Here is a 54363-nt window from a genome sequence, read left to right on the forward strand (position 1 = left end):
GTTGGAGCGCATATCCAAAATATCTCCTTTGCACACCACCAACGTGGCCAATTTTCCTTTTTCAATCGTGCCTACGACGTTGTCAATTCCCAACAATTTGGCAGGAGTTGATGTAATCATTTTTAAGGCTTCTTCCGACGAAATTCCGCCAAATCCTGCCGCCGTACCCGCCGTAAACGGAAGGTTACGCGTCCGCCAATAAGCTTCGCCATAACTCAAAGCTACTGTTACACCCGCTTTTTGAAGCAACGATGGCAAACGGTACGGCTGGTACACAGGCTCATCTTGGCGCGTAGGCAAACGGTGCGTTTCACCCAAAACAACGGCTACGTTATTTTCTTTCAAAAACTCCGCCACGCGCAAGGCATCTTCGGCTCCAATGATGATGATTTTCTTCACGCCATGTTGCTTAGCAAACTTCACTGACTCTACAATGTCTTTGCTATTATCGGCACGGATGTAGAGGTTTTGGCGCCCGTCAAAAAGACCACGCAACGACTCCAATTTAAGGTTGGTAATGGGTGGGTTTTTGATTTCGCTGTAAGCACGTGCATCCGAAAATAGCTGCGCCAACGAGTTAATCACTTCTTGGCGACGCGTATTGCGTTGAAGATTTACCGAAAAATCATCGAAATTAAACTCACGGGCAAAGAACGCAGGCCACGTTAGCCAAAGTCCATCGTCTTTTTTGAGCACGGCATCTTCCCAGTTCCAGCCGTCTAATTCCATCACCGACGAAGAACCTGAAAGCGTACCACCTTGGGGCGTCGCTTGGGTTAGTAGCAATCCATTGTTACGCAACGTAGGAATCACTTCTGAGTCGGTATTGTACGCAATCAATGCCCGCACATTCGGGGTAATGCTTCCCACTTCTTGGTTATCGACGGTAGCACGTACTGACGAAATTTCGACCAAACCTGTGGTGGCTCCCATCGCAATGAGACCTGGGTACAGGTGTTTGCCCGTCACGTCCACCACTTCGGTTTTTGATTTGTCAAACGTAGTACTTGCATCGCCAACGGCGGTCAATACCCCTTTGTCAAACACCACCACACCCTTTTCAATCACCGTCCCATTGCCCACGTGAACCGTGCCGCCCACTAGTGCCATCGGTTTGGCTTGGGGCTTGGCAGGAGCTGGATTCTGAGCGTTTGATGAAAGTGAAATAAGGCTAAAAAGTACAGGAGCAGAAGCCCCCAAAACCACCTCAGCCAAGCGCCTGAAGGTCGTTGTTTTTATTTTATTTATGGAAACAATCATGGAAATATCTTTTTAATTCATTCGTAAAAACCAACACAATGTAGCGGCTGGAAGCCTTTTAATAGTCGTCACTTGCCCAGAGGCAAGCGCCATCGACCATCGGCTATTTCCCTTCTTCTTCTCCTTCTGCCATAATGCCTTCAACGTCTTCGCAATGCCACATGCGCTGACGACGGAACGGTGGACGAACGGCCGTAGCACCGCCTGTTTTGGCAGAAATCATCTTCTGAATCAAACGCGCACGCTCTTGTTCTACTTCCCCACGGCGCTTGTCGTCGCCATCAGTCGAATAACAAATCGCACCTTCTACAATTGTGTAGTCGGGACGAGCGTAAATCGAAAGCGGGTGATTGTTCCACAACACCAAATCAGCGTCTTTTCCTACTTTGATACTTCCTGTGCGCTTGTCGAGGCGTAAGATTTTAGCGGGGTTAATTGTCACCATTTTGAGGGCTTCCGTTTCGGCAATGCCACCGTATTCAACGGCTTTGGCCGCTTCTTGGTTGAGGCGGCGCGCCATTTCGGCGTCGTCAGAGTTGATACTGGTCAATACGCCTACTTTCGCCAAAATCGCGGCATTGTACGGAATCGCGTCTTTTACCTCCATTTTGTACGCCCACCAGTCGGCAAACGACGAACCAGCGACACCGTGTTTTTTCATTTTGTCGGCCACTTTGTATCCTTCCAAAATGTGTGTAAATGTGTTGATTTTGAATCCTAACGAATCGGCTACTTTAATCAACATGTTGATTTCTGACTGTACGTACGAGTGGCACGTAATGAAGCGCTTGCCGTTCAAGATTTCGGCCAATGTTTCCAATTCAATATCACGACGTGGGGCTGGAACGCCAATTTTGTTTTTCATCGAATTGTACGCATCCCATGAGCGGTCATACTCACGCGCACGAATAAAATGGTCGTAAAAGACTTGTTCTACCCCCATACGGGTTTGAGGATAACGAATGGTCGCATTGGGGCTATTGGATTGTTTTACGTTTTCACCCAACGCAAACTTGATGTATTGCGCTTCAGGAACAAGCATTTCGTTGACGTTGCTTCCCCATTTGAGTTTGACAACGGCCGACTGCCCACCGATGGAATTGGCCGAACCGTGCAACAACTGTGACATCGTTACGCCTCCCGCCAACTGACGGTAAATGTTAATATCATCAGGGTTAACGACATCGCTCATGCGCACTTCTGCCGAACTTGATTGTCCACCTTCGTTGACCGACGCGAGGGCAATGTGCGAGTGTTCGTCGATGATACCTGGTGTAAGGTGCTTGCCTGTTCCGTCAATCACGCGGGCTGTAGCTGCCGAAAGGTTTTTACCCACTTTGGTAATTTTTCCATTTTCGACCAACACGTCGGTATTTGTCAACACGCCTGCCTCTTCACTGGTCCAAACCGTCGCGTTTTTCACCAAAATTGTTTCAGACTTTGGTTTTTCGGTGTTTCCAAACCCAACAAATGGGTAAAGCGGTTTGCCGACATTCGGTACTGGGCGTTGGGTAGAATCGCGGCGTGTTTCAGGCGCTTTGAAAGCTTCTTGGAACGTAGCGGCCCATTTAATAGCTTCTCCTTTGGCATTTTCACCACTTCCTTTCAACGTGGTTCCTTCCAAATAACCCGTCAAACGAGTGGTTGCATTCGGCGTACGGCGGTCGGGCTGGAAGTTAATAGAAATGACGTCGTTGAGGAACGTCACTTTGGGCGTAATCTTTACTGTATCGCGCAACACTACTTGGTAGTCGGGCTTATCGGGCTTGCCAGTAATGACGAGCTTGCCTTTTTCGTCGTTCAGGTTCAGTTGATATGTACCACGAATATCCGTTTGGCTCAGTGAATTAATAACGTATTTTTTGCCGCGAATCCAGTTTTCGTACAGAATATTATCCGCGCTAAAAATACTGCCCGACGTAATGATAAAGTTCGCCCACGTACCTGTTTTGAGGCTTCCGATTTTGTCGCTGCATTGGAGCAATTGGGCAGGAATCGTTGTGAGAGCTTCGAGGGCTTTGGTTTCGCTCAAGCCGTGTTCGATGGCTTTGCGGAGGTTTGGCCAAAATTCGGTTTTGGTTTTTAACAATGCCGACGTCAGCACAAAGTTCACACCTGCTTTTTCGAGGGTAGCGGCGTTGGCAGGAGCCATTTCCCAGTGCTTCATTTCGGCAAGGCTTACGTTGTCGGCATCCCATGCGTCTTCTACATCAAAAGCCGATGGGTAGTTAATCGGAACAATAATGGAGCCACCTGCGGCTTTGATTTCATCAACGCGCTGGTATTCATCGCCTGAGCCTCTAAAGATGTATTGCGTTTTAAATTCATCGCCGAGTTTATCCGCCCGCAACAGACTCCATTTGTCCGTCGCTTCAAATATCGTTGGCAATGATGTATGTTTGTTAAATGCCTCCAATGAGAGGTTAAACTCAACGTTTTTGCCGCTGTTTTTGTACCACTCCGCATCGTAATAAGTCTGGCGGAGAAGGGCCATCGAGCCCATGGGCGAGTTGGGATACTGCTGGGTAGAAGTCCCTTTACTAAACGACAAGTGAAAAGATGCAGGATGGCGAAGTACCGTAGAGTTCTCACTTTCTGAGGACAAACTCACCAACGCCCCCGTTCCGCGAACAATCCCGTCGTGGTGGTGGGTCAGTACCGCGCCAAAACCCAACTTACGAAGTTCGTCGGCTTTGGTGGTATTAAGGGTAAAAATCTTACCCGCTTCGGCATCGGCGTTGACGGCTTGGTTCCAGCCATACGCCCCTTTTTTATTGGACTCAATTTGCGGAGAAAATCCACGACCACCGCGCTGTCCACGCGCGATTTCGGGCATTCCGTAATCCGACTCCATGTCGATAAGCGCAGGATAAATCCGACGGCCTTTTAGGTCAGTAACCACCGTCCCCGAAGGAATTTGAACGTCTTTGGCAGCTGCCACGACAATCCCATTTTTAATGAGCAAGGTCGCATTTTCTACAACCGTGCGGGCATCGACATAAATGGTCGCGTTGGTAAAAGCGTACATTTCTGGCCGCTCGTCATAGACCCCGTTGCGGGGGAAAGTGGGCGTTTGCGCCCTTACGGCCGAAGTTACCGCTAGTGTGATGAGAAGTGTAATGATTTTTTTCATGCAAAAAAAACGGAGTAAATGTGAGTATTCTAACCCAAATCTACTCCGTTCGTTGCGAAAGCCCAAACCCCACTTGGGCTTATTTACTCGTCCTCAGGCGATTTTGCGACCAAGAGGGGTTTTTACGAGTTTTATTTTGTAATTATCTTGACCAATGTACCCTGCTGCACTTGGTCATTGGCTTGTAGTTGGTTCAAAATTCCCAAGTCTTCCAACTTATTATCGGGCATTCCAAAGCTTTTCATTACGTCTTTGAATGAAGCCGTGCGCGCTACCGTTTTGATACGAATGCGGTCAGGTTTACGGTTAAGTTTATCGGGGTCGTTGAGGTTACGGAAATTCTCCCCAACATTACGGAACGTAGGAAAATTAGTCGCAAACGTAGGTGCATAACTCATGCCGTGCATCGCCAAAATCATGCCGTTATACTCGTACAAGTAAGTTGCCACCTGCACAACCGTGTTCGGGTCTTGGGCTTGTTGCGGCGCCGTTTGTCCTCCTTGCTGCTGCTGTTGTTGCTGCTGGATTTGTGAAACCATCACCACTGTAGGAATTCCATTGATGGTTGTTTTTTTGTTTTCCAACACCTTGAAATTATAGTTTTTGACCACGTTTTGGGCCGCCTCGTCCAAGGTCTTACCTTCAGCAACGGTCAGCATCATCATCGACTTGCCATCTTTGGCCGCCATTTGGAACTGCACAGGTGAGTTTTCGTATTGCCAATCACGCGGAACGGGGAATTGGAATTTTAATTCTGGATGATAAAAATTCCAATTTTCTACAAAGCCCTGTTTTGGATCGTCTCCAAAAACAATTCCGTCAATCATACGCAAGTAGCGCTCTCTTTCCACCAAATACTGCCCTGGGTTTGATTTCTGATATTCTTCGGCCATTTGGCGCACATTCGTAAAGCGATCACCTGGATCGGGGTGCGTTGACATAAAGGTAGGAATCGCTTGGCCGCTTTTATCAGAAATACGCTTGATGGTTCCGAAAAACTGCGCCATTTCGCGGGCATCGTAGCCTACTTTGCTCGAATAACCCACCCCAATTTTGTCAGACTCGGACTCGTGCGCACGGCTGTAGCTCAACAACACCATTTGTAACCCTTGCATGGCTTGGTCGCCCATCTGACGTACTTTATCTGACAACACCATTCCTGCCATTAAGCCGACGGTACCAAGTACCTGCGATGTTTGTTGACGAGCTGAGTGACGAGCCGTAATGTGACCAATCTCGTGCCCCAAGACACCCATAAATTCGGCTTCATTATTGAAATGCGCCATGATACCTCTGGTAAAATAGACATACCCGCCTGGAACAGCAAAGGCATTTACCACTGGCGAGTCAACGATGTGAAACTGGTAAGGCAAATCAGGGCGGTGCGAAATAGCTGCCATCGACTTCCCTTTTTCATTGATGAAGTTTTGTAGCTTCGCATCTTCATACAGACCCATTGTAGCCACTATCGAAGGGTGCGACTGTGCCCCAAGCGCAATTTCTTGGTCTTGGGACATAAAGATGATTTCTTTTTTACCTGTAACGGGGTTTCGGGAACAACTTTGTAAGCCCAAAGCCACCGCAGTTGCAAAGTATAACCACAAATGCGAGGTCTTTCTCATAGATAACAGGAATAAGTTAAAATATACAAACTATATAATTGACACAAATTTCCAAAAAAGTAACCATTAAGTCACTATAAAATCCGCATCCAAATGGAATTCAAACCTACCAAAGACTTACCAAAAAAATACCAATCGACATTTTTATCCTTTTTAGGGTTATTATTGGGAGTTGTGGGGATTCCGCATTCTATTTTTGGGCAAAAAATTCCCCAATATACAGGCTACGCATTGGTATGGTCTGACGAGTTTTCCAACGACGGTGCGCCCAACCCACAAAACTGGGCTTTTGAAAAAGGATTTGTGCGCAACCACGAGTTGCAATGGTATCAGCCCGACAATGCGTACGTCAAAAAAGGAAAGCTTATCATTGAAGGCCGACGCGAACAAAAACCCAACCCAACGTACAGCACTCAAAGCCAAGATTGGCGCAAACAGCGTGCCAACATCGACTATACTGCCGCTAGTTTAAAAACCCAAGGGTTGCACAGTTGGCAATATGGCCGCTTCGAAATGCGGGCAAAGATAGATACGCAAGCGGGAATTTGGCCTGCGTTTTGGACGCTAGGCGTGGAAGGCGAATGGCCACGCAACGGCGAAATCGACATCATGGAGTTTTACCGAGGCATGTTACTAGCCAACGTCGCGTGGGGAAGTGAAACCCGTTTCAAAGCGATTTGGCGCGACCTAAAGAAACCGATTGAAACCTTCCAAGACCCACGTTGGCGTAAGAAATTTCACGTATGGCGCATGGATTGGGACGAAAAAGCCATTCGGCTTTACGTGGATGGCGAATTGCTGAATTTTGTGGAGCTTCAATATACGATTAACCAAGACGGCACGCAGAAAAACCCCTTTATGCAGCCTCACTATTTGTTGCTTAACCTCGCCATTGGCGGCGATAATGGGGGCGACCCTTCGTCAAGTAAATTTCCATCTAAATACATCATCGACTACGTACGCGTGTATCAGAAATAAACGTTGCTATGAAATCACTCTTCTTGCCCGTGTTTTTCCTCCTTTCGTGGAAAGCATTTGCCCAAAATCCCGAAAAAATCGTCCAGCAGCAATTGGACGCTTACAACCGCCAAGACCTCAAAGCGTTTGTGGAAACCTACAGCGATACCGTTGAGATTTACAGTTTTCCAAACGCTAAACCGCGCGTTTTGACCAAAAAAGACCTAGAAAATGATTACGGGAGTCTTTTCAAAAAGTTCCCCCAAAACTTCGCTGCCTTGCATGGGCGAATCATTCAGGGCAACTACGTCATTGACAAAGAATACATTACGGGACGGGGGCAAGAGTTTTCGGCCACGGCCATTTATTTGGTGGAGAAGGGCTTGATACGCAAAGTTTGGTTTTTACGGTAAGAAACATTGCCCCCAAACGGTGATTTGGGGGCAGCATGGTTTTGCGTCTCTGACGCACCTTATAATTCCGTACGAATCAGCGAAACTTCAGCTACTTGTAAGCCCCGTTCGGCCTCTTTGCAGTTCCACTGAAACACCACTTCGCCGTTTTTAATGGCCTGGGCAGGTACTTCAAACTCGTATTCGGGTTGTTCGCCCAGCTTGATATAATCGTGGATGAGGCTACCGTCGGAAGTCATCATGCGTACATTCGACTTAAACCTACCGCTGTACACCACTTTTACTTTGTACTTCACTCCCTTTTCCAATTGGTCGTACTTGATTTTCAGAACATTATCGTACAACACTTCGATTTGGCTCGTCCATGCCCTCGGCACGGCTGGTACAGGGGTGCTCATTCTTGGGAAGCTATCAAAGTACTCTTTGGGTAAGTTCATGCCATAACCTATCCGCGACGATTGGAGGCTTTCGGGGTCGTTGTTCCAGTTGTATTTGGTAGGCACTACCCGCGCACGGCTCGTTGGGTTCATAAAATGGTCGTAGATACCACCTTTGCCTGGGTAGGTGCGACTGAGCAAACGCGCCAATGCCTGTTGCCCCTGCGTGTTGTCCATTTTTTCCACTTTTTTCAGCTCGCGCAGTAGCCACGGTGCATCGTTGAGCGGATAATCGAGGTTATCAATAAAATTGCCCCGACCTGGCATAGCGCCGTGTTTGGTCACCGTCAGCTGCGCCCCAATGCTCCGATGCAACGAATCGGCCAAAGCCAAGCACCGTTCTCGTAACAAAACACCAACGGGCTCATTCCACGCTTTGCTCAACACGTTTATGGCTTTTTGGGCTTTGGCTTGGACATTGCCTTCTCCCGACTTCAGAATTTCGTAGGCTTGGTGCTCCAGCTGGGTTTCGTAAATGCTTCTTTCCCGAACGTAGGCATCAAAATACGCCCGAATCAATCCCATCTGAAAACGGGGATTGGACAGAAGCGTTTTTGAGGCCGACTGCTCCATTTTTTGCCACCTCAGTAGCGTTCGTTCGATTTGATTGGCGGCCAATACAGGCCCTTTGATGTTGGTTTCTAATTCTGATATGCCCAACGCCCCGTCCATGGCTAAGTCTGCCCCAAAAAACAAACGGCTATAGTCTTTTAAGGTCTCTCTGACGTCCGTTTTGGGGTCCCAATCTTGGTCGCTCCAGATAAATTTGTTCACATCGTCGTTGGTTCCTTCGGAATAACTGATGCTTCCAATGCAGTACGGAGCGACGATGTTGTGGAAAAACTTCTGGTCTTTGGGGCGAGGATTCACCGCTTCACGGCCAAGCGTAACCGCCCAAGCAGGATCCCAGTCAGGTTCGGGGTATTGCGCGGCGATGGAGTGCGTAATGTCTGGATAGTTCCGAATCGGAATCGACGGCTTGACAATTTTACGAATTTGGTCAATCGGCACTTTTACCCAAGGCCCATAGACAATGCCACCCAACCAAGGATAGCCTTTGTTGACATGCCGAAAAAAAGCCTCAAACCACGCTTTGGTGGGTTTAAACGACTGGGGCGAAATCCAAATTTTTGCTTTGGGATGGTATTTGTTCAACAGCAACGCCATTTTATCCATCCACTCAAAAAGCTCGTCGGGTTCGAGTTCGCCTGGGTCGCCGCCTGGCACAAAAACAGCGTCTATTTTTGAAACAGCTTTAAAGACTATTTCACGGGCGGCCAACTCATTTTTTACTTTTTCAGGCGTGGTAAAATCTTTCCCAATGTTGGGATACCACATCCAAACGTCCAGCCCGTAGCGTTGGCAAATCCGCGCTTGTTCTTTGACCATGTCCAACGTCGCCAATTTCATGTGGCGGCTGGTTGGCTCGTCGTCGGTGCCTGGTGGGAGGATTTCGATGCTATTAGCCCCAAAAAGTGCCAATTCGCGAATGTACTGGTCATACTGCGCCACGGTGAAGGCATCGTACGAGTTGGTTTTGGGACGATAGCCCAATTGATGTCCTCGAACGAGGTATTTGGGACTGGTAGAAAGTCGCAACTCGGCAGGAAAACGAATGTGTCCTTGGGTGATTTCGGCCTTGCGGAGCAAACGCCCCACGCCGTACAAGACGCCTCGTACGTCTTTTCCCGCAATCACAATTGCTTTTTTATCCGCCAAGGCCACCATCCGAAAGCCTTCTTGGGTAGGTTCCGCCAATCGAAGCAGGTCGGTTCGTAGCGTCGAGGGTAATTCCGTGAGGTTTTTATCCAGTACCAAATAAATGCTGGCATTGGTCGTTTCTGACAAATTGGGAGAAACACTGGGTGTAATTCCCGAACGCTTTGCGATTTCTTCCTGCAAAACGTTGACAATTTCTTTGAAATCAGCCGCATCAGCAGAACGATGATGAATACTGGCTTGGGTCAGGTCTATCCACGATTGGGCATGGCCGACGTGAAAAACAACAATAAAGAGGAGTGCGGTTAAAATAGATTTCATTGGTGCGTTATTTCAGAATCAGATTTTCCAAGTACAAAAAGAATCTTCCCGAAAGTATGAACTTTCGGGAAGGCTTTAAGTAGAGAAACTCTAATTTTTCAAAGTCAAATAGTGCCAAAAACTACCTAATTCCAAGGTTTGCTTGTTCCTTGAATGAGCCACATTTTGGCGTATGGGTGGTCTTTGCTTTGTCCTGATGGGATATAGTTGGTGCTTCCTAAGCGCTCAACGGCGGAGTTGTAATTTGTCAAATAAGACGGGTCTTGGTTGGGAGACGGATACATGTATCGAATCGGCAAAGCTTTGCCAAACTGCGCTACATCGCCCGCCTTCAACGCAGGAAAGCCCGTTCGTCTCCAGTCAAACCACGACTCAATACCAAACCAAGAGGAAAGCCATTTTTGCTCCATAATTCGCTCCAGCTTGTTGGAAGCCGACGCATAACTAACCAACGGCTGTGCGTAGTATTTTTCATAGTCATAACTCGCCGTAAATACCCCTGCTTTGTCCATGGAAGCCCGAATGGCTTTTTTATAGTGGCCTTCGGCATCGGTCGCCCCAAAACTTCCCGCCAAAGCTGCTTCGGCCAGAATAAACTCCACCTCGCTGTACGTTATGATGTTCATTGGAACATACGTATCCGTGTTTTTACGGTAGCGTTCGTGCAAGAAAGAAATGTAGGGATTGCGTTCGTTGTTGTAAGCCGTCGCGTCATTGCCTTTGTTGTAAGCGACAGCTTGCGTAATGGCCAACCCCACTGGCAAACCTACATACAAGGACGTATCCACATTGGTAGCCGTTGTGGGCACATACACCACCGAATAGCTTTCACCGTAGCTATTTTTGACCGTTACGGTTGTTTCTTTGGTGACTTTGGTATCCCATTTTCGCTGCACAGGTTGTATCCAACGTTGAAGACGCGGATCATTTAGGGCGATTAACTTATTAACAAATGGCTGTCCAGGCTTTAGCAAAAAGTTGGGATTGGGCGAATTGAGCGGCCCACCTGGGGCTGAATTATCGGCACTTGCACCGACAAACGCCATCGAGGCATCATCGCTATTGCTCGTAAAAGCATCGGCAGACGCTTCCGTAAATTCTGTTTGAATATTTACGCCCAAGGCACTCATTTCCGAACGTTTGTCGGACAAGCGCAAGGCGTAACGCAAACGGAGCGAATTGGCCAATTTCCGCCATTTTTTTCCGTCTCCTTTGTACAAAATATCGGACGTCGGGTTGACGGCATCTTTGCTTTCGAGGCTGTTGAGTAAGGTCACGGCTTGTTTCAAATCGGTCATAATGCCTTTATACACGACGGCCTGCTCATCGTATTTTGGAAAAAATAGACCAGAAGATGCCTTGAGCGACTCCGTGTAAGGTATATCGCCGTACAAATCGGTTAATAAGCCAAACACAGCCGACCGCATCGTAAGGGCAATGGCCTGAAAAAAGCGGTTATTTTCTTTGATGCCTTTGTCGTAAATCAACTGATTATTACGCAAAATCTCATAATAACCGTTCCACGACTCTTGCGTCCAAGCGTATTGGTTGATTACCGCCGCTCCTTCGTTGGTTCCTGCCTGCATGTATTGCATCGCTGCCCCAATTTTAGACCCGTCTCTGCCTAAGCTAAAGAAAGTTTTGCCCGTATTAGACAGCACATAGGTCATAATGTAGTTGGAAGAAACATCTTCTGGACTGTTGGGATTTTTGTCGATTTCGGTCAAATCTTGGCACGAAAACAGCAAACCACCTACGGTTAAAGCGGCAATCCCTTTTTTTATGTTTGTGAATTTCATCGCTACCCAATTTTAAAAGTCAACATTCAATTTGAAACCTACTGAGCCAGTGATTGGCATCACGTTGTAATATTCAACCCCCTGCGACCAGCTGGTACCCGTAGGACGGAAGGCGCGCTCAGGATCCAAGCCCTTGATTCCGTGACGGGTCCACATGTACAGGTTGTTCCCAACAATCGACAAAGAGGCATTTTGAACTTTGAAACGGCTCACAAAGCTTTTTGGCAAAAAGTACGTAACCGAAATTTCTCTCAGCTTGACGTACGTGGCACTGTACAAATTGCGGTCAGGGAAAGGACGATTGGCGTAGCGGTACGCACTGAATGGATCAATCCATTTACTGCCCGCTCCGCCCAAATTTTCCACATAAACGGTATTTCCTGCGGCATCTTTGGTAGCAAGAACCCCAGGATTCAGGCTGGCATCTTGCAGGCGTTTTGCAGCTTCGGTGCTTCCTTCAGGCCACGCAAAACCTCCATAAGCGGCGTTTCTTCCTCCAACCCAATTGCCGAGATACATGTCTGGATTGGCTTTGATTTGTTCGGCAAGGCTACGCGATGGGTCATACGACACGCCTGACAAGGTTTCGTCAAGCATTCCGTTGTTTCCAAGAAACATCATGGTATTGGAATAAAACTGTCCTCCTTGGCGCCAGTCGATATTGGCAAAAATGCTCAAGTTTTTGTAGCGAATCGTCGGCTGAATCCCCATGAGGAAATTATGGTTAAAGTTGCCGATTTTCATCAAGTTGTTGGGGTCGTTATCGGTTTGGTAAAGCCCGCCGCTGGTCACAATCGGATAATTATAATAAGGCGACGCTTTATCTTTTACCCTCAACATTGGCGCCATATAAATATCGCCCACTTGCCCTCCTTCGTAGGTACGAACCTCCGCGCCGCTGTACGATGTAAACGAGAAATACTTGATTCCTTCGGCCAGTTTACGAATGTAGGTGCGGTTGCGAGTCAAGGTAAAATTCATGTCCCACGTAAAGTCTTTGGTTTTGATTGGGGTTGTGACTATCCCAATCTCAAAGCCCTGACTTTCCACCAATCCCGCATTGATTTGCTTGTTGCTCGCTCCTGATTCAATGGGGGTTACGATAGAAAGCACTTGGTTTCTGTTGCCGCGTTTGTAGTAAGTGGCTTCTAATCCAAGTCGGTTTTTGAAGAATTTAAAATCCACCCCAATCTCGTGCGAAGTCGAAATTTCGGGTTTCAAATCAGGGTTTCTGAGTACGCCCGCCATGTACATACGCTTGGCCGCTCCCCAGTCGAGCGCAGTACTGTACGTTTGTGAACGGCTGTATGGGTCAACGTCGTTACCGACTTGGGCAAAGCCCGCGCGTACTTTGGCAAAATCAACCCAAGATGGCATTTTGACTACTTCTGACAACAAGACACTCAACGACGCCGACGGATAGAAGTACGAATTGTTTCCTTTTTTGAGCGTACTCGTCCAGTCGTTTCGGGCGGTCAAATCCAAATAAACAAAATCCTTGAACCCAAGCGATGCCGACGCATACACGCCATAAAGCAGTTTTCGTGAAAAAGAACTCAGCGGATTGAACGTTCCAGGCGCACCGTTGGCAATGGTGTATAACCCTGGAATTACGAGTTCGGTTGTGGCATTGTACAACGACTGGTAGTATTGTTCCAAACGGTTGGCCCCCACCATCGCGTTGAGGCTCCAGCTGTTTTGAAAGCTCTTTTTATAATTGAGCATCAAATCCAAGTTCTGTTCTTTGCGGTAATCGTTGGAAATGGTATAACCACCTTTCAACGCTTCAAAATTGCTATACGCTTTTTTGGACTCAAAAATCTCGCTGTATGAATCCCGCGCGTATTTGCCCGTTAGGGTCAATTCATTGGTAAAATCATAATCCATTTGAATTTTAGCCACCGTACGGTCGCGGCTAAAACCCGTCAGGTTTTCATAGACCAAAAAGAAAGGGTTGTTTTGTTTGTCTTTGTATTTAAGTTGGGCAATTCCCTCTTGGCCTGGCAACCAATAGTTGCGCAAATCGTTGATATTCACCTGCGAACCCATTTCGTAAACACTTCTAACGGGGTCGTTGCGGCTGGCGTCAATCAATGGTCGGTTGTCTGAGCCCGACTGGGTTACATTCAAGCTTACCGACGTACGAAACTTATCTGTAATGTTATACGCAGAATTGAGGGCAATCGTCAAACGCGATAAATCGGTGTTTGGAATAATGCCCGAGTTGCTCATATTTCCTACCGATAGACGGAAATTTCCTTTTTCATAATTGCCATTCACCGACACGTTGTTGGTGTTGGTTACGCCCGTTTGAAAGAAATCGTTGAAGCGGTTTGGGTACGAAATCAAGGGAGCTTTTTGGCCGTTGCTGTTCCACAAAACCCAGTTTTCACCCGCATCCAAGGCAGCGCCCCAGCTTTCGTTTTCGGCTTCTTCCAGCACGTGCGCACCCGTTTTTCCTGAACCAAATTTGTTTTGAACGTGCACATATTCCAACGGCTTGTCCATCACTACGGAAGTGTTCAACGACACCCCAATGCCTTTTTTACCTCCTGTCCCCGATTTGGTCGTAATCAAAACCACGCCACTTCCTGCCCGAGAACCGTACAACGCCGCCGCACTAGGCCCTTTTAGGATCGAAATATTGGCAATATCGTTGGGGTTAATGTCCGAAATTGGATTTCCCATGTCGGCCCCCGCAAAGGAGTTGGTCATGCGGTTGGCAACGGGCACACCGTCAATCACAAACAAGGGTTGATTGTCGCTGTTCAGCGAGTTAGCGCCGCGAATCACCATACTCACCGACGAACCAACGGCACCACCCATTTGTGAAATCTGCACCCCCGCCACTTTTCCCGCCAAGGTGTTGAGCACGTTGTTTTGGGGCGTTTGGGTAAGGGCGGTGCTTTCTACATTCCCCACCGAATAGCCCAACGAGCGCTTTTCACGTTTAATACCCAAGGCCGTTACAACTGCCTCGTTCAACACGATAGCGCTTTCTTCTAACTCTACTTGAAGATTGGTTTTATCTCCCAACGCCACTTCTTTGGTTTGGTACCCGATAAACGAAAATACCAACACCGAGGTAGAAGCGGGGGCATCAATGCTAAACGAGCCATCACTTCCCGAAATTGTTCCCGTTTGGGTGCCTTTTATCACGACGTTGACGCCAGGCAAAGGTGCTCCATCCGACTTAGCCACCACCTTCCCCGCAATCACCTTCACCAATTTTCGGGCAGGTGCTAATGCCTGTACTTCCGAAACTTGAGGCGTGGAGGTGGTTGCGGGGGGCGTTACTCGCAAGGGTTCTTGTACAAACCCCGCCCATTTGGTCATGGGCGTCAGTAAGTACAGGTTTTTGTCGAGTTTTTCATAGCGTAGATTTAGTGTGGATGATATAAAATCTAGTTCTTTTTCAAGCGACCCAAACTGTTGCACACCATACTCAATGGTTTTGTTTTCAACGGTTCGTCGGTCATAAGAAAAGGAAACTTTGTATCTCGACTGAAGATCTTTCAAAGCGCTTTTGAGCGATTTGGTCGTTGTTGACTTTTGGTACTGACCCTGAACTGCAGCTACTTCGCGCGAGGCCAGTAATTGTCCCGATGCCTGAAAGGCAAAGCAGCAAAACAGTAGCCCCAGCGCCTGTTGCCGTGATTTCCGACGGTAGAAACTTTTCATATAGACAATGGTTTGATATTCTAAAAACCTAACAATCAATTGTTAATAGACTTACGCACTTGAATTCCGCCCTCCACACGAACCACCTGGCCTGGGTACGCTTTTTCCAAGGCATTGATGAGCACGGCGGGGTCGTCAGACGGAAAAGCTCCGTTGAACTCTCCAAGTTCGCTGCCTGGCTCTACTTGCACTTTCAGGCCAAAGCGCCCTTCTAACGTTTTTTGAATTTCGGACAACGTTGCATTTTCAAAAACCACTTTGCCCGACTGCCAAGCAGCATACGTTTGAACGTTGATTTCTGATTTTACCAAGCCACCTGAAGCCGTTGAATATTCCACCAAATCGCCTGGTTTCATCACTAATTTTTGGGCGTGGTTATTGGCCAATGACAATTCTACTTTGCCCGATTCGAGCGCCACTGACGTCGAGCTAGCGGCCTGTCGGACGTTGAAGCGTGTGCCCAATACCGCCACATCCACCTCGCCCGAATGCACCACAAATCCTCGGTGATTGGGCAGGTGGCTCACATCAAAAAATGCCTCTCCTTTGAGCCACACCTCTCGGTTTCCAGTAGCGTTTTGCTCCAAATTTTCTACTTTCAACTCAGCCCCTTTGTTCAGTTTTACCAGAGAGCCGTCGGCCAGTTTCAGTTCCATCATGTGCTCCGAAGCCACATATACGTTGTCGGCCTCTGCTTTGTTCAGGTACCAAACCAGCCCAAATGCCATCAAAACACTCGCTGCGACAGGCCACGCCCATCGAACAAATACACGCGACAGCGAACGCGTTACGGGCTTGGTTTCTTCCCAATCTTGTACCCTCGACATCAATCGCGCAGTCGCTTGCTCTATCTGCTGCTCATTGACCAGCCTCTCTTCTTCGTTTTGCATAAATTGCAACAAAGAAACGGCCTCGTCCACGCTCGCCTTGAGGGAAGGGTTTTCGGCCATTGACCTATTCCATTTGTCAACCGACACATCATCGGTTCGGAAATACCAAGCAAGAAAGGTCTCGTCGGTCAGCAATTGTTCTGGTTTCATATCAAGATTATTAACCCTTTCATGTACCAGTACCGCAAAGCATCACGGGATAATCATTTTTTTTCTTATTTTTTTTTTATTCTCAAAAAATTCAAATTGCTACATCATTAAATAGCCTACTTTTGCTTCACTTTTGTAATAGTGGTATATAAACACTTGGTTAGATGGATGAAACTCAATTGTGGAAGGGTTTTCTAAACGCCGACCAAAAAGCTTTTGAGGGACTTTTTAAGAAGTATTACAGGCCGTTATATCTGTATGGGTATAAAATTGTCCGTAATACACAGCTTTTGGACGACTGCATCCAAGACCTTTTTTTTGAGCTTTGGACGTCCAAAGAACGTCTGGGAGAAGTTACGTCGGTCAAGGGCTATCTCTTCAAAGCCCTGAAATTTAAGCTAACACGGGAGTTACGAAAAGAAAATCGCTTTGATGCCATTGAAGAAGAACCCAACGAGTGGTTTGAAATCAGCCACGAAAGTTGGTTAATAGAACAACAAACCGACCATGAACAAAAAGAAAGGCTCACGCATTTGATAAGCCAACTTACCAAACGGCAGCAAGAAGCCCTTTATCTTCGTTTTTTTAGCCAATTAAATTACGACGAAATCGCCGAAGTGATGAAGCTGACCTACCAAGCGGTCGTCAATTTGATTTACAAGTCCGTAAAGTTTCTGCGAGAACACCTTGTCCCCTTCTTAATTCTCTTGATACAGGCTTCGTTGGGGGTGTACGAATAAATGCAGGATATGGTAACATCTTTTTGAAACACATAGAAAACACTAGAATAAACACATATGTAAACATAGAGAGTCTTTTGTGTGCTATGTCAAAATTCTATGTCAACTATGTGTTTACATTTCCCTAGTTACCTACAAAATTTCGTCCCCCCTTCGTTGGAAATGTTTTAGGCTCCACTAGAAACGGGCAACCCCCTACTTCAGTTTATTCAACGTATAATAAATCGCGCGGTTCATTAGCAGCTTTCCATCGGTGGTTTTTAGCTCTCCCATTTTGAGGTCATAAACGTAGCCCGCTTTCAATTCGGCCAATTTGAAGGACACTTTTTTCCCGTCGGGCGATACCGTCACTTCCTTCACGGGGACATCGGCCACGTCGGTTTTGGGCGAGCCGTAGGGGCGGTGGTATTTGTAGTAATAACGCTGAAATTTATACAAACTCGGGTTGGCCGCTATCTTGGCATCTACGGGCAGCGAAAACGTAAGTTCAAACCCTTCTTTGGTGAGGTTCATCGCCATGATTTCCAGCGGAACTTTACCTTTCCAATGAATGCGCGAAAGCCCTTCGTCACCTACCCAACCGTGGTCGTTGTGACCAATCCACAAATCGCCATTTTTATCAAATACCAAGCGGTTATTTCCTTTCAATAGCCCCGTTCCGTCGCCAAAAGCCACGCAAGCCCCTTGCATTTGTCCACCCACTTCTTCCATCAACAAGCGCACCAAACGCGGATAATCCATTTCTCCAATGAATAGTTGCCCCGTAAAGGGTCCAAATTTCCCGCCCGTGTTGTCGAGCAAAGGCTGCGTCACCGAATGGGCGATTTCGGTATGTGGAAAAGCTATTGCTTCGCGGGTACGCATACTGTCAAGCTGTTCGACGGGCAACGAAAGTGGCTTAACGCGAGGAAAGTCTTTTTTCCAAATTAAGCTTGCTACGTGTCCGTAAAACTTGTCTTTTTCAACGTGATACAACGGACTTGTTCCACGCCAATCTCCCTGATTATCTGACACGTACAAACGACCTTTTGCATCAAATCCTAGCCCATTGGGCGAACGAAAACCTGAGGCATACGGCTCCAATTTTTGCGTTTTGACGTTGTATTTCATCACCCAACCACGGTACGGCACACACGAATACATCCGCCCATCGCGGCTCAGTGAGTCGTACGTTCCGCGAATTTCGGGACGAATCCCCGCGCCGTTGGAGGCGACGTTGAGGGCAATAAAATAGTTGCCGTCTTTGTCTTTGAGCGGGCCAAAAGCAAACTCGTGGTAATTGCCCGACATACCAAAATCGTCGGTCACGGTTTCATAGACATCCGCCACGCCGTCGTTGTTGGTGTCTTTGATGCGCGTCAGTTCGGGACGCTGCATCACCAAAATTTCCGTATTACTGATGGCTGCTACGCCCAACGGGTCGTGCAAACCTTCCGCAAATTTCTTCCAAACTTTGGTTTTGGGGTTGTAAGTCATCACTTCTCCCAAGTGAAAACACGCCACCAAACGCCCGTCGGGCATAAAATCCATTCCACCCGTCTCAGCCCGAAGTCCTTTAGGAAGTTTGATTTGCTCGGTTTCGTAATAATTGGTAATCGTGTCGCGCTGCGCAAACAACGGACTTATCATCAATTGAACCAAAAAATAGACAATCAAAAAGCGTTTGTGTGGTCCTCTACTTTTGGGTGAATTCATTGTTAATTTTATTCTTAATTGTATTCGTTTTACGTAATTTCTTTTTTGGTAACGTTTCGGTTGTAAGCAACCGAAAACACAATCCGTGCAAGCGGTTACTCATAACCGCGAACCGCTGCGAATTAAATTTCGTCGCAAGCTTTTCGGTTGTGAGCAACCGAAAACACGGCTGTTAATGCCCGTGATGCGCTCCGTGGGCAGCGGGGGGGGCCTGCATCGTCACGACGCATTTGGTCGTACCTTTAGGCAACGTCAACGTACCGTTTTGCCACTTTCCTACCGACGATTTGTAGGTAATACCATCCGTAGGCTGGGTCACCAAATACACGGTTTGGGTCGTAGGTTTGCTAAAAACAAACGTCCGCGATACCCCTTCGTCGTTGGGCAATGCCTTGAGCGTTTCGCGTACTTCTACCCCATCAATGGCGTATCGGAACGTCGGCAGGCGATTGGTCAGGGTATAACCTTTAAAATCAACTTCGGGTAACTTATCAGCTTTCCCTACGCGCAGTGGGTAGGTGACGTTGTCTTTAAAATAAATTGTTCCTTGGATTTTGCCCAAAGCATTTCCATTGCCTTTCCAGTGGTCGGTGTTATCGACAAAACCGCCGCGCCACGCATAACGCAAATAACACTTGCCCGCATCAAAACAGTAGGCATGAGACGCCGTCAAAGCCACCGCAATGGCCGCAGGACTACAGTCGGGCATGAACGTACGGTAAAGCAACGGATATTCTAGCGGGAAAGGGTGCGGCGAACTCGGAATCCGTTCCAGCGTTTGGCGCGAAGGTGGAATGTTGGGGTCGGTTGCAAGCAACGGTAACGGCTTGGTAGTGACGTACATCGCACCGTACATCACATAGCCGTGTCCTGGGTAGGTACACACGTACGGGTACACACCTTCGGTCGCAGGTGCAGTAAACGTGATGGTTTCGGTGGTATTAGGCACTAAGATTTTGCTCGCCACGAGTACTTCGGGCATGGGCGGGACATAATTGACTGCTTGGGCTTTGTCCCCCATTTTGATGACGGTTTCGACCACAGGTAGGCGTTTATCGGGTTGAGTAATCACCAGATTGTGCGCCATGTCGTCTTCGTTTTTAAACAAAATCTTAACTTTTTGATTGGGTTTGACGGCAAAACGCGCCAAATCAAATTGAAGTCCCGTGATGGCTTGCAGCGTAATGGTGGTGTCGGACTGCGCCCACGAACGGAAAGCGAACAAAACAACGAATAGTCGAAAAGCTACTTTATACATGATACTGACGTAATCGGAAAGGTCTCTTGTTATAAATACTGAAAAATAGGAAAATTTACTCCCCACTTGCACGCATTTCAAAAACAAAAACGCTGGAGTAAACAAATTGTTCTCAAAAGAACCTTGTTTTACTCCAGCGTTTTCAGGAATTCAACGCCATTTTTTAGAGGTGAATCCATTGGGATTCAAATCAACCCACAAAACGCTTCGTAACGTTGATGGCTTTGGCGCGGGTTTCTTCAATCAGCGGATGAATGGGCTGCGCTAACGCCTCTAAAACGTCGTCGATGGTATCTTTGAATAAGAGATTGACTGGCATCACAACTTTTTCTGATTCGCTGGTTTGCAACACGGCAATGGGTTTTACTTTGCCCGAAGCCGACAATTGACTAAAACGACGGCGGCCGTCCAAATAGCCTTCTTGGGTGGGTTCAAACACCACTTCTTCGGTCGTAATTTCGGCCAATTGAGCGGCAATTTTTTCGTCCAATGCCGCCAATAATTGGCGCAAATGCACCGTGTCTTTTCCAGTACGAATGCGTTCGCGCAACGACTGACGAATCAAGTACGTGATGGCGTGCGTAACGTCCAAACCAATTTCCGCCATTTGTTTAAAAATCAACGACGTTGGCGACATCCCAGGCAGGGTATTGGGGTCGTGGAGCAATACGCGTCCGTCGGGTGTTAAAAATCCGTCAATCCGTGCGACCGAATTCATGCCCATTTTTTCAAATACCAACGCAATGTTGTACTGAATCTTTTGGTTGTTTTCGAGCGACGTACGTACGGGAATAAATTTCCGAGTAACGTTTAGTTTGTATTTTGTCTTGAAGTCAAACGTCTGATTTTCTTCCAGTTTAGCAATCTCGGTAGGCGGCAACGCAATCACCGTACCATCGTTGTCCTGAATCACCCCGCACGAAAACTCTTGCCCTTTCACAAACTCCTCCAACAAGACTTGGTCTTCGGCGTTAGCGGATAAAAGAGTCCGTTTGGTTGTTTCGGGTTGACTGTTTCCCGTTGCCCAGTTTTCTAACTTTTCAATCAATTCGGTGGGGTGATAGATAAACTCACCCGTTTGTTCTATCACGACAGGGTAGCCGATGCTTTCGTCGAGATTGGCAATGCGCTGCGCAAATGCGTGTTTTTCCTCATTCGAGTAGCCTTTCCATTCGTCGGCGGTTATTTCTAAAGCAAAAAAGCACTGGTTCATGGCTTTCACAAAGTCATCGAGGCTATCTTCTTTAACAATCGACACCCCAATCGACGAGCCTTGATGAGGGGCTTTTACCACAATCGGCAAGCCCAACTCCGCTTTGGCTGCTTCAAATACCTCGGCGGCTTCCGTTCCACGCCATTGTTCCCAGCGAACCACCTGCATTTTTTTCTGCTGGCCATTGGCGCGGGCGATTTGCTCGTTTTGCAAAATTTTATCAATACTTACCGCCGACCCCAACAAGCCTGGCCCCATGTACGGGATTTTGTGCCACTCCAACAAACCTTGAATAGCACCGTCTTCGCAGTCGGGGCCGTGAAGGATGATAAAGGCAAAATCGAAATACGTTTTAAAGTTTTTCGGCTGAATTGGCGTTCCAATAGCGTGCATCAATGCCTCAATTTCCTGCGGAGCCAACTGCTGCTGCAACGACTCGATATACACTTCAAACCCACCGTCGCGAAACGCAGGCCCAGGATAAAATTCCCGAATCCCCGAATGATACAATTTTTCCTCGTCGGTCAGGATAAAATTACCGAGGCTGTCCACAAACACCAATACAGGGGTGAACAACGTTTTGTCGATGTTTTCGTAGGCAGTTTTACCACCCGCATAAGAGATTTCGCGCTCACGCGCTGGGCCGCCAAAAAAGATTCCGATACGCACGTTGTAATTGATTTTAATTTGATGAGTAGTTTTTATTTATATCTCAAAGCGCTTGCTGCTCTAGTTGTTTTTTACACTTTTCGGTCAAAAAATAGCCACCTGTTTGTGCTGCTTCTCCCCTAAACTCCACCAATCCAGCTTCTTTGAGCTGCTGAAGATAACGTTCCATCGTTCGTTCCGAAACAGGGAGAACATTAAGGTAATCGGGCGCTCTAAGGCCCTCTGCTTTTCTTATCATTTGGAGAAGTTTTACTAAATTTCCTTTGACCCTACTGGTAGTATTCGTCAAAAAAGCTTCTTCAACCATCTTTCCAAAATTAGCGTCAGTTGCTCCGTCAGTTGCTCCGTCAGTTGCTCCGTCAGCTTTACCTTCTTTTCGATGACTAGGCACATTCACTTCGTTAAAAAAAGTAAGTTTAACAGTATGTTCTCCTATTTCCCAAACAGGTGTCCTAATACCTGCTTGTTTACAAGCTTCGATAATTTTCAGGGTTCCTCTCCCTATTTTTTCGATATACCCTTTCATAAAAACAAGTTGGGCAATATCAGGGTTATAGGGCATTGATAAATGGTTTTTCTTCAATTCATTGGGCTTATACGGCGACTTTCCACTATTGGTTATTTCGAGCCTATCGGGATAAATAATGATTGACAGAGAACTCGAAGGTTTTCCGTAATCCCGATGTATTAAGGCATTTAATATTCCCTCTCGAAGTGCTGCCATAGGGTAAACTAACCATCACTTCTCATCCATTTCATTTCGTCAAACTTACGTACAAAGGCTAAATTATTTTCAAGAAACTTTTGTATCGCCTCTATATTTTGAAAAATATTACCCTCTAGCACTTTATCGTCAGCAAAAAAATCCTCTGTTTTTTCTCCTTTCAAGTAAGCTAATCGCACCCGTGCTTGAGGAATAAAGCGCGCAGGATTTTTCGCAAATAAAACAACCGCTGCATTCGTCATAACCATATCCTTTCAGCATTGTACATATTTGCAGCAAAACATCTCTGTTTTGATAGACCGAAGATGCCAGCATCAATTTAATTTTACGCTTTTTACCCATCACGTTTTTAATACCTTGTTTGAAAAGTAGTATGATATTTTTTATCCCGCAGATAAACGCAGATTAAAATTCAACGCGGATTGGCGCAGATAAGCTCATTAGCCGAATTAATCACCCAAAATCTGCGGTTTTAGAATCAGCGTAAATCTGCGGGTAAATTATAAACAAACTTAATAAACAACGTATTTAACCTTTCTTGGTACTCTTCCTTTTTTTTATTTCCCTAAAAAATAATCCCACGCCACTTTGGCGGCTTCTGCGATGGCTCGGTCGCACTCCGCTTCTGGGAGGGTGGTATTGTTTAGGAAAACTGCGATGGCAAACCGCTTACCGTTGGGCAACTGTACAATGCCGATGTCGTTGGTAGCTGTGATAACTCCTTGTTTGTTTACGCCCGAATAGCCCGTTTTGTGCGCTACGATTGTTCCTTGCGGCAATACTCCTTTCAGTTTACGCGGCCCCGTGGTAGTCCCAACGAGGGTATTCCACAAGAAATCCCAGCTGTTTTTGGAGAGGACCTTCTTTTGGTGAAACACCGCCAGCAACTTCGCGGCCGAACGCGGCGTGCTCCAGTTGTCAAATTGCACGCGGTCATCGGCGTGCATTTCTTCTTCGGTACCTACGATATTTACCTCATTGATACCAATGCTTTTGATGTATTTATCCACGACTTTGGTCCCACCCACCAAACGAAACAAAATATCACAGCCGTTATTATCGCTTTGCGCCACGGTGTATTCAAGGATTTCACGCAGCGGAAGTTCTACCTCACCGTTGGGGTATTTTTCCCGCAAAGGACTCCACGTATTAGGTAACAAGTCTTTTTTGGTCACTTTTATTTTTTGTTCCAACGCCCATTTTCCCTTATCGACTTCGCTCAATACCGCCAAGGCCAAGTGGAATTTATACACGCTCTGCATTGCAAAACGCCCCTGCCCATTGACACTCACTGTATCGCCGTTACTCAAGTCAACTATACCGACACCCAACATCCCTTGGGTAGTAGCAGCAACCCGTTGTAAACGCTGCCGAAGCTCGTTGGTTTGACTCCAAGCTGAGCCCCAGAAAAGAAAAAAAGCACCTACTAAATAGATGGGTAAAAATTTCAGGGCATTTGTCTTAGGATAATCCGTTGGCTTTGAATGGATAACAGTTAACAAATAACGATTAACTTGTGCTTTAGCACTTAAAATGGCTAATGTTGAGGGTTTCATTTTGTTTTTGATGAATATAAATTACTGTTTAATGATGCTAATGGCACACCCTCCGCCTTTGGCAAGTCGAATGCTCAGGGTGGTTTTGTTAGTAACGGTCATTTTTTCGATTTCATACGCCTCGGGATTTGTTTTCCAATCAGCCCCCTCCCCGTCGCGGTAAATGGTGGCTTGGTACGTGGCTCCTTCCTCCAAGAAATCAAAGTTTAACACCGAAGTCCGCGCGTTTTCGTCCGAAATAGCCCCCAAAAACCAGTTTGGTTTTCCTTTTGCTTTGCGGGCAATGGTAATAAAATCGCCTGGCTCAGCCGCCAATACCTTCGTATCGTCCCAGTCCACGGGAACGTCCTTGATAAACTGGAACGCATCCAAATGTTTGTTGAAGTTTTCGGGAAAATCGCCCGCCATTTGCAAAGGACTGTACATGGTCACGTACAACGCCAATTGTTTGGCCAAAGTCGTCCGAACACGCGTAGTGCGCGAAGCATCGTACTGGTTGAGTTGGAAATGGAAAAAGCCAGGCGTATAGTCCATTGGGCCGCCCATCAAGCGCGTAAACGGCAAGATGGTTTCGTGCTCGGGCACAAGTCCTAGTTTAGGGGCGTTGTTAAACTCATTTCCACGGGCGGCTTCGTTGGCCAGCCAGTTGGGATACGTCCGATGCAAGCCCGTAGGGTGCGCAGGCTCGTGGGCTTCCACCATGATTTTGTACTCAGCGGCTTTTTGGGCCACGCGCTCATAATGATTCACCATCCATTGCCCGTCGTGGTGTTCACCGCGCGGAATAATCCGCCCCACGTAGCCCGTTTTGACGGTATTCATCTGATTATCTTGCATGTAGCGAAAGGCTTTATCCATCCAACGCTCATAGTTGGTCACCGCCCCCGACGTTTCGTGGTGCATGATAATCCGAACGCCTTTTTGGTGAGCGTAGTCGGTCAATTCTTTGGTGTTGTAGTCAGGATAAGGGGTGATAAAATCGAACACATTTTCTTTCCAATTGCCAAACCAGTCTTCCCAACCCTCGTTCCAGCCCTCTACTAGCACCCCATCAAAGCCGTGTTGAGCAGCAAAGTCGATGTAGGTTTTTACGTTGGCCGTATTGGCTCCGTGCTTGCCCGAGGCTTTTTCCCAAGTCGCTTTCCCCACGTGCATTTCCCACCACATACCGATAAACTTTTGGGGCTTAATCCACGAAACATCCGTAATTTTTGAAGGTTCGTTGAGGTTCAATATCATTTTCGACGCCAAAATATCCGTCGCTTTATCACTTACGTTGATGGTGCGCCACGGGGTTGTAAACGGCGTTTGCAAATAGGCTTTGTTGCCCACCGCATCGGGCACAAGGTGAGAGGTCAGGGTAAACGTTTTTTTGTCCAAAGCCAAGTGCATCACGGGGTAATTGACCAACGCCGCCTCGTGGAGGTTGACGTACATTCCCGATGGGGTTTTTAGCATCAGCGGCACTTGAATCACGTTTGGCCCAATGACCGATTTGAGCGCGATGTCGGTTTCCTTAGCCGCCGCCGCCACTGCATCCACTTGGCTCAATGGGGTGGTGTTGTACAAATACTCGTTGGTATCATAATCGCCTGGAATCCAGAAGGCTTTGTAATCGCCCGCCAAGTTGATTTGCGTCAGTTCGTCGGCGACCACAAAGTGATTGAGGTGTTCTTGTTTTGGAAATTCGTACCGAAACCCTACTCCTTCATTGAACACCCGAAAGGCCACTTTCACTACAATCCCCGCTTTGTCTTTGAGCGTCAGCGTGAGGGCTTTGTAGTGGTTCCGAATTTGGTTTACCTCCCCCCAAACGGGTTTCCACGTTTCGTCCACGGTGGACGAGTCTATGCTCACCAGCGAAAATTGGGTCAACATCGTTTTGGGGCGACTCAGCGAAAACCCTAACGTGGATGGCTCCACAAACGTATTTTTTTTGTACGAAACGCTATACGACACCGTGCCGTTGGCGGCAAGTTGGGTCTTGAGCACAATGTTTTTGTCGGGCGACGCCACGGTCGTGGTTTGGGCATGAGCGCCCCCTAGCCCCGCCACCAGTAAGCCAAGTAAAAGTGTTTTTTTCATTTGTATCATCATAGGTTAAAAATTCATTTTGTGTCACCGAGGCTTCGCCAGCGTCGCCTTCATTCGATAGCGCAGCACTACTTTTTTCCCTGATACTTTTTCCAGTACAGGTTTCAAGATTTGATTGGCGTTTTGTTTGGTCTGCTCCAAAATCCCCATTTCTAAGGCCGCTTTTTGAATTTGCTGTTCGGCATGTTGATAAGCCGCTTGCACGAGTTTTGCCTCTTCCATGAAGGCGTATTCGGTGTTATAAACTTTCGATTTTGAATGGTCGATTTTGTAGCTGCAAAGCTCGGGTTCGGGCAAATGTACAATGACTGTATCCGACGCCTCCGTGACGTCAGAAGTGGTGATTTTGGTCAAATCAATGCAACCAATCGCTTCTCCCTGTACTATCAAAACCGCTTTGGCATTAGGAAGCCATTTCGTCACTTGTTCGTGCTCGACAATGTCCTTAAAATTGTACCGAACTAACTCTAATTTCCCCAGTGCTTGTACTTCTTCGAGCACCACGGCGTGGGTAGTTTGGGTCTCGTTTTCAGCCCCTAGCGAAAACCAATTCCCCGTTTTGAACGCTTCCCACAGCGCAATTACTCCGCTGATTAAGACCACTGCAAAAACAACCCGCAACAACAAACGAAAAATCGTGGACATAGCAAGAAATTACTTAATTTGAAAATGAGAAAATTTAAAAATAAAAACACTCGCTCTACAGGGAATAATCCTCCGAATCACTTCTCTGAGTAAATGTACAAAAGTTAGATTAATCTCTTGGTAAGCCAGCAACAGAGATAATTATCAACTTTTTTTAATACAATTTTCACTACTGTCTATCAACGACTTAGCCTTTTTATTAAAAACCAAGTTCAATTTAGATAGCGACACAGACGTAAAATTATGTACCTTTGTATCCCGTAACCAGTCCAAACAAACTCCAAAGTCATGGCTGCTCACGGGCAAAAAACCGCAAAATATATCTTCGTTACTGGCGGTGTAACATCTTCATTGGGAAAGGGGATCATTGCCTCTTCACTCGCAAAACTCCTCCAATCACGCGGATTGTCGGTCACGATTCAAAAATTTGACCCTTACATCAACGTTGACCCAGGAACACTCAACCCCTACGAACACGGTGAATGCTATGTAACAGACGACGGCGCCGAAACTGACCTCGATTTGGGGCACTACGAGCGCTTTTTGAATGAGCGTACCTCGCAAGCTAATAACGTCACAACGGGCCGTATTTATTACGATGTCATCATGCGCGAACGCCGTGGTGACTTCTTGGGAAAAACCGTACAGGTCGTTCCTCACATTACCGATGAAATCAAAAAACGAATGCTTCTTCTCGGCGAATCGGGCGAATATGACATCGTGATTACCGAAATCGGAGGCTGTGTGGGCGATATCGAGTCTCTCCCCTTCTTAGAGGCCGTTCGTCAGTTGAAATTTGAATTGGGCGAAAACGATGCGTTGGTCATTCACCTGACGCTGATTCCGTATTTGAGTTCGGCAGGTGAGTTGAAAACCAAACCTACCCAGCACTCAGTTCGTATGCTCCAAGAATCAGGGATTCAGCCCGATATTTTGGTATGCCGTACGGAACATCCGCTTCCGCACGAAATGCGCCGCAAAATCGCGTTGTTCTGTAACGTTCAACCTGCTTCGGTCATTGAGGCCATGGACGCATCGACGATTTATGACGTACCGCTTTTGATGAAAAAAGAACGCCTCGACCAACGCGTGTTGTATATGCTAGACATCTACGACGACAAAGACGTGGATTTGGATGCATGGCAAATTTTTGTGGACCGCCTCAAAAATCCAAAACACCACATTCGTATTGGTTTGGTGGGTAAATACGTCGAATTGCACGATGCCTATAAATCCATCACTGAGTCGTTTATTCATGCAGGTGCGGTCAATGAGTGCAAAGTCGAAATCGAATGGATTCACTCAGAGCACCTCACACCCGAAAATGCCGCCGAAAAAATGGCGTCGCTCGACGGTGTTTTGGTAGCTCCAGGTTTTGGCGAACGCGGTATCGAAGGTAAAATCGCCGCCGTACAGTACGTTCGCGAACACAACATTCCGTTTTTTGGGATTTGTTTGGGTATGCAAATGGCCGTCATTGAATACGCTCGCAACGTGTTGGGTTGGGCCGATGCGCACTCCACTGAGATGGACAGCGAGACCGACCACGCGGTGATTGGCATGATGGAAGACCAAAAAAACATCACCAACAAAGGCGGAACAATGCGTTTGGGGGCTTATGCTTGTAAGTTGCAGTCGGGTACGTTGGCACATAAGATTTATGGCAAAACCAAAATCAGCGAACGCCACCGCCACCGCTATGAATTTAACAACCTCTACCGTGCTGACTTCGAAAAAGCTGGCATGACCATGTCGGGTATCAACCCTGAAAACGACCTTGTAGAGGTTATCGAGCTTGCCAACCACCCGTATTTTATTGGGGTACAGTATCACCCTGAGCTCAAAAGTACGGTCATGGCGCCGCACCCGTTGTTTGTTCATTTTGTGAAAGCATCGTTGAACAATGCCAAACAAAAACGTTCGACCAAAAAGGTGGTAGTCGTAGAAATGCCTACCGAACCAGCGGCAGAAACGGTGTAATAATTGTTGATAAAACCATTTTTTATTGGTGCTGAGAGACGCGTCTTTCAGCACCTTTTTGTTAATTGACATGACAAACGCTCCGCTCATTGTCATTCTTGGCCCTACTGCCTGCGGCAAAACCCGCTTGGCTACACAGCTTGCGGCCCAAATCGAAGGAGAAATTATCAGCGCTGATTCGCGGCAGGTGTATCGCGGCATGAACATCGGTACAGGAAAAGATTTGGACGAATATGTGGTTGGCGGGAAAAGCATTCTTTATCACCTCATCGACATCTGCGACGCGGGCGAAGCGTATCACGTACATCGTTTCCAAGTCGATTTTCAGGCTGCTTTTAGCGATATTCAGAGCCGCCGCCACACGCCTATTTTATGCGGCGGGACGGGGCTGTACATCGAATCGGTCTTAAAGCAATACCAGTTTACGGGCATCCCCGTTGATGAAACACTACGACAGCAACTTGAAACGCTGTCCGATGAAGCCCTGTTAACGCGTTTTAATTCCACTTCCTCGGCTTATTCTTCACTGGCGGACACATCCACCCGAAAACGGCTCGTGCGTGCCATAGAGATTGCTACGTACCTACAAACGCATTCGTTTGAAACGGCACCAGCCCCCCCGCTTCATTACCAAATTTTCGGGCTTGATTTACCCGTCGAAGAACGACGAACGCGCATTACCCGCCGCTTGCATCAACGCCTTCAAAGCGGGATGATTGACGAAGTACAGGCCCTGCTCCACCAAGGACTTACTCCCGAGCAGCTCATTTATTACGGATTAGAGTACAAATTCATGACCGAATACCTCACTGGAGTGCTGACTTACGACACGATGGTCGAGCGGCTCAACGTTGCCATTCATCAGTTTGCCAAACGCCAAATGACCTTTTTCCGTAAAATGGAGCGCGACGGACTAACAATTCACTGGTTAGATGCCCTTGCCCCCATTGACCAATTGGTAGCGACAATAAAAACTAGCCTCTTCCCTAAACTGTCTTGAAGGTTTTTCCAGTGGCGCAGGTTTCCCCCTAGTGGTGAAGGTTTCTCAAAACCTTCACGGTATCCTCCCTGTGGTTCAGGTTTCTCAAAACCCGAACTTCGTACTTTCGGTTTCTCAAAACCGAAGCCCCTTTCCTCAAAAACACTGAATCAGAACACTGCGAAAGATTGCTGTGTTTACTTTGGAACTTTTACAAGGGGTCAAATGGTTTACTGATTAAATATTTAAACACATATTTATCGTACCGGCGACCCGGTCATTCTTACGAAAATGGGAAAGGCACTCGAAATCACGGATGCTAACTTTAGCGAAATAGTAGAAAATTCTGATAAGACCATTACATTGGTTGACTTTTGGGCAGAATGGTGTGGACCTTGCCGTTTGGTAGGCCCTGTGGTAGAAAAACTTGCAGGTGACTTCGACGGTAAAGCAACAGTTGGTAAGGTTGACGTTGACTCAAACCCTGAAACAGCTGTTAAATTTGGAATTCGTAGTATCCCTACGTTGTTGTTCTTCCAAGATGGCAAGATGGTTGACCGCGTAGTAGGTGCGGTTCCAGAAGCTGCGTTGAAAGCAAAATTAAACTCTTTCTTCCCTGAAAGCGAGCAGGTATAAGCATTTGCATACCAACAACATAAAACTAAGAAAGCCCCGCAAATGCGGGGCTTTCTTACGTAAGAAGATTACTTCAACGTACCGCGCAATGCACGTGGGATTTCCACACCTGCGATTGGCAACGAAGGGTTGTTCAAAATTTTGAACCCTTCTACTTTCAAATGACCTACTTTCACTGATTTACCCAAGTCAAGTTCAGCTACTGGTACATCCACGTAATCGGGGATGCTATCTGCCATACCTAGAACTTTGATTTTGTGGAGTTTTTGTACCAATTTACCCCCTTTACTCACACCTACTGCCGTGCCGATGAAACGAACAGGTACATCTACTTTGATTTCTTTTCCTTCTTGAATCAACAAGAAGTCAGCGTGAAGGATAATGTCACTTACTGGGTGATATTGTACATCCTGCAAAATCGCTTGGTATGTAGTTCCTTCGATGTTCAACGTTACGTTATACACATCTGGTGTAAAAAGTAAATCGCGGAACAAATACATTGGGGCTGAGAAGTGAACTTGCTCTGCACCTCCGTACAATACACATGGAACCATTGCTTCTAAACGCAACGTGCGAGCTTCTTGTTTGCCGAGATTCGCTCTTTTAAACCCTACAATCTCTGTACTTTTCATAATTAATTGGCCCCTAATCCCTAAGGGGAGTGTTTGAGTGAATCGTACCCTGGGATTAAAAAGGTACGTGTTAGATAGCGCAAACTTGTGCTTACGCTGGATTTATAAATAATGAGCTAATAGATTCGTGGTCACGGATGCGGCCGATGGCTTTGGCAAAAAGCTCTGACACCGACAATACCTTGATTTTTTCGTTTTCCTCGCGCAACGGAATGGTATCCGTAACGATAAGTTCTTCCAATACCGACGTACGAATACGTGTGTGCGCATCTCCTGACATCACAGGGTGAGTACAAATAGCCCGAACCGACTTAGCGCCTTTACTCATAACGAGTTCAGCGGCTTTGCACATGGTTCCGCCCGTATCAATTAAGTCGTCAATAAAGACAACGTTGGCGTCTTTGACGTCACCAATTACCTGCATCGACGCCACTTCATTGGCACGTTTACGGTACTTATCGCAAAGGATAATGTCGGCGTTAAAGAACTTCGCAAAATTACGTGCACGGGCCGCACCACCTACGTCGGGCGACGCGATAACGAGGTTTTCTAACTCTAGGCTCTTGATGTAAGGAACAAACACGCTGCTGCCTTCCAAATGCACCATTGGTATATCAAAAAAACCTTGAATTGCTCCTGCGTGAAGGTCGAGCGTCATGATTTGCTCTGCGCCAGCTGCGGTCAGAAGGTTAGCAACCAACTTTGCCGCAATGGGTACGCGAGGTTTGTCTTTGCGGTCTTGACGTGCATAACCAAAGTACGGAATCACGGCCGTTACTTCGTGAGCCGACGCACGCTTGGCGGCGTCAATCATCAACAACAACTCCAAGAAGTTATCTGCCGAGCCAAACATTGACTGAACCAAGTACACATCGCATCCGCGCAATGATTCTTCAAAACTTGGGGACAATTCGCCATCGCTAAAACGACGTAAATTGTAACCACCTAAGTCGCGCCCGTAGTGGCGAGCGATCTTTTCGGCTAGGTACGTTGATTGTAAGCCAGAAAATATTTTGATTGGATTGAAAGAGGCCATGCCCTGTAGAAAATTTCCGCAAAGGTAGGGAGATTTTTTTAGAAAAGCGAATAGTCCTTCCAAGTTTCACGCCGTAAAAAAGACTTGGAAGGTCTCAAAGCAGCCTGTGATAGACCTTCCAAGTTTCGACATCGCAGACAACAGACTTGGAAGGTCTTAAAAGCAACTCAAGATAGACCTTCCAAGTTTCGACATCGCAGACAACAGACTTGGAAGGTCTTAAAAGCAACTCGTGATAGACCTTCCAAGTCTCAACAAACTTGGAAGGTCTGACAACTATCTAGTCGGTTTCATACGAGCGAGCCTTGCTTTTACGGTCACGTTGGTTTTAGAACCTACCACAAACCACTTACGCCGCGCGGCAAATTGCGGAAAAATAATCATGTCGTACCCTGGGTTTTTGCGCATAAGGTCAAACATCGCCATTTGCTCCACTTATCTTCAGCAAAAACCTATTTATTTAAAATTTATAACCTAAATGGATGGTTGGAAAAATTGACCATGGTTTAGTGGTATAATTCCCCAAAGCAAAATTCACCTTATTCAAAGGAATATTGTAATCTATGCTTGCCCAAGGTGCAATAAAAATGTTGGAAAAAGAGGTATTTTTAAAGAAGAAAAACCGGTATCCCGTATGGACTCCTATGCTAAACGTTTCTTGATTTTGAACCAATTCGGAGGCCCTATGGGTAATTTTGTGCTTGGCATAACCCGCACCTACGCCAGCAAACCACGTTTCTTTTTGGTTAAGTAGGTAATTGATTTTTCCACCTACCCCTCGGCTGTATGTCAAAAATCCTTTGTTTCCGCTGTAAGCTTCGGGTTGATTAGCTCCAAATATTCCCAAATCGTAGCGAAAACGTTTTTTTACATAAATAACGTGAAACGAATAGCCATTTAGAGCAAAGGCAATCGGGTCAGTTTCTAATTCAATACGACTAGTGGATACAGTATCTTGTATCGCGTTTTTTTGAGCAAATGAGTTTTGTATGAGCAATAAAAGCCCAGCAAGAAAAAATGACTTTTTCATGAGATAAGAAGTAAAAAAATAAAAATGAGAAAGTTAACTAGACTTAGAACAGAGCCTACGTCCCTTGTTCAGCCCGACTTTTTAGCGCCTGATTCATTTTGACAAAGTTGTTTCGGGTGTCGTTTCCAATTTGTTTTAAAATCAGCGAACTAAGAATGCCCGCGAAATTTTCTCCGTGAATAAGGTTGACTTGGTTTTCAGAAATTTCTTCAATTTCAAAGTAATGATGGCCATCAAAAAGCCCTTTTACCCAAAGCGAACCTAGCCAACCAAAGCTTCGATTAGGCTCTACCTGTATTACTTCTGGCTTAAATACAATGGTTTTATCTCCATTTTGAAGCGTATTTTTGAGTTTTGTACCCACTCGTAAAACGCCCTCACTTTTTACAATAAATGGATTCCAAAGGGCATAAGCATTGAGGTCGGCGAGGATGCTCCAAACCTTTTCTTTGGAAGCATTGATGATGATTTCGGTTCTAATTTTGTGTTTCATGACTGCAACATTTAATGATGTTGCAAAAGTAGCTTGCCAACCCCTTCCCCTCCATTAACAATTGTAAAGAAATGCGTTCAGCTAGCGTTTTTGTTGAGCAAGTCGGTTTCGGATGCGGCTCATCGACACGGGAGTCATGCCCAAGTACGAAGCAATAAGGTGATGAGGTACTCGGAGTAATAAATCGCCATTTTGTTCTACGAACTTCGCATAACGCTCCTCTGGGCTATCAAGCAAAAAAGAAGACAAAATTTGTTGCGAATTGATAAAACGTTGCTCGGCAATCTTGCGGGTAAGCACGTTGAATTTGGGCAACTCTTCATAGAGTTCGTTCATTTTGGGCTGGGTAATAACCAGCAAATCAGCCTCTTCAAGCGCTTCTAACGACTGAATACTGGGCGTTTGTCGCAAAAAACTATCGTAACTACTGGCGAAGAGATTTTCTCGAAAAATAAAGGCCGTAATTTCATCGCCTTCGTTTTCGTAAAAAAGGCGTAGCATCCCTTTATTGATAAAGTACAGTTCGTTGGCCACTTGTCCTTGCCGCACGAGGGAGAATTTTCGAGGCACTTGTTTGAATACAAACGCATTCTCTAAAATTGCCTTTTCACGGTCGGTGAAGGTGACAAATTGAGCAATCAATTGATGCAGCGCGTCAAACATAAAAAAGCAAGATTAGCCTAAAAGTAGTTATTTTTTGGCAAAACGAGCTAAAAGAAAGCTTACAATTTTAACCGCCGCAAAGGCAGCGCCTACCCCAATAATCGCCCCTGCAATGATGTCTAATGGATAATGGACTCCTACGTAAACGCGGCTGTAAGACACTAGCGCCGCCCACGGAAAAAACCAAAAGAGATACTTATTGGGTCGTTTGACGGTCGGGACAACCGTACCGCAGAGCAGCCATAAAGCCGTAGCCAATCCAAAACTGTTGGCCGCGTGCGACGATGCAAATCCGTAGGTTCCTCCGCAACCTTCAACCACCAGGTGAATTTTGTCCTGCAAATACGCGACGTGGCAAGGCCGCAAACGCTCCACCCACGGTTTCAGCAAGCTAGAAGCGGTCTGATCGGCAATGATAATCGTTAAAATCAAGGCACCAATCATTCCCGCCGCTTGCTGCTTGTACTGCCACACCAACCAAATAATCAGCAAGGCATACATCGGAATCCACGTATTTCGCTCCGTTACCCAATACATCAGCGTGTCAGCCCAAGGTGCGTGTGCACCGTTGAGTGACAAAAAAATCTGCGTATCAAGCTGTTGAATCTCGTGGAGCATTTTTTAGTTTACTGTTTGGGGATTGTGTAGAGGGGTACTCATACCCCGACCTTTTCTGTTTCGGATTTTCAGTTTAAGGTTTCGAGTTTACCGTTTGGGATTGTGTGGAGGGGTACTCATACCCCCACCTTTTCTGTTTCGGGTTTTCAGTTTAGGGTTTCGAGTTTACCGTTTGGGATTGTGTGGAGGGGTACTCATACCCCCACCTTTTTTTCATAAGACAAAACCTTAAACTGAAAAACCCCAAACAGGAAACAGCAAACCGTAAAAAGTTAAGAAAGCCCAATCTTTTCCCGCACTTCGGCTAGTTTTTTGGAAGCGATTGCGCGGGCTTTTTCTTCGCCTTCTTGGAGTTTTTGTTCGAGTGCAGCGGGGTTTTCTTCGTAATAATACGTAAACATCTCGCGCTCTTTGGCAAAACGTGTTTTTAGAGCTTCAAAAAATGCTTGCTTGGCATGACCATAGCCATACCCGCCTTTGAGGTAGTTTTCGCGCATAGTTGCAATATCGCTGTCACTAGCTATGAGCGAATACAGCTTAAACGTAAGATCCGTTTCTGGGTTTTTCGGTTCTTCAAGCGGGGTCGAATCCGACAGGATTTTCTTGGTTACTTTCTGCAACTCTTTTTCTGGTTGAAAAAGGTCAATATAGTTTCCGTACGACTTGCTCATTTTTTGTCCGTCGATGCCTGGGATGGTCATCAAACGCTCGTCGATTTTCCCCTCAGGAATCACAAAAGTATCGCCATAGGTACGGTTAAACGCCTCCGCCATGTCGCGCGTCATTTCGAGGTGCTGCTTTTGGTCTTTACCTACGGGAACATAATTAGCATCATAAAGCAAAATATCCGAGGCCATTAATACAGGATACACAAACAAGCCCGCGTTGACATCGGCCAAGCGGTCAGCTTTGTCCTTGAACGAATGGGCATTGGCCAACATCGGATAAGGCGTCAAGCAAGACAAATACCACGTTAGCTCGGTATGATAGGCCGATACCCGCGACTGACGATAAAACACCACTTTATCGGTATCAAGACCACACGCAAGCCACGCCGCCGCTACGGCACGGGTGTTGTCTTGAAGCACTTTCGCATCTTTGATGGTTGTAAGCGAGTGCAAATCTGCAATAAACAAAAACGACTCATTATCAGATTTTTCCGACAACTGAATCGCGGGCAAGATGGCGCCCAAAATGTTACCTAAGTGTGGTTTACCGCTACTCTGGATACCTGTTAATATTCGAGCCATTGTGTATTGTTTGTACTAGTGACGTTTTCCCTTTTCCGCTGCCTTTTAGACAGACCTACGTTTGGGCGCAACAAAATTGCTATTTTTAGGCCAAAATACGAAATCTGATGTTGACACTATCTACCCTTGAGTTTCTTCAAGAACTAGCCGAAAACAATAACCGTGACTGGTTTACTGAGCACCGCAAGCGCTACGATGCCGCCAAAAAAGAGATGGAAGCACTGCTGAAAGACCTTATCAAAGGCGTAGGAGAATTTGAAACCCTCCCCAACACCGAACCCAAAGATTGCTTGTTTCGTATCAACCGCGACATTCGTTTTTCCAAAGACAAAGCTCCCTATAAACAATGGCTTTCGGCGGCAGTTGGCCCAGGAGGTCGGCACTCGGGGCGGATTGATTTTTACCTACACATCCAGCCTGGAGAATCGTTTTTGGGCGCTGGAATGTGGAACCCTACGCCAAAACAACTGGCGAAGTTTCGACAAGAAATTGATTTTAATCCAGAAGCTTTAAAAAATATCATTGAAGCCCCTGAGTTTAGAGCGTACTTCCCCGAAGCGTGGGGCGAAAGCCTACAGCGGATGCCCAAAGGTTACCCTGAAAATCATCCTGACATTGCACTATTGAAGCGCAAACAGCTTTTTTTCATGCACAAATACACCGATGCCGAAGTAACTTCGCCGCACTTTGCGCAGGAAATCGTCAACGGCTGCCGCCTTATCAAGCCCTATTGTGATTTCTTAAATTACTTGTTTTTTGAGGAAGAAGAAGAAAGCTTTGAGTTGTAAGCACCGCCCATGAAAATCGTCTGTATTTCTGACACGCACAACCTCCATCGAGCGATGTCTGTCCCCGACGGGGATATTCTCATTCACGCTGGCGATATTACCGTGGCTGGCGATGCACGTGAAGTAGCCGATTTTAATACTTGGCTAGGCACATTACCTCACAAACATAAAGTCGTGGTAGCTGGTAACCACGACTTTTGTTTTTTACTCTCCTAAATACGACAATTGGGCATTTCCTGAGTCACGCCTCCTTCTCTCGATTTCAATGGGACGTAGTACGAAGTGCCATTGTTATTGAACTATAGCACTTCGTAAAGCAAACGATGCTTGTTTATCATAAGCTACATAACATACCCCCAATACCAACAAAGCAGTTAGGGGCACTGCCAAAACGCCAGTGAAACCATCGACCGCGATAAAACTGACTGCGGCACAAATAAAATCAATGGCAAAACCCGCAAAAGCCCATTCCTTAATACGTCTCGGTAGGAATGGCAGCAGAATAACTAACCCTCCCAGAAACTTAAAAATATTCAGCATGAGAGCAAAATAAGGCGGGTAGCCCAAGTGTTGCATAACCTGTCGGCTTTCTTCCGAATTGATGGTAAAGAGCGGCATTAGACCTTGGGTAATAAAAAGTAGGGCAGCTGTTGTCCAAAAGGTTATTTTCATTGTTTTCATGACCGTTTTGTTAATTTTAGTTGGGTTGGTAATTTATCATTCAATTAATGCCAAATTTATTGCCATAAAGGGTGGAGTTATAGCCGCGTCTCCAAGTACTGATCCAAATTTTCGAGTGCCATAGAAAAGCCTTCTTTAAAGCCCATTTCAACCACTTTTTCGAGGTCGCTCAGTGAATCGTACGAAATCGTAATCTCAACGAGGGTTGTTTTGTTGGCCTTTTCTGCAAACACATTGTTCCATAATGAACGCGGAAAATCTTGCACGACAGCCCCATTTTCGTCACAAAAGGCATCGAGCCCCGAAAAGCTTTTTTTAGGCTCTACTTTTTGATAATCGGCCCTGCACCAATGCACTTCGTTTTCGGGTGAAATCATACAATAGTGCCAATACCCTCCTTCTGAAAAGTCCATGCTTTTGGTTTGGGTACGATACGGCTTCGGCGCCCACCAAAGGTCGAGCAGTTCGGGATTTGTCCACGCTTCCCAAACCAAATCCAAATCTGCGGCAAACTCGCGTTTTACCTGAATAGTGTTGTTTGCCTTGTTTACCGAAAAATCAAAAAGAAAACGGGTGCTCATTGCTGTTTTTGTTTTTTTAAGGTTGATAATACTTCGTCTAATTGAGAAAATCGGCCTTTCCAAATCTTCCTTATTTGGTTGAGCCATTGGTCTATTTTATTCATGATTGCTCATAATTTTAAACAAAAAGAAACCATTTGGTTGCAAATATAATACACAACCAAATGGTTGCAAATTTTTTTGTATTTTTTTGTGAGGCCAATGATTTTCAAAAAGCACTAGCTTGCATTTGGAAGAATACATTATTGTACTTTTTATATAGGATAAGCCATCAAACAACCCAAGAAAGTGGCGTTTCTTTATGTGCCCAGCGTAGAAGGAAGTATTATTGATTCAAGCCCAATCTTGGTAGTAATCTTGGTATTTACGGAGAAGCTATTTTTTCGCAACTTGGCTATTTTAGTACAGTTTTACCTATAAAATCTCAATTTCTGCTCTAAATATTTTGATTTTTTACAAAAAACTCGTATATTGTTCGTTTCAAGTAAAATACAATTGTATAAGCCATAAAGCATTTGTTTCTTTTTTAAGCTGTTTCTCAGCCAACTAACAGCCTCCGAAACAAAAAGTGTTTACCGAGTTCGTCTCGATTATGTAGGCCCATACAAACTTACTATTTCTATCACTATTCTAAGTCAACCATTACGCAATTTTTGATTTTCAACCTAGGTTGACAGGTACTCTTTTACATTTTTTTAAACCATCCACCCCAAAGCACAGCTATGGAATTGTATTATTCATTCTCGGTTCTCATTGTGTTAGCATCAGTTTTTGCTTACATCAATCTCCGTTTTCTAAAGCTCCCTCCTACCATTGGCATCATGGTCATGGCCATTCTCGTATCCATTATTTTACGATTCGCGGGGCATTGGCTTTTTCCAACTACTACCCAAAAACTCCTCAAACTCCTCACCGAATTTGACTTTACGGGAGTTTTGATGGGGGCAATGCTAAATTTTCTGCTTTTTGCAGGAGCTATTCACGTCAACTTTGCCGATTTGAAGGAGCATCGCCTTCCTATTCTCACTTTTTCAACCATCAGTGTTATCATTTCCACCTTTATCATTGGTGGCGTTTTGTTCTATGGTCTTCCTTTATTCGGCCTTGAATTACCGTTTTTGTATTGCTTGCTGTTTGGGTCACTGATTTCTCCTACCGACCCCATTGCCGTTTTGGGCATTCTCAAAAAAGCCAACGTTCCCAAATCGCTCGAAACAAAAATCGCAGGGGAGTCACTTTTTAATGATGGCGTCGCCGTTGTGTTGTTTGCCGTGATTTTGGAATTGACACAGGCTCCCACCATCGACATTTCGCTGGGGTCTATCAGTTGGCTACTCGCAAAGGAAGCATTAGGCGGCTTACTGCTTGGGGTATTGCTCGGTTTTACGGCTTCTAAAGCCATCAAAGGAATCGACGATTACATCGTTTCGGTACTTATTACCCTATCAGTCGTGATGGGAGGCTACCTCATTGCGCAGGCGACCCACACGTCGGGGCCGCTAACGATGGTCGCAGCAGGGCTTATTATTGGAAATTACGGTAAAAAAGCCGCTATGAGCGACGAAACCAAAGACTATCTGACAAAATTCTGGGAGCTAAACGACGAAATTCTGAATGCGATTTTGTTCTTATTCATGGGATTTGAGTTGTTACTCATTCCAGACCTGAAACTGAACACCTACTCCGTCGTATCAGCTATGGCTATTGTTGTCGTTCTTTTTGCGCGTTTTTTATCTATCTGGTTGCCTTCGCTCATTGTTCCTTTCAAGCTCAACAAAGGCTCACTCACCATGCTTGTCTGGGGAGGGTTACGCGGCGGGGTTTCTATCGCTTTGGTACTTGCCATTGGCGCTAACCCCTACAAAGATTTATTATTGCAAATGACCTACTTCGTGGTGGTCTTCTCTATTATTTTCCAGGGACTAACTTTGGGAAAAATGTCGGGAAAAGTACTCAACCGAGTAGTGTCTAACTAACCGTCATTAAAGTAAAACGCCTCGGGTATATTCTCCGAGGCGTTTGGTTTAATACTTAATTACCCATTTTCCAATGGTTGTTCCCGACTCCAGCTGGGCGTGGGCTTGCTTGAGCGTTTCGGCCGATAATCCGTGAAGGATGTGGGTATGCGTATGAAACAACACTCCTTCGTCGAGTAGCTGTGCCACACGGTTAAGAATATGATGCTGTTCAATCATATCGTCGGTTTGGTAGGTCGAACGGGTGTACATAAACTCCCACGAAAAGCTCACACTCTTACTTTTGAGTTTATTGAGCGCCACAGGTACGGCGCTGCCCGTAATCGAAGCAATGTATCCTTGTGGCTTGATGAGCTCGGCCATGGCATCCCAATAGCCGTTGTTATCCACAAAATCAACGATAAAATCGACAAACTGAAACCCTGCACCGCGCACTTCCTCTACCAAATTTCGGTGGTTAACAACCACATCAGCTCCCATTTTTTGGCACCATTCGATGGTTTCTGGGCGCGAGGCTGTGGCAATCACTTTCAATCCTAGGACTTTTTTGGCAATTTGAATAGCAATCGACCCTACGCCTCCCGCTCCTCCAATGATGAGCAAGGTTTTGTTTTGATCGCGCTCGGCCGAAAGCCGCATACGGTCAAAAAAGATTTCCCAAGCCGTCAGTACCGTCAAGGGCATGGCCGCCGCTGCTTCGTCGGCCAACGTGGACGGCTGCTTGCCTACAATCCGCTCGTCAATCAATTGGTATTCTGAATTACTTCCTGGCTTGGTGATGTCTCCTGCGTAATAAACTTTATCACCGACACTAAACAAACTTACGTTTTCTCCTACAGCTTCTACCACTCCTGCCGCATCCCACCCAATGATTTTGGGCGTATCTAATACGGTACCTTTGGCGGAATTTTGTCGTATTTTAAAATCAACGGGATTGACCGAAATGGCGCTTATTTTTACCAATAATTCGTGGCCGCTGGGCTGAGGTTTCGCGGTTTCAAATTCAATAAAACTCTCCTCTTCCGAGATGGGCAACGATGTTTTAAATCCTACTGCTTTCATTGTGTGTGCGTTTGTTTTGGGGATTCTTCATGTAAGTATGTAAGGAGGAAGTAAGGGCGGAAGTTCAACCTAAACACAGGCTACCCACAACAGCCCTGCCCCTACATCGACTGTGGTAAGGAGCATTTGATCGTCTTTTCTGATTAATTGAATAAATTCAAGCACTTCAGAAGCGTGTGAGATGACGTTATCAACCACCAATACGGCGCCTTTGGTACGAATCAGCAAACGGCGTAAATCAGGCCAATAGTTTTTATAGAATGCCCGTTCGGCATCCAGAAAAATAAGGTCATACTTAGGCTCAGCATGTTGCAAAAACTCTTGCGCGTCGATGGTCAGGCAGGTAGTATGGGCTAGAAAGCCAAACTTTTCGAGCGATGCTTGAGCCAATTGCGTTCGTTGCGGCTCTATTTCAATCGTAGTGAGGTGTCCGCCCGTACTTTTAAGGGCATCGGCAAACCAAAGTGTTGAATATCCATTAGAAGTTCCTATTTCTAATAAAGCCTTGGTTTGCTGACCTCGAATAAGCATCGAAATCAGCAACGCCGACTGTGGTTCAAGATTTCGCCACCTGTCTAGTCGATTAGGTTTTTGTTCATCCTCCAATTTTAAGGTCGTGTAGAGGTGCTCCAATTGAGAAAAAAAAGCCTTATTCATGCGTGAAAACGAGTTATTTTTTTCGTCCTACAAACCGTATTACCGAGCCAATTCCATTGTGGTAAAGCCCTTCTGTCAATTCAATGGCTTTTTCTTCCAATTCGATGATTTCATAATTGGCAAAATCGGCTTCGATTTCTTCTATCGAATACAGCATTTCTATTTCCCTTGGCCCACCCACTTTTTCGTTTTTTGCAACGTATTCAAGGTGTTTTTTACTAAATGCCTCAAAAATAATGATACCCCCTCGACGCAAATAGCCGTCTAGTAATAGGTGGTACGGTGATTTCATTTGGGCAGGAAAATGGGCATAAATGAGCGCAATAGCATCAAATTGCTCGGGTTGGTAATGGAGTTGTTCTAATAGCCCTACTTCGTAATCTATTGTTACTTGATACTTTTCGGCCAACTGTAAGGCTTTTTTTTGCCCTTCTTTACTTACATCAAAAGCCCAAGTTTGCCAGCCCAATGTTGCGGCAAAAACTGCGTTTCGACCTTCTCCTTCGGCAGGGAATAAGATGTTGCCTGGCGAAAATTTTTGTAATTGTTCTTTCAAATAATCGTTAGGCATTTCTCCATACGCATATTCTGACTGACCATAGCGGTCGTTCCAGCGTTCAACCCATGCTTCTTCCATTTTGTGTTTTTTTGAGGCGATTATTAGCTAGTTGAGTAAGTGATAAAACGAGCTATTCGTTCCCAAAATACTATCAATTTAGAGAAATTGGGCAAAAGCCAAACCTCTCGAAAGTTGGAAACTTTCGAGAGGTTCTTTCGCTATTTCCACGCCTGTCTTCGCCCGACCATCCACACAAACTGAATAAAATTAAATTCCATTTGGTCAAACATTACTTTTTTCCCTTCGGCCTTGAGGTGGAGGTTGGGCGTATAGCGAAGGTTGGTACGCAACAACCACGTTTCCGAACGGCTAATGCGAATATCCCAACCAAAAATCACTCCTAATGCTACTTTTTTGGCTTCGTATGATTTAGAGACGCCGTTGTCGGTATCCGTAAATCGCAAGTCTTCGTAGGCTAAAGTAGGGCCTACGTAAGGTACAAAACCGTGGTAATCGCCCAAAAATTTGTAGGTTTCAAAAGTGTAGGAACGGCGTTCGTAATTGAGGTGTACGCCGTAACCGCTCATGCCATAGCCTAATTTACGGTACGAAACGCCCACATTGGCATCCGCTTTGTGAAAGTAACGTCCTGCGGCAATGTCAGGAATCAAACTTCCTGGGCTTTCTTGCTTTAAAAATGGGTACTTATCTTTAACGTATTCTGATTTTGAGATTTCAAACGAGCTTGATGGACCAATTCCTACGTACCAGCAGTTCAAGCGGTTGCGGGATTGTAGTTTTTTTACACCCATTTTCATGTACTTTTCGCCGTATTTAGAAGCCAGCCCTCCGTTGGAATTAATCCAATAACTGAGTCCGACATTGAACGACCAAGGCGATACATCCAATGCTCCGTACTGGGTACGAGACAGTGGATATTGGAAACTGGTATGACGCTGGTAGTTGAGCCCCGCTTGAAACAATACTTTTTTGGTGGCATACACGGCACCTGCTTGAAAGGGAAAGGTAGTTTTGGCCACCGACGGCACTGTGGTATAGGTTTTATTGGGTTCGTTGGAGATTTGAGCGAAACTGAATCCTTTTAAAGCTACTCCTACGAAGGGCCGTAATTTTCCTTCTTTGATAGCCCACGGAAAAAAACGTGCGCCCGTTTCTACGCCTTCGTTGTAGGAAACATTGGCCAATTCGGCGGGGATTTTTTTGCCAAATTGAGCTACAGGAATGGAGACGTAAAAATCAGCGTGTCCCCAAAAGTGCGTCCCGCCCAATAAAATACGGGGTGAGGTAGTTCCCCCAAAATCAACCGATGACAGGCCGTTCGGGGTGAGGTATTGCGTCGTTCCGCCCGTGGTCGTAAAAGCGTCTATGCCAAAGTAAGATTTGGCAAATGACGTCCGAACTTTTAAGCGTTCTACCGTTGTGTCCTTTTCAGCGGTTTGCGCATACGCCGAGAAGGAATGAAGTACCGAACAAGCGGCAATAGTAAAAAGAGTTCTTTTGAAAGTGGCTGTTAGGTTCAATAAAGCTTCCATAAAAAAACGGGTTTGTGTTTTGACTGACACAAACGTAGAAGCTCAAAAATGGTTGTCCAAAAAAAAGGGACGTTTGCCTAGGTTTTGGGACAAATGACCCATTTTGGGGCTTTTATCCCCTATTTTGGGACGAATGACAAGCTATTTTTTGAAATAATCAGCCATCAAATCGGTGTAACGGCGGGCAACGGGCAGCGGATAACCCACGTTTTTGAGTTGTAATTTGTAGCCTTGGGCATTGCCCGTGATTTTGGTTACTTGTTTTAAATTAACAATAAATGAGCGATGACACCGCACGATGTCGCTGTTTTGAATCTGTTCTTCTAATCGACTGAGACTACTCCGAATCAGCATTTTTTGAAGGGTATTTTCCTTTAGAAACACCACTTCCGAATAGTTACTAGCCGACTCGATAAACAACAATTCGTCGGGCGAAAGGCTAAAGGTGTCTTTGAGATTTTCGGCAATTAGCGTAATTGTTTCCAGCGACGCAGGGGCGGGTTGTTCTTCCGTATCTGTTTTAACCGACAGTTTGTCGGTTGCGTATTTGCGCTGCAAACGGGTATAATCAAGCAACGTAATGATGGTCGTGGGAATGATGCCAATGGCTACCGTAATGCCTATCCAAACAAACAGTTCTTTTATCCGAAACGAACTCACAAAAAACCATTGGCTATAGAGCCAGTTTCCGACCGAAATGATGACTAAGATTAACAAAACCCCCAGAATTTCTTTCCCGACCGTCCAGTTTGCTTCCGAATACCAACGTTTGAACAAAAGCGGCATGGTCAGGCTAATGCCCGACAGGCACAAAAAAGTCACAAGCCCATATCCTGCCAAAATCAGGTTTTTATCGGGATGTTGCCAATACGAAGCCCCAAAAGGTTGAAAAACAATCAAAAATAGGGCAATAAAGCACCCTGCGCCTGCCGAAACCAAGAGCCAATAGCGAGAAAATAGCGCGTTGTGCGGGTAGGGTTGTGAAAGTAATGAAGTCATAAGATACAGAAAAAAAAGCCACTCCGAGGAATGGCTTTTTTATGAAGATGGTGTAAAAAATTACACTCCCTGTGAAGTCAATTTAGCGCCTAAGTATTCGCGGTTGAGGCGAGCGATGTGCTCCAAAGAGATTTCTTTAGGACACTCTGCCGAGCAAGCACCTGTGTTGGTACACGAGCCAAAGCCTTCTTCGTCCATTTGCGCTACCATACGCTCTACGCGCATTTTACGCTCTGGCTGACCTTGTGGCAACAACGCAAATTGTGATACTTTGGCCGACACGAATAGCATCGCGGAAGCATTTTGACAAGCCGCTACGCAAGCGCCACAGCCGATACACGCCGCTGCTGCAAATGCTTCGTCGGCGTCTTCTTTGGCAATTGGAATGCTGTTTGCATCTTGTGCATTGCCCGTATTGACCGATACGAACCCACCTGCCGCTTGGATGCGATCAAAGGCAGCACGATCAACCACCAAGTCTTTGATAACAGGGAAAGCTTTGGCGCGCCAAGGCTCTACCACGATGGTGTCGCCGTCGCTAAAGCTACGCATGTGCAACTGGCAAGTGGTAATACCACCTTTGGGGCCGTGTGGACGGCCGTTGATGTACATGCTGCACATTCCACAGATACCTTCGCGGCAATCGTGGTCGAAAGCGATAGGTTCTTTGCCTTCCCCAATGAGTTGTTCGTTCAACACGTCGAACATCTCTAAGAATGACATATCGGGCGAAATACCAGCAACTTGGTACGTTTCGATTTTCCCTTCTGTTTTTTTATTTTTTTGTCTCCACACCTTCAAGGTGAGATTCATATTTCCGTGACTCATTTGAATTTGAAAATTTGAAAATTTGAAAATTTGAAAATCGCAATGGCAAGCCCTCTGGGCAGCTCCGCGTTAAAAATCATCCTTTTGAGGTACCAATGATTTTAGCCAATATTTTCATAATCTGGTTAACCTCATCCAATAGCATTTCACAATTAGGATAATTGGTCGCATGTTGGCAAAGAACCAACCAGTATTCTGTTTCATCAGCTTCTTTCGCGGCTACTTTCATTTTGTGAATAAAATCAGCTTTACTCTCGGCATTTTGAGCCTCTCTGACATTTGCGCCAATTGAAGTCGCCGATTTTAAAAGCTGATTACTTATCACATACTTTCGTTTTTCCTCTAGCAATTCACAGAATGTGATAATTTGAAGTGAAAATTGTAGCGTCTTAGTCACTATTACATTTTCTTTATCATTTCTCATTTTCAAATTATCACATTTTCAAATTACCTCATTATTTATAACTCCGCTGAGCAATCTTGATGTTTTCATACACCAAATCCTCTTTGTGGAGTTCCCATTGGCTTTCACCTTGGTGTTCCCACGCCGCTACGTACATGTAGTTTTCGTCATCGCGAAGTGCCTCACCTTCTTCGGTTTGGTATTCTTCGCGGAAGTGACCACCACACGATTCGTTGCGGTTGAGGGCATCGCGACACATCAATTCACCCAACTCAATGAAGTCAGCCACGCGGCCAGCTTTGTCAAGTTCAGGGTTAAATTCATCGACATCACCCATTACGCGAACATCAGACCAGAATTCCTTTTTCAATGCTTGGATTTCTGAGATAGCCTCTTTCAAACCAGCTTCGTTACGTGCCATACCGCACTTATCCCACATGATTTTTCCTAAACGCTTGTGGAATGCTTCTGGCGAGGTTTTTCCTTGAATAGAAACAAGTTTCGTAATACGGTCTTTTACTTGTTTTTCGGCTTCCACAAACGCAGGGTGGTCAGTAGAAATCGCGTTGGTACGGATTTCGTTGGCCAAATAAGCTCCGATTGTGTAAGGAATCACGAAGTATCCATCGGCCAAGCCTTGCATCAAGGCACTTGCTCCGAGGCGGTTGGCACCGTGATCAGAGAAGTTAGCTTCTCCTAGTGCGTACAAACCTGGTACAGTTGTCATCAAGTTATAATCCACCCAAAGGCCACCCATGGTATAGTGAACCGCAGGATAAATACGCATTGGCACTTCGTAGGGATCTTCGCCTGTGATTTGTTTGTACATGTCAAACAAGTTACCGTATTTCTCTTTTACCACGGCTTTACCGAGTTCGGTAATCTTTTCAGCCGACGCGTCATGGAGGTTCAATTTGTTCACTTCGCCTTTTCCATAGCGCTGAATCGCCGCCGAATAGTCGAGATAAACCGCCATTTTCGACGTTCCTACGCCATAGCCCGCATCACAACGCTCTTTGGCGGCACGCGAGGCAATGTCACGAGGTACAAGGTTACCAAACGCAGGGTAGCGACGCTCCAAGTAATAATCACGCTCGTCTTCTGGAATTTGGTCCGCAGGGCGGGTATCATTTTTCTTTTTAGGTACCCAAATACGGCCGTCGTTACGCAAAGATTCCGACATCAACGTCAGTTTCGACTGGTGGTCACCCGAAACAGGAATACAAGTTGGGTGAATTTGTGTGAAGCAAGGGTTTCCGAAGAACGCTCCTTTTTTGTGTGCTTTCCACGCCGCCGTTACGTTGGAGCCCATGGCGTTGGTTGAAAGGTAAAATACGTTTCCGTAGCCTCCTGAACACAGCAACACCGCATGGCCAAAGTGACGCTCTACTTCACCCGTTACGAGGTTACGCGCAATAATCCCACGGCATTTGCCGTCAATCACTACGACGTCGAGCATTTCGTGACGCGAGTACATTTTTACCGTACCCAATCCTACTTGGCGTTGAAGCCCCGAATAAGCTCCCAAAAGAAGCTGTTGGCCCGTCTGACCAGCGGCGTAGAAGGTACGCTGTACTTGGGTACCACCAAACGAACGGTTTGACAACAAACCGCCGTACTCACGGGCAAAAGGTACACCTTGCGCTACGCATTGGTCAATGATTGAAGCTGATACCTGTGCCAAGCGATAAACGTTTCCTTCGCGAGCGCGGTAGTCACCTCCTTTGATGGTATCATAAAACAAACGATAGGTAGAGTCACCGTCGTTTTGATAGTTTTTAGCAGCATTGATTCCCCCTTGGGCGGCGATTGAGTGCGCACGGCGGGCAGAATCTTGAAAACAAAAAGCTTTCACAGAATATCCTAGTTCGGCCAACGTCGCAGCAGCTGACGCTCCTGCCAAACCAGTTCCTACAACGATAATTTCGAGTTTCCGCTTGTTGGCGGGGTTGACGAGCGCTACCGTAGAGCGGTACTTTGTCCACTTACTTTCAAGCAGCCCATCGGGGATTTTGGCGTCCAATTTTGGTGATGTTGCCATATTTTCTAATTTGAAAATTGAAAAATTCGATAATTTGAAAATGATGTAATAGTGAGAACTTGGTTGTGCTTCATTAGCACATTTTCAAATTCTCAAATGGGCACATTCATCATCACATGCTCTTGAAAAAGAAGTACAAAGGCATCAAAGCGAAACCAATTGGAAGGATGATACCAAATACCCCAACGCCCAAGAAATTGAGTAAAGGGTTGTACTTAGAGTGATTGATTCCCAACGTTTGGAAAGCACTCTTAAAGCCATGCACCAAGTGAAACGACACAGCAAACATAGAAAGCACGTAGAAAAGTACTAAAATTGGGTTTTTGAACCCTTCCATTACGCTACGGTACAAGTCTTTCACGATTACCACGCGCGTTTGGTTTTCTTCACGTACAAATTCCTCCATTTTGCCTTTGATTTCACCTTCGAAAGGAGTAGCTACGACTTCACCAGTGACGAGGTTTTGCTCATACTGCGTGTAAGGCACGTATCCAAACTTGTATTCAAACCAGAAGTTTGACATGTGAACGACGATAAACACAAGCAAAATAGTACCAAGCAGCGCCATACTGCGCGAAAACCATGAACTATTTGCTTTTCCGTTAGAAACCACATAGCGCTGATTTCCACGCGCTTGACGGTTTTGTTTTGCCAAATACAAACCTTCAAAGGCGTGTAATAAAATGAGCGCGTACAGGCCGTACGAAACCGTTTTGATGAGGGGGTTGGTGGTCATAAAAACGGCATAGACATTGAAGGCCAAGCCGTCATCATGTTTGAACAACTGTAAATTTCCACTCATGTGAACAATCAGAAAAGAGCATAAAAACAAGCCAGAAAGGGCCATGACCAACTTTTTTCCAATTGAGCTTGATAGTGTTTGAGTAACCCAAGACATATCTAAGTTTTTTAAATTAAAACGATGATTATTACTATTTTCAGCGGTCAAAAGTAGGTCTCAATTAATTTAGAAACAATCTAAAATTAAACTTTTTTTGCTAATTAGCAATAGTCATTTAAAGCACAAATTTGTAACTGAGTGTGTCATTTTTTTGTTTTAGCATCAAGCACAAAAAATACGTCTCTAAAAAAGAAAGCGGTGGAAAAAGCAATAAAATTTACACCATTTTCCTGAAATATTCGTTTTAAAAATACTATTTGCAGACCACTAGCTGCAATCGACACTGTACCCAATCATACCCCATAGTTACCCATGAGGAATTTGACACTACGTATTCTACTTCTTTGGTTGTGCATTTGTAGTGCATACTATTCTTATGCCACGCACGTTCGCGCGGGCGAGATTACAGCAAGTCGCATCTCCGACCGAGATCTTACTTATAGGCTAACCCTCACGACCTACCATGATGAAATTGGGGGGCGCATGGCCAGCGAAGGCCAAAACGACGTGACGTTCTGTATTCGTCCTTTCAACGGAGGGGCAGGAACCACATTGCTGGTTGAACGGACTGGACGAGCGCCCATCAACGTAGCAACTACGATCAACACTTTCAGTAAGCCGTTTACGTTTTCTTCCCCTGGGGTATATGTCATTTCAGTGGGTATTGAAAACCGCAACGATGGCGTAGTTAATATGTCTAACTCAGTCAATACGCCGTTTTACGTAGAAACTGTCTTGGTTATCAATGCCTCTCTAGGGCTCAATCGCACGCCCGTCATGCTCAACCCTCCTTTGGATTCAGCACGTACTGGCCAAAAATTCTGCCATAACCCTGCGGCTTTTGATGCCGATGGCGATAGCCTTTCTTATCGTCTTTCTATTCCAAAACAAGGAACTCCAGGAACCTGTATCAACCGCAACGTAAATGGGTATCGTGATCCTGCCCTTGGCGTAGATCCTGATGCAAAAAACGAATTACAAAATGCCCCAGCTACCTTCACCATCGACCCCATTACGGGAGATTTGTGCTGGGATGCTCCTGCTAGGACAGGGATTTATAATGTTGCTTTTATTATTGAAGAATGGCGCGACGGCGTCAAGATTGGTGAGGTAGTCCGAGATATGCAAATTGTAGTAGCCGATGGTCCCAACCGACGGCCACTGCTCGACCCCATTGCGAATGTGTGTGTAGAAGCAGGGCAAATCGCCTCCCAAACAGCCCGTGCTACCGACCCCGACAATAATCGTCTGATATTTTCGGCATACGGAGGAGTCTTTAACTTAGACCCCCAAGGAAAACCGATTAGTCCTCCTTTGATTGCGACCGACTATGCCACATTTACCCCATCGGTGAGCCAATCGCAAGCCTCTCCTGCCGTAGGAACGTTTCGTTGGCTGACCAATTGCAACCACGTTCGTGAAGCGCCTTACGATGTCGTTATCAAGGTCGAAGATTTACCTGGACGTAATCAAATTCAATTGGCTTCGCTCGAATCGTTTTCCATTCGGGTTGTTGCCCCCAAACCTTCTGGCCTTACAGCCACCCCATCCACGGGCACAGCCGCAGGCTTTACGCTTACTTGGACTTCCTATCGCTGCCAGCTACCTGGAGCTCAAATGGTTATTTATCGAAAAGAAGGATGTTCGGGTGGAACTTTCAGCGGATGTACCAACCCAGGTGACCCACTTGCTTTGGGCTATACTGAGGTAGGGCGCGTTCCTGTCAATGCTACTACTTTTACTGATGACAACAACGGTCTTGGTTTGAGAAGAGGCGGTGTTCAGTACAGCTACCGTATTCGTGTAGCATACGCCCTTCCACAGGGCGGATTCAGCCCACTTTCGGACGAAACGTGCTTAGACCTACCTGCGCAAACCCCTGTGCTCACCAACGTAACCGTGGATACAACCAGCACAAACCGAGGTGTTATTACGGTAAAATGGACTCGTCCGCCGTTTAAAGCAAGCGATGTCCCTGGCCCTTACCAATATCGGTTGTCGAGAGCAACAGGCTTAAATGGCACCGACTTCACCCTTATTGCCACCATCAATACCAACTTAGACGCTACGGTTGATACCATTTATGTGGATCGTAACCTCAATACAGTTCAAAACGGCTATCGCTACCGTTTAGAGTTTTTCCATACCCTCAACGGTACGCTCACGAGTCTCGGAGTTACGGAGGCCGCCAGCAGCGTTCGTTTATCTGTTGCTCCTGCCAACCAAGGCTTACGCCTCAACTGGCAAGCAGTAGTGCCTTGGCGCAACGAAAACCAACGACACCGCGTGTATCGGGAAGTTAGAAATCGCCCAGGTACGTTTAACCTCATCGCGGAAGTGTCTGTGCAAAGTGCAAGCACCTTTACTTATATCGACGATGGTACCGATCGTTTTACAGCAGATGGTACGCACACGATCAAACTCTCGACCGATTCTACGTACTGCTACCGCGTTGAAACGGTAGGCACTTACGATAGCCCTCGGATTAGAGTGGGGCAACTGTATAATTTCTCGCAAATTGTGTGTGCCGCTCCCGCCGATAGCACCAAACCTTGCCCACCCGTTTTGACCATTGATGCCCTCAATTGTGATAACCCTACAGGACTTGAATGTGCCTCTTCGGTCGTTAACAATACCCTCAACTGGACTTACCCTGTCAGAGATTCCAACAACCAAGAATGTGCGGCTGCGGTTAGCTACAATGTTTATTTTACCCGTTATCCAGAAGATCCTTTTACTAAAGTAGGACAAACTACTGCCCCAACAACCACCTTCAGACATACGGGGCTAGACTCCTACGCGGGCTGTTATTACGTGACAGCAGTCAGTCGTTTTGGTACTGAAAGTGCTAAGAGTAATACCGTTTGTAACGACAACTGTACGTCACTAAAATTACCCAACGTGTTTACGCCTAATGGTGACGGCAAAAACGACTTGTTTACCCCACTCTCTTGTACTGCCTTTATCGAAACCATCACGTTTGTGGTATATAACCGTTGGGGAACGAAGGTATTTGAAAGTAACAATCCAACTATCAATTGGGATGGCAAAACGTCGGATGGCCAAGACTTGCCTTCAGGAACCTATTACTATCAAGTAACCGTTACCTTCAAAACTTTGCAAAAAACCAGCGAACCCCTCACTTTAAAAGGATGGATTCAGCTGATTAAATAAGATTAGGACAAAACCTATGAAGCTGCGGGAAACTTCAGCTTCATAGGTTTCATGCAATAATTAAAAGGAGGAAATTCGACACTCGTCATTCACTCATTCGACACTCTTTTCCAATGGATATTATTTTCTTTGATGGAGTATGCAACTTTTGCAATGCAAGTGTCAATTTTATCATTACTCATGATTCGACACATCGTTATCGTTTCGCGTCGCTTCAATCCGAATTAGGCCAGAAAACGCTTCAAGAAAATGGGTATTCAACCGTTGAATTGAACACTATCCTTCTGCTTCGCAACGGAAAACTCTACCAGAAGTCAACAGCAGCCTTAGAAATTGCCCGTTATCTCAAAAGCTGGTCATGGTTGTATGGCTTTATTGTTCTTCCCCGCTTTATTCGAGACGCTTTCTATGGGCTTGTTGCCCGTAACCGATACCGAATTTTTGGAAAATCAGAAAGTTGCCGCATTCCTACTCCCGAAGAACGCTCCTTGTTTATTGTTTGATAGTTTGGGGCAAGCCTTGTATGTTTGCACTCACATTGCCCCATTCAACGATCAAACTAAACTCCCTCTTGGGGGCGGAGGGCTTCTAAAAATCAATGAAAGCATACGTATTTCCTGGCCAAGGTTCGCAGTTTAGCGGCATGGGCAAAGACCTCTACGAAAACAATGCTCAAGCGCGCGCGCTCTTCGATAAAGCCAACGAAATTTTAGGATTTGAGATAACCAAGGTCATGTTTGAAGGAACCGACGAAGAACTCAAACAAACCAATGTTACTCAACCTGCGATTTTCCTACACTCCGTTATTTTGGCTTCGACCGTCGCCGATTTTGCACCCGAGATGGTAGCAGGCCACTCGCTTGGGGAATTTTCTGCTCTGGTAGCGGCAGGCGCATTGTCGTTCGACGACGCCCTTCGGTTGGTCGCTCAGCGTGCGGCTGCCATGCAACGCGCCTGTGAGCTAACGCCATCCACCATGGCAGCCGTACTCGGGCTTGACGACGAAAAAATCGAGCAAATCTGCGCTTCGGTAGAAGGTGAAGTCGTGGTAGCGGCCAATTTCAACTGCCCAGGGCAAGTAGTTATCTCAGGCTCACACGAAGGAGTTCGTTTGGCTGGTGAAAAGCTCAAAGAAGCAGGTGCCAAACGCGTGTTGCCACTTCCTGTAGGTGGAGCATTCCACTCACCACTGATGGAGCCTGCCCGCGAAGAATTGGCAGCGGCCATTGAAAACACGCAATTCACCGAACCACGTTGCCCTATTTACCAAAATGTAAACGCCCAAGCTGCTACCGACGTTACAACAATCAAAGCCAACCTCATTTCACAGCTCACGGCTCCAGTACGCTGGACGCAATCGGTGAAAAACATGGTAGCAGATGGCGCAACCGAGTTTGTGGAATGTGGACCAGGTAAAGTTCTTCAAGGATTGGTTAAAAAAATCGCCCCTGAAGCAGCAACAGCGGCGGTTTAAGCAAAAAAAATATTTACACAAAGCCGCTGAATATCAAGCGAAAGGCGTTTTTTGAAAAATTTATTCTCATTTTTTTTCCAAAAAACGCTTGACACGTAACCAAGAAAGCCGTACTTTTGCACCACCAAAACGGAATTGGTGGATGGTGTAATGGTAACACAGAAGATTTTGGTTCTTTTATTCAGGGTTCGAGTCCTTGTCCGCCAACCGAAGCCTCTCAAGCAATTGAGAGGCTTTTTTGTTTATTGACCTACCCCTAGCTGTGGGCAAAAAACAAAAAACCCCGACGAAAAAGCATCGGGGCTACTAAGGTATAAAAACGGATCAAGTTCAAAATTTGTGGAGAGCGTTGTATTTTTTTAGGTTTGTGTTTTAATCAAACCTGTCTGTTTT

Annotated in this window: 45 protein-coding genes and 1 tRNA gene (1 of these 46 running past the window's edge); 13 read left to right on the forward strand and 33 right to left on the reverse strand. The window is 46.0% G+C overall.

The annotated features are described in order from the left end of the window. From AC23N5_RS23605 to AC23N5_RS23615, 3 genes are all read right to left on the reverse strand, one after another. Positions 1 to 1260 carry the 5' portion of an amidohydrolase family protein gene (locus AC23N5_RS23605; protein WP_487757505.1) on the reverse strand. Its footprint begins 105 nt before the window's first position, so only the first 1260 of its 1365 coding nucleotides appear in the window; it begins with the start codon at positions 1258 to 1260; the stop codon falls past the left edge of the window. Between the two features lie 103 nt (positions 1261 to 1363). Then, positions 1364 to 4393, reverse strand: a complete 3030-nt coding sequence (locus AC23N5_RS23610; protein WP_487757506.1) for an amidohydrolase family protein — start codon at positions 4391 to 4393, stop codon at positions 1364 to 1366. A gap of 131 nt (positions 4394 to 4524) precedes the next feature. Next, a complete protein-coding gene (locus AC23N5_RS23615; protein WP_487757507.1) occupies positions 4525 to 6015 on the reverse strand; it encodes a M48 family metalloprotease in 1491 nt (496 codons plus the stop codon). 93 nt (positions 6016 to 6108) lie between these two features. Here AC23N5_RS23615 and AC23N5_RS23620 point away from each other — a divergent pair, with 93 nt between their 5' ends. Then, entirely contained in the window at positions 6109 to 6993 is an 885-nt protein-coding gene (locus tag AC23N5_RS23620) for a glycoside hydrolase family 16 protein (protein ID WP_487757508.1), read from the forward strand. Between the two features lie 8 nt (positions 6994 to 7001). Then, entirely contained in the window at positions 7002 to 7385 is a 384-nt protein-coding gene (locus AC23N5_RS23625) for a nuclear transport factor 2 family protein (protein WP_183971133.1), read from the forward strand. Between the two features lie 59 nt (positions 7386 to 7444). Here the strand turns inward: AC23N5_RS23625 and AC23N5_RS23630 are convergent, their stop codons facing one another. The 4 genes from AC23N5_RS23630 to AC23N5_RS23645 form a co-directional block, all read right to left on the reverse strand. Further along, positions 7445 to 9862, reverse strand: a complete 2418-nt coding sequence (locus AC23N5_RS23630; RefSeq protein ID WP_487757509.1) for a hypothetical protein — start codon at positions 9860 to 9862, stop codon at positions 7445 to 7447. Between the two features lie 125 nt (positions 9863 to 9987). After that, on the reverse strand, positions 9988 to 11661 hold the full coding sequence (locus AC23N5_RS23635; protein WP_183971131.1) for a SusD/RagB family nutrient-binding outer membrane lipoprotein: 1674 nt from the start codon (positions 11659 to 11661) through the stop codon (positions 9988 to 9990). 12 nt (positions 11662 to 11673) lie between these two features. Continuing rightward, entirely contained in the window at positions 11674 to 15342 is a 3669-nt protein-coding gene (locus tag AC23N5_RS23640) for a SusC/RagA family TonB-linked outer membrane protein (RefSeq protein WP_487757510.1), read from the reverse strand. A 35-nt stretch (positions 15343 to 15377) separates the two neighbouring features. Beyond that, positions 15378 to 16382 carry a FecR family protein gene (locus tag AC23N5_RS23645; RefSeq protein ID WP_487757511.1) on the reverse strand — a complete coding sequence of 335 codons (1005 nt, stop codon included), beginning with the start codon at positions 16380 to 16382 and terminating at the stop codon, positions 15378 to 15380. 164 nt (positions 16383 to 16546) lie between these two features. Here AC23N5_RS23645 and AC23N5_RS23650 point away from each other — a divergent pair, with 164 nt between their 5' ends. Then, a complete protein-coding gene (locus tag AC23N5_RS23650) occupies positions 16547 to 17122 on the forward strand; it encodes an RNA polymerase sigma factor (protein ID WP_487757512.1) in 576 nt (191 codons plus the stop codon). A 195-nt stretch (positions 17123 to 17317) separates the two neighbouring features. Here the strand turns inward: AC23N5_RS23650 and AC23N5_RS23655 are convergent, their stop codons facing one another. The 8 genes from AC23N5_RS23655 to AC23N5_RS23690 form a co-directional block, all read right to left on the reverse strand. Continuing rightward, on the reverse strand, positions 17318 to 18817 hold the full coding sequence (locus tag AC23N5_RS23655; RefSeq protein WP_487757513.1) for a DUF7133 domain-containing protein: 1500 nt from the start codon (positions 18815 to 18817) through the stop codon (positions 17318 to 17320). A 172-nt stretch (positions 18818 to 18989) separates the two neighbouring features. Then, positions 18990 to 20075, reverse strand: a complete 1086-nt coding sequence (locus AC23N5_RS23660; RefSeq protein ID WP_487757514.1) for a plastocyanin/azurin family copper-binding protein — start codon at positions 20073 to 20075, stop codon at positions 18990 to 18992. Between the two features lie 190 nt (positions 20076 to 20265). Beyond that, positions 20266 to 21957 carry a D-alanine--D-alanine ligase family protein gene (locus AC23N5_RS23665; RefSeq protein ID WP_487757515.1) on the reverse strand — a complete coding sequence of 564 codons (1692 nt, stop codon included), beginning with the start codon at positions 21955 to 21957 and terminating at the stop codon, positions 20266 to 20268. Positions 21958 to 22000: 43 nt separating this feature from the next. Continuing rightward, positions 22001 to 22681 carry an ATP-binding protein gene (locus AC23N5_RS23670; RefSeq protein WP_487757516.1) on the reverse strand — a complete coding sequence of 227 codons (681 nt, stop codon included), beginning with the start codon at positions 22679 to 22681 and terminating at the stop codon, positions 22001 to 22003. A gap of 8 nt (positions 22682 to 22689) precedes the next feature. Next, positions 22690 to 22923: a hypothetical protein gene (locus tag AC23N5_RS23675; protein ID WP_487757517.1), complete on the reverse strand. Its 234-nt coding sequence runs from the start codon at positions 22921 to 22923 to the stop codon at positions 22690 to 22692. 315 nt (positions 22924 to 23238) lie between these two features. Further along, a complete protein-coding gene (bla, locus tag AC23N5_RS23680; RefSeq protein WP_487757518.1) occupies positions 23239 to 24237 on the reverse strand; it encodes a class A beta-lactamase, subclass A2 in 999 nt (332 codons plus the stop codon). Between the two features lie 21 nt (positions 24238 to 24258). Further along, complete coding sequence (locus tag AC23N5_RS23685) at positions 24259 to 26322, reverse strand: glycoside hydrolase family 97 protein (RefSeq protein ID WP_487757519.1); 2064 nt, start codon at positions 26320 to 26322, stop codon at positions 24259 to 24261. A 33-nt stretch (positions 26323 to 26355) separates the two neighbouring features. After that, positions 26356 to 26976, reverse strand: coding sequence for a DUF4230 domain-containing protein (locus AC23N5_RS23690; protein ID WP_183971122.1), 621 nt, complete (start codon positions 26974 to 26976; stop codon positions 26356 to 26358). 288 nt (positions 26977 to 27264) lie between these two features. Here AC23N5_RS23690 and pyrG point away from each other — a divergent pair, with 288 nt between their 5' ends. The 3 genes from pyrG (at position 27265) to trxA (ending at position 30571) form a co-directional block, all read left to right on the forward strand. Continuing rightward, complete coding sequence (gene pyrG, locus AC23N5_RS23695) at positions 27265 to 28956, forward strand: CTP synthase (RefSeq protein ID WP_487757520.1); 1692 nt, start codon at positions 27265 to 27267, stop codon at positions 28954 to 28956. 70 nt (positions 28957 to 29026) lie between these two features. Next, positions 29027 to 29956 (forward strand): tRNA (adenosine(37)-N6)-dimethylallyltransferase MiaA, encoded by a 930-nt coding sequence (gene miaA / locus AC23N5_RS23700; RefSeq protein ID WP_487757521.1) that lies wholly within the window; start codon positions 29027 to 29029, stop codon positions 29954 to 29956. A gap of 270 nt (positions 29957 to 30226) precedes the next feature. Next, positions 30227 to 30571: a thioredoxin gene (gene trxA / locus AC23N5_RS23705; protein ID WP_183971119.1), complete on the forward strand. Its 345-nt coding sequence runs from the start codon at positions 30227 to 30229 to the stop codon at positions 30569 to 30571. A gap of 68 nt (positions 30572 to 30639) precedes the next feature. On the opposite strand, the gene AC23N5_RS23710 is transcribed toward trxA, so the two are convergent. From AC23N5_RS23710 to trpS, 7 genes are all read right to left on the reverse strand, one after another. Beyond that, positions 30640 to 31203: a 50S ribosomal protein L25/general stress protein Ctc gene (locus tag AC23N5_RS23710; RefSeq protein ID WP_183971118.1), complete on the reverse strand. Its 564-nt coding sequence runs from the start codon at positions 31201 to 31203 to the stop codon at positions 30640 to 30642. A 91-nt stretch (positions 31204 to 31294) separates the two neighbouring features. Further along, positions 31295 to 32239 (reverse strand): ribose-phosphate pyrophosphokinase, encoded by a 945-nt coding sequence (locus tag AC23N5_RS23715; protein ID WP_028521923.1) that lies wholly within the window; start codon positions 32237 to 32239, stop codon positions 31295 to 31297. Between the two features lie 460 nt (positions 32240 to 32699). Beyond that, complete coding sequence (locus tag AC23N5_RS23720; protein ID WP_183971117.1) at positions 32700 to 33269, reverse strand: hypothetical protein; 570 nt, start codon at positions 33267 to 33269, stop codon at positions 32700 to 32702. 55 nt (positions 33270 to 33324) lie between these two features. Continuing rightward, complete coding sequence (locus AC23N5_RS23725) at positions 33325 to 33762, reverse strand: SRPBCC family protein (protein WP_487757522.1); 438 nt, start codon at positions 33760 to 33762, stop codon at positions 33325 to 33327. Between the two features lie 81 nt (positions 33763 to 33843). Continuing rightward, entirely contained in the window at positions 33844 to 34425 is a 582-nt protein-coding gene (locus tag AC23N5_RS23730) for a Crp/Fnr family transcriptional regulator (RefSeq protein WP_487757523.1), read from the reverse strand. 27 nt (positions 34426 to 34452) lie between these two features. Then, entirely contained in the window at positions 34453 to 35043 is a 591-nt protein-coding gene (locus AC23N5_RS23735) for a phosphatase PAP2 family protein (protein WP_487757524.1), read from the reverse strand. A gap of 272 nt (positions 35044 to 35315) precedes the next feature. Then, on the reverse strand, positions 35316 to 36293 hold the full coding sequence (trpS, locus tag AC23N5_RS23740) for a tryptophan--tRNA ligase (protein WP_183971113.1): 978 nt from the start codon (positions 36291 to 36293) through the stop codon (positions 35316 to 35318). Positions 36294 to 36400: 107 nt separating this feature from the next. On the opposite strand from trpS, the gene AC23N5_RS23745 reads away from it, so the two are divergent. Both AC23N5_RS23745 and AC23N5_RS23750 read left to right on the forward strand, forming a co-directional pair. Further along, positions 36401 to 37081, forward strand: a complete 681-nt coding sequence (locus AC23N5_RS23745; RefSeq protein ID WP_487757525.1) for a DUF2461 domain-containing protein — start codon at positions 36401 to 36403, stop codon at positions 37079 to 37081. Positions 37082 to 37090: 9 nt separating this feature from the next. Then, a complete protein-coding gene (locus AC23N5_RS23750) occupies positions 37091 to 37297 on the forward strand; it encodes a metallophosphoesterase (protein ID WP_183971110.1) in 207 nt (68 codons plus the stop codon). Positions 37298 to 37372: 75 nt separating this feature from the next. On the opposite strand, the gene AC23N5_RS23755 is transcribed toward AC23N5_RS23750, so the two are convergent. Both AC23N5_RS23755 and AC23N5_RS23760 read right to left on the reverse strand, forming a co-directional pair. Then, positions 37373 to 37753, reverse strand: a complete 381-nt coding sequence (locus AC23N5_RS23755; RefSeq protein ID WP_221225527.1) for a DoxX family protein — start codon at positions 37751 to 37753, stop codon at positions 37373 to 37375. An 86-nt stretch (positions 37754 to 37839) separates the two neighbouring features. Beyond that, positions 37840 to 38343, reverse strand: a complete 504-nt coding sequence (locus tag AC23N5_RS23760) for an SRPBCC family protein (RefSeq protein WP_183971108.1) — start codon at positions 38341 to 38343, stop codon at positions 37840 to 37842. A gap of 722 nt (positions 38344 to 39065) precedes the next feature. Between AC23N5_RS23760 and AC23N5_RS23765 the strand changes: the two genes are divergently transcribed. Further along, positions 39066 to 40319, forward strand: coding sequence for a cation:proton antiporter (locus AC23N5_RS23765; RefSeq protein ID WP_487757526.1), 1254 nt, complete (start codon positions 39066 to 39068; stop codon positions 40317 to 40319). 48 nt (positions 40320 to 40367) lie between these two features. Here AC23N5_RS23765 and AC23N5_RS23770 read toward each other — a convergent pair whose 3' ends face one another. The 9 genes from AC23N5_RS23770 to AC23N5_RS23810 form a co-directional block, all read right to left on the reverse strand. Beyond that, a complete protein-coding gene (locus tag AC23N5_RS23770) occupies positions 40368 to 41381 on the reverse strand; it encodes a zinc-binding alcohol dehydrogenase family protein (protein WP_487757527.1) in 1014 nt (337 codons plus the stop codon). Positions 41382 to 41450: 69 nt separating this feature from the next. Continuing rightward, positions 41451 to 42038 (reverse strand): O-methyltransferase, encoded by a 588-nt coding sequence (locus AC23N5_RS23775; RefSeq protein ID WP_183971105.1) that lies wholly within the window; start codon positions 42036 to 42038, stop codon positions 41451 to 41453. A 13-nt stretch (positions 42039 to 42051) separates the two neighbouring features. Further along, entirely contained in the window at positions 42052 to 42675 is a 624-nt protein-coding gene (locus tag AC23N5_RS23780) for a class I SAM-dependent methyltransferase (protein ID WP_487757528.1), read from the reverse strand. A 140-nt stretch (positions 42676 to 42815) separates the two neighbouring features. Beyond that, positions 42816 to 44150, reverse strand: coding sequence for a hypothetical protein (locus tag AC23N5_RS23785; RefSeq protein ID WP_487757529.1), 1335 nt, complete (start codon positions 44148 to 44150; stop codon positions 42816 to 42818). Positions 44151 to 44291: 141 nt separating this feature from the next. Then, entirely contained in the window at positions 44292 to 45149 is an 858-nt protein-coding gene (locus tag AC23N5_RS23790; RefSeq protein WP_487757530.1) for a LytR/AlgR family response regulator transcription factor, read from the reverse strand. 60 nt (positions 45150 to 45209) lie between these two features. Continuing rightward, complete coding sequence (locus AC23N5_RS23795; protein WP_221225544.1) at positions 45210 to 45962, reverse strand: succinate dehydrogenase/fumarate reductase iron-sulfur subunit; 753 nt, start codon at positions 45960 to 45962, stop codon at positions 45210 to 45212. A 91-nt stretch (positions 45963 to 46053) separates the two neighbouring features. Next, positions 46054 to 46401, reverse strand: a complete 348-nt coding sequence (locus AC23N5_RS23800; protein WP_487757531.1) for a four helix bundle protein — start codon at positions 46399 to 46401, stop codon at positions 46054 to 46056. A gap of 31 nt (positions 46402 to 46432) precedes the next feature. Then, positions 46433 to 48421, reverse strand: a complete 1989-nt coding sequence (locus AC23N5_RS23805) for a fumarate reductase/succinate dehydrogenase flavoprotein subunit (protein ID WP_487757532.1) — start codon at positions 48419 to 48421, stop codon at positions 46433 to 46435. Positions 48422 to 48533: 112 nt separating this feature from the next. Next, positions 48534 to 49319: a succinate dehydrogenase cytochrome b subunit gene (locus AC23N5_RS23810; RefSeq protein ID WP_487757533.1), complete on the reverse strand. Its 786-nt coding sequence runs from the start codon at positions 49317 to 49319 to the stop codon at positions 48534 to 48536. A 315-nt stretch (positions 49320 to 49634) separates the two neighbouring features. On the opposite strand from AC23N5_RS23810, the gene AC23N5_RS23815 reads away from it, so the two are divergent. The 4 genes from AC23N5_RS23815 to AC23N5_RS23830 all read left to right on the forward strand — a co-directional run bounded on the left by AC23N5_RS23815 (position 49635) and on the right by AC23N5_RS23830 (position 54177). Next, the gene (locus tag AC23N5_RS23815) at positions 49635 to 52496 is read left to right on the forward strand and encodes a T9SS type B sorting domain-containing protein (protein WP_487757534.1); all 2862 of its coding nucleotides are present in this window, start codon (positions 49635 to 49637) and stop codon (positions 52494 to 52496) included. Positions 52497 to 52609: 113 nt separating this feature from the next. After that, a complete protein-coding gene (locus tag AC23N5_RS23820) occupies positions 52610 to 52999 on the forward strand; it encodes a thiol-disulfide oxidoreductase DCC family protein (RefSeq protein WP_487757535.1) in 390 nt (129 codons plus the stop codon). 95 nt (positions 53000 to 53094) lie between these two features. Further along, complete coding sequence (gene fabD / locus AC23N5_RS23825) at positions 53095 to 53970, forward strand: ACP S-malonyltransferase (RefSeq protein ID WP_487757536.1); 876 nt, start codon at positions 53095 to 53097, stop codon at positions 53968 to 53970. Between the two features lie 136 nt (positions 53971 to 54106). Further along, a tRNA-Gln gene (locus AC23N5_RS23830) sits at positions 54107 to 54177 on the forward strand. The last annotated feature ends 186 nt before the right edge of the window (positions 54178 to 54363 follow it).

Source organism: Runella sp. R5_40, from assembly GCF_057652295.1.

What these genes read in the sequence shown, in the direction of transcription:
- AC23N5_RS23690 (WP_183971122.1), bottom strand. Translation starts at nt 26,976, where the DNA reads ATGTCCACGATTTTTCGTTTGTTGTTGCGGGTTGTTTTTGCAGTGGTC.
- AC23N5_RS23755 (WP_221225527.1), bottom strand. Translation starts at nt 37,753, where the DNA reads ATGAAAATAACCTTTTGGACAACAGCTGCCCTACTTTTTATTACCCAA.
- AC23N5_RS23635 (WP_183971131.1), bottom strand. Translation starts at nt 11,661, where the DNA reads ATGAAATTCACAAACATAAAAAAAGGGATTGCCGCTTTAACCGTAGGT.
- fabD (WP_487757536.1), top strand. Translation starts at nt 53,095, where the DNA reads ATGAAAGCATACGTATTTCCTGGCCAAGGTTCGCAGTTTAGCGGCATG.
- AC23N5_RS23670 (WP_487757516.1), bottom strand. Translation starts at nt 22,681, where the DNA reads ATGGCAGCACTTCGAGAGGGAATATTAAATGCCTTAATACATCGGGAT.
- AC23N5_RS23750 (WP_183971110.1), top strand. Translation starts at nt 37,091, where the DNA reads ATGAAAATCGTCTGTATTTCTGACACGCACAACCTCCATCGAGCGATG.
- AC23N5_RS23785 (WP_487757529.1), bottom strand. Translation starts at nt 44,150, where the DNA reads ATGGAAGCTTTATTGAACCTAACAGCCACTTTCAAAAGAACTCTTTTT.
- AC23N5_RS23745 (WP_487757525.1), top strand. Translation starts at nt 36,401, where the DNA reads ATGTTGACACTATCTACCCTTGAGTTTCTTCAAGAACTAGCCGAAAAC.
- AC23N5_RS23810 (WP_487757533.1), bottom strand. Translation starts at nt 49,319, where the DNA reads ATGTCTTGGGTTACTCAAACACTATCAAGCTCAATTGGAAAAAAGTTG.
- AC23N5_RS23805 (WP_487757532.1), bottom strand. Translation starts at nt 48,421, where the DNA reads ATGGCAACATCACCAAAATTGGACGCCAAAATCCCCGATGGGCTGCTT.
- AC23N5_RS23655 (WP_487757513.1), bottom strand. Translation starts at nt 18,817, where the DNA reads ATGAATTCACCCAAAAGTAGAGGACCACACAAACGCTTTTTGATTGTC.
- AC23N5_RS23630 (WP_487757509.1), bottom strand. Translation starts at nt 9,862, where the DNA reads ATGAAATCTATTTTAACCGCACTCCTCTTTATTGTTGTTTTTCACGTC.
- AC23N5_RS23780 (WP_487757528.1), bottom strand. Translation starts at nt 42,675, where the DNA reads ATGGAAGAAGCATGGGTTGAACGCTGGAACGACCGCTATGGTCAGTCA.
- AC23N5_RS23815 (WP_487757534.1), top strand. Translation starts at nt 49,635, where the DNA reads ATGAGGAATTTGACACTACGTATTCTACTTCTTTGGTTGTGCATTTGT.
- AC23N5_RS23640 (WP_487757510.1), bottom strand. Translation starts at nt 15,342, where the DNA reads ATGAAAAGTTTCTACCGTCGGAAATCACGGCAACAGGCGCTGGGGCTA.
- pyrG (WP_487757520.1), top strand. Translation starts at nt 27,265, where the DNA reads ATGGCTGCTCACGGGCAAAAAACCGCAAAATATATCTTCGTTACTGGC.
- AC23N5_RS23610 (WP_487757506.1), bottom strand. Translation starts at nt 4,393, where the DNA reads ATGAAAAAAATCATTACACTTCTCATCACACTAGCGGTAACTTCGGCC.
- AC23N5_RS23715 (WP_028521923.1), bottom strand. Translation starts at nt 32,239, where the DNA reads ATGGCCTCTTTCAATCCAATCAAAATATTTTCTGGCTTACAATCAACG.
- bla (WP_487757518.1), bottom strand. Translation starts at nt 24,237, where the DNA reads ATGAAACCCTCAACATTAGCCATTTTAAGTGCTAAAGCACAAGTTAAT.
- AC23N5_RS23770 (WP_487757527.1), bottom strand. Translation starts at nt 41,381, where the DNA reads ATGAAAGCAGTAGGATTTAAAACATCGTTGCCCATCTCGGAAGAGGAG.
- AC23N5_RS23710 (WP_183971118.1), bottom strand. Translation starts at nt 31,203, where the DNA reads ATGAAAAGTACAGAGATTGTAGGGTTTAAAAGAGCGAATCTCGGCAAA.
- AC23N5_RS23790 (WP_487757530.1), bottom strand. Translation starts at nt 45,149, where the DNA reads ATGACTTCATTACTTTCACAACCCTACCCGCACAACGCGCTATTTTCT.
- AC23N5_RS23725 (WP_487757522.1), bottom strand. Translation starts at nt 33,762, where the DNA reads ATGAAACACAAAATTAGAACCGAAATCATCATCAATGCTTCCAAAGAA.
- AC23N5_RS23620 (WP_487757508.1), top strand. Translation starts at nt 6,109, where the DNA reads ATGGAATTCAAACCTACCAAAGACTTACCAAAAAAATACCAATCGACA.
- AC23N5_RS23760 (WP_183971108.1), bottom strand. Translation starts at nt 38,343, where the DNA reads ATGAGCACCCGTTTTCTTTTTGATTTTTCGGTAAACAAGGCAAACAAC.
- AC23N5_RS23820 (WP_487757535.1), top strand. Translation starts at nt 52,610, where the DNA reads ATGGATATTATTTTCTTTGATGGAGTATGCAACTTTTGCAATGCAAGT.
- trxA (WP_183971119.1), top strand. Translation starts at nt 30,227, where the DNA reads ATGGGAAAGGCACTCGAAATCACGGATGCTAACTTTAGCGAAATAGTA.
- AC23N5_RS23685 (WP_487757519.1), bottom strand. Translation starts at nt 26,322, where the DNA reads ATGAAAAAAACACTTTTACTTGGCTTACTGGTGGCGGGGCTAGGGGGC.
- AC23N5_RS23720 (WP_183971117.1), bottom strand. Translation starts at nt 33,269, where the DNA reads ATGAAAAAGTCATTTTTTCTTGCTGGGCTTTTATTGCTCATACAAAAC.
- AC23N5_RS23625 (WP_183971133.1), top strand. Translation starts at nt 7,002, where the DNA reads ATGAAATCACTCTTCTTGCCCGTGTTTTTCCTCCTTTCGTGGAAAGCA.
- trpS (WP_183971113.1), bottom strand. Translation starts at nt 36,293, where the DNA reads ATGGCTCGAATATTAACAGGTATCCAGAGTAGCGGTAAACCACACTTA.
- miaA (WP_487757521.1), top strand. Translation starts at nt 29,027, where the DNA reads ATGACAAACGCTCCGCTCATTGTCATTCTTGGCCCTACTGCCTGCGGC.
- AC23N5_RS23735 (WP_487757524.1), bottom strand. Translation starts at nt 35,043, where the DNA reads ATGCTCCACGAGATTCAACAGCTTGATACGCAGATTTTTTTGTCACTC.
- AC23N5_RS23675 (WP_487757517.1), bottom strand. Translation starts at nt 22,923, where the DNA reads ATGACGAATGCAGCGGTTGTTTTATTTGCGAAAAATCCTGCGCGCTTT.
- AC23N5_RS23765 (WP_487757526.1), top strand. Translation starts at nt 39,066, where the DNA reads ATGGAATTGTATTATTCATTCTCGGTTCTCATTGTGTTAGCATCAGTT.
- AC23N5_RS23660 (WP_487757514.1), bottom strand. Translation starts at nt 20,075, where the DNA reads ATGTATAAAGTAGCTTTTCGACTATTCGTTGTTTTGTTCGCTTTCCGT.
- AC23N5_RS23650 (WP_487757512.1), top strand. Translation starts at nt 16,547, where the DNA reads ATGGATGAAACTCAATTGTGGAAGGGTTTTCTAAACGCCGACCAAAAA.
- AC23N5_RS23775 (WP_183971105.1), bottom strand. Translation starts at nt 42,038, where the DNA reads ATGAATAAGGCTTTTTTTTCTCAATTGGAGCACCTCTACACGACCTTA.
- AC23N5_RS23800 (WP_487757531.1), bottom strand. Translation starts at nt 46,401, where the DNA reads ATGAGAAATGATAAAGAAAATGTAATAGTGACTAAGACGCTACAATTT.
- AC23N5_RS23730 (WP_487757523.1), bottom strand. Translation starts at nt 34,425, where the DNA reads ATGTTTGACGCGCTGCATCAATTGATTGCTCAATTTGTCACCTTCACC.
- AC23N5_RS23645 (WP_487757511.1), bottom strand. Translation starts at nt 16,382, where the DNA reads ATGAAACCAGAACAATTGCTGACCGACGAGACCTTTCTTGCTTGGTAT.
- AC23N5_RS23795 (WP_221225544.1), bottom strand. Translation starts at nt 45,962, where the DNA reads ATGAATCTCACCTTGAAGGTGTGGAGACAAAAAAATAAAAAAACAGAA.
- AC23N5_RS23615 (WP_487757507.1), bottom strand. Translation starts at nt 6,015, where the DNA reads ATGAGAAAGACCTCGCATTTGTGGTTATACTTTGCAACTGCGGTGGCT.